At 39.3% G+C, this 57,671-nt stretch carries 49 protein-coding genes and 1 tRNA gene (1 of these 50 running past the window's edge); 22 read left to right on the top strand and 28 right to left on the bottom strand.

The genetic code is table 11. The features are described 5' to 3' along the window. Positions 1-890, top strand: partial view of a phosphatidate cytidylyltransferase gene (locus tag F8M47_RS10220; RefSeq protein ID WP_150539976.1) — the 3' portion only. The gene continues 46 nt to the left of window position 1, outside the view; only the last 890 of its 936 coding nucleotides appear in the window; the start codon falls outside the window, past its left edge; the stop codon is at positions 888-890. 22 nt (positions 891-912) lie between these two features. Here the strand turns inward: F8M47_RS10220 and F8M47_RS10215 are convergent, their stop codons facing one another. From F8M47_RS10215 to F8M47_RS10170, 10 genes are all read right to left on the bottom strand, one after another. Then, positions 913-1,617 carry a M48 family metallopeptidase gene (locus tag F8M47_RS10215; RefSeq protein WP_150539975.1) on the bottom strand — a complete coding sequence of 235 codons (705 nt, stop codon included), beginning with the start codon at positions 1,615-1,617 and terminating at the stop codon, positions 913-915. Next, entirely contained in the window at positions 1,617-4,832 is a 3,216-nt protein-coding gene (locus F8M47_RS10210) for a type I restriction endonuclease subunit R (protein WP_150539974.1), read from the bottom strand. Before F8M47_RS10210 ends, F8M47_RS10215 begins: the two co-directional genes overlap by 1 nt. Before the next feature lie 10 nt (positions 4,833-4,842). Beyond that, positions 4,843-6,183 (bottom strand): DUF4062 domain-containing protein, encoded by a 1,341-nt coding sequence (locus F8M47_RS10205; RefSeq protein ID WP_150539973.1) that lies wholly within the window; start codon positions 6,181-6,183, stop codon positions 4,843-4,845. A 15-nt stretch (positions 6,184-6,198) separates the two neighbouring features. Next, on the bottom strand, positions 6,199-7,149 hold the full coding sequence (locus tag F8M47_RS10200; protein WP_167509618.1) for a restriction endonuclease subunit S: 951 nt from the start codon (positions 7,147-7,149) through the stop codon (positions 6,199-6,201). Between the two features lie 51 nt (positions 7,150-7,200). After that, positions 7,201-7,434: a restriction endonuclease subunit S domain-containing protein gene (locus tag F8M47_RS10195; RefSeq protein ID WP_150539971.1), complete on the bottom strand. Its 234-nt coding sequence runs from the start codon at positions 7,432-7,434 to the stop codon at positions 7,201-7,203. 365 nt (positions 7,435-7,799) lie between these two features. After that, the gene (locus F8M47_RS10190; RefSeq protein ID WP_150539970.1) at positions 7,800-9,245 is read right to left on the bottom strand and encodes an RNA-binding domain-containing protein; all 1,446 of its coding nucleotides are present in this window, start codon (positions 9,243-9,245) and stop codon (positions 7,800-7,802) included. Positions 9,246-9,367: 122 nt separating this feature from the next. Next, complete coding sequence (locus tag F8M47_RS10185; RefSeq protein WP_150539969.1) at positions 9,368-10,888, bottom strand: type I restriction-modification system subunit M; 1,521 nt, start codon at positions 10,886-10,888, stop codon at positions 9,368-9,370. 3 nt (positions 10,889-10,891) lie between these two features. After that, positions 10,892-11,719 carry a DNA damage-inducible protein D gene (gene dinD, locus F8M47_RS10180; protein ID WP_150539968.1) on the bottom strand — a complete coding sequence of 276 codons (828 nt, stop codon included), beginning with the start codon at positions 11,717-11,719 and terminating at the stop codon, positions 10,892-10,894. Further along, positions 11,716-12,294 carry a restriction endonuclease subunit S gene (locus F8M47_RS10175; protein WP_150539967.1) on the bottom strand — a complete coding sequence of 193 codons (579 nt, stop codon included), beginning with the start codon at positions 12,292-12,294 and terminating at the stop codon, positions 11,716-11,718. The genes dinD and F8M47_RS10175 overlap by 4 nt, the downstream gene beginning before the upstream one ends. Before the next feature lie 255 nt (positions 12,295-12,549). Further along, positions 12,550-14,469 carry an ABC transporter ATP-binding protein gene (locus tag F8M47_RS10170; protein ID WP_150539966.1) on the bottom strand — a complete coding sequence of 640 codons (1,920 nt, stop codon included), beginning with the start codon at positions 14,467-14,469 and terminating at the stop codon, positions 12,550-12,552. Positions 14,470-14,529: 60 nt separating this feature from the next. Here F8M47_RS10170 and F8M47_RS10165 point away from each other — a divergent pair, with 60 nt between their 5' ends. From F8M47_RS10165 to F8M47_RS10150, 4 genes are all read left to right on the top strand, one after another. Next, complete coding sequence (locus F8M47_RS10165) at positions 14,530-15,147, top strand: MarC family protein (RefSeq protein WP_150539965.1); 618 nt, start codon at positions 14,530-14,532, stop codon at positions 15,145-15,147. A gap of 18 nt (positions 15,148-15,165) precedes the next feature. Continuing rightward, on the top strand, positions 15,166-16,407 hold the full coding sequence (gene moeA, locus F8M47_RS10160) for a molybdopterin molybdotransferase MoeA (RefSeq protein WP_150539964.1): 1,242 nt from the start codon (positions 15,166-15,168) through the stop codon (positions 16,405-16,407). Between the two features lie 6 nt (positions 16,408-16,413). Beyond that, positions 16,414-17,160, top strand: coding sequence for a molybdopterin-synthase adenylyltransferase MoeB (gene moeB / locus F8M47_RS10155; RefSeq protein WP_150539963.1), 747 nt, complete (start codon positions 16,414-16,416; stop codon positions 17,158-17,160). 94 nt (positions 17,161-17,254) lie between these two features. Further along, positions 17,255-17,330, top strand: a tRNA-Asn gene (locus F8M47_RS10150). 138 nt (positions 17,331-17,468) lie between these two features. On the opposite strand, the gene rlmD is transcribed toward F8M47_RS10150, so the two are convergent. Further along, the gene (gene rlmD / locus F8M47_RS10145) at positions 17,469-18,803 is read right to left on the bottom strand and encodes a 23S rRNA (uracil(1939)-C(5))-methyltransferase RlmD (protein WP_150539962.1); all 1,335 of its coding nucleotides are present in this window, start codon (positions 18,801-18,803) and stop codon (positions 17,469-17,471) included. Positions 18,804-18,863: 60 nt separating this feature from the next. On the opposite strand from rlmD, the gene F8M47_RS10140 reads away from it, so the two are divergent. From F8M47_RS10140 to rluA, 4 genes are all read left to right on the top strand, one after another. After that, positions 18,864-20,189 (top strand): anti-phage deoxyguanosine triphosphatase, encoded by a 1,326-nt coding sequence (locus F8M47_RS10140; RefSeq protein ID WP_150539961.1) that lies wholly within the window; start codon positions 18,864-18,866, stop codon positions 20,187-20,189. 86 nt (positions 20,190-20,275) lie between these two features. Continuing rightward, complete coding sequence (locus F8M47_RS10135; RefSeq protein WP_150539960.1) at positions 20,276-20,641, top strand: hypothetical protein; 366 nt, start codon at positions 20,276-20,278, stop codon at positions 20,639-20,641. A 162-nt stretch (positions 20,642-20,803) separates the two neighbouring features. Further along, entirely contained in the window at positions 20,804-23,713 is a 2,910-nt protein-coding gene (rapA, locus tag F8M47_RS10130) for an RNA polymerase-associated protein RapA (protein WP_150539959.1), read from the top strand. A gap of 76 nt (positions 23,714-23,789) precedes the next feature. Then, positions 23,790-24,458: a bifunctional tRNA pseudouridine(32) synthase/23S rRNA pseudouridine(746) synthase RluA gene (gene rluA, locus F8M47_RS10125; protein ID WP_150539958.1), complete on the top strand. Its 669-nt coding sequence runs from the start codon at positions 23,790-23,792 to the stop codon at positions 24,456-24,458. 528 nt (positions 24,459-24,986) lie between these two features. Here rluA and ampD read toward each other — a convergent pair. Continuing rightward, a complete protein-coding gene (gene ampD, locus F8M47_RS10120; RefSeq protein ID WP_150539957.1) occupies positions 24,987-25,535 on the bottom strand; it encodes a 1,6-anhydro-N-acetylmuramyl-L-alanine amidase AmpD in 549 nt (182 codons plus the stop codon). Positions 25,536-25,732: 197 nt separating this feature from the next. Between ampD and F8M47_RS10115 the strand changes: the two genes are divergently transcribed. From F8M47_RS10115 to F8M47_RS10105, 3 genes are all read left to right on the top strand, one after another. Continuing rightward, positions 25,733-26,575: a 23S rRNA (adenine(2030)-N(6))-methyltransferase RlmJ gene (locus F8M47_RS10115; RefSeq protein ID WP_150539956.1), complete on the top strand. Its 843-nt coding sequence runs from the start codon at positions 25,733-25,735 to the stop codon at positions 26,573-26,575. Positions 26,576-26,653: 78 nt separating this feature from the next. Continuing rightward, positions 26,654-27,298, top strand: a complete 645-nt coding sequence (gene pyrE / locus F8M47_RS10110) for an orotate phosphoribosyltransferase (RefSeq protein ID WP_150539955.1) — start codon at positions 26,654-26,656, stop codon at positions 27,296-27,298. Between the two features lie 130 nt (positions 27,299-27,428). Next, positions 27,429-28,517 carry a 5-methyltetrahydropteroyltriglutamate--homocysteine S-methyltransferase gene (locus tag F8M47_RS10105; RefSeq protein ID WP_150539954.1) on the top strand — a complete coding sequence of 363 codons (1,089 nt, stop codon included), beginning with the start codon at positions 27,429-27,431 and terminating at the stop codon, positions 28,515-28,517. 91 nt (positions 28,518-28,608) lie between these two features. On the opposite strand, the gene F8M47_RS10100 is transcribed toward F8M47_RS10105, so the two are convergent. Then, complete coding sequence (locus F8M47_RS10100) at positions 28,609-29,586, bottom strand: AEC family transporter (protein ID WP_150539953.1); 978 nt, start codon at positions 29,584-29,586, stop codon at positions 28,609-28,611. Positions 29,587-29,871: 285 nt separating this feature from the next. Here F8M47_RS10100 and F8M47_RS12310 point away from each other — a divergent pair, with 285 nt between their 5' ends. Genes F8M47_RS12310 through F8M47_RS10080 form a run of 5 tightly spaced genes read left to right on the top strand, consistent with a single transcriptional unit; the run spans position 29,872 to position 35,823 of the window. Further along, complete coding sequence (locus tag F8M47_RS12310) at positions 29,872-30,252, top strand: hypothetical protein (protein WP_244298116.1); 381 nt, start codon at positions 29,872-29,874, stop codon at positions 30,250-30,252. Then, positions 30,200-30,931: a DUF4123 domain-containing protein gene (locus tag F8M47_RS10095; RefSeq protein ID WP_244298115.1), complete on the top strand. Its 732-nt coding sequence runs from the start codon at positions 30,200-30,202 to the stop codon at positions 30,929-30,931. The genes F8M47_RS12310 and F8M47_RS10095 overlap by 53 nt, the downstream gene beginning before the upstream one ends. A 2-nt stretch (positions 30,932-30,933) precedes the next feature. Continuing rightward, positions 30,934-33,816 (top strand): toxin VasX, encoded by a 2,883-nt coding sequence (locus tag F8M47_RS10090; RefSeq protein ID WP_150539952.1) that lies wholly within the window; start codon positions 30,934-30,936, stop codon positions 33,814-33,816. 9 nt (positions 33,817-33,825) lie between these two features. Next, complete coding sequence (locus tag F8M47_RS10085; protein WP_150539951.1) at positions 33,826-34,815, top strand: hypothetical protein; 990 nt, start codon at positions 33,826-33,828, stop codon at positions 34,813-34,815. 9 nt (positions 34,816-34,824) lie between these two features. Continuing rightward, positions 34,825-35,823, top strand: coding sequence for a hypothetical protein (locus F8M47_RS10080; protein ID WP_150539950.1), 999 nt, complete (start codon positions 34,825-34,827; stop codon positions 35,821-35,823). A 408-nt stretch (positions 35,824-36,231) separates the two neighbouring features. Here F8M47_RS10080 and prfB read toward each other — a convergent pair. Then, a protein-coding gene (prfB, locus tag F8M47_RS10075; RefSeq protein ID WP_150539949.1) for a peptide chain release factor 2 occupies positions 36,232-37,330 on the bottom strand; the annotation gives its coding sequence in 2 pieces (ribosomal slippage) (positions 36,232-37,254 and positions 37,256-37,330; 1,098 coding nt in all). 141 nt (positions 37,331-37,471) lie between these two features. Here prfB and selD point away from each other — a divergent pair. The 3 genes from selD to ubiH are packed head-to-tail and all read left to right on the top strand — an operon-like array spanning position 37,472 to position 40,204. Then, the gene (gene selD, locus F8M47_RS10070) at positions 37,472-38,515 is read left to right on the top strand and encodes a selenide, water dikinase SelD (protein ID WP_150539948.1); all 1,044 of its coding nucleotides are present in this window, start codon (positions 37,472-37,474) and stop codon (positions 38,513-38,515) included. Between the two features lie 24 nt (positions 38,516-38,539). Then, positions 38,540-38,995 carry an NUDIX hydrolase gene (locus F8M47_RS10065; protein ID WP_150539947.1) on the top strand — a complete coding sequence of 152 codons (456 nt, stop codon included), beginning with the start codon at positions 38,540-38,542 and terminating at the stop codon, positions 38,993-38,995. 9 nt (positions 38,996-39,004) lie between these two features. Further along, positions 39,005-40,204 carry a 2-octaprenyl-6-methoxyphenyl hydroxylase gene (ubiH, locus tag F8M47_RS10060; RefSeq protein ID WP_150539946.1) on the top strand — a complete coding sequence of 400 codons (1,200 nt, stop codon included), beginning with the start codon at positions 39,005-39,007 and terminating at the stop codon, positions 40,202-40,204. Between the two features lie 32 nt (positions 40,205-40,236). Here the strand turns inward: ubiH and F8M47_RS10055 are convergent, their stop codons facing one another. The 14 genes from F8M47_RS10055 to fdnG form a co-directional block, all read right to left on the bottom strand. Continuing rightward, on the bottom strand, positions 40,237-40,713 hold the full coding sequence (locus F8M47_RS10055; RefSeq protein WP_150539945.1) for a DNA repair protein: 477 nt from the start codon (positions 40,711-40,713) through the stop codon (positions 40,237-40,239). 57 nt (positions 40,714-40,770) lie between these two features. Then, entirely contained in the window at positions 40,771-41,373 is a 603-nt protein-coding gene (locus F8M47_RS10050; protein WP_150539944.1) for a lipoprotein Hlp, read from the bottom strand. Positions 41,374-41,464: 91 nt separating this feature from the next. Next, positions 41,465-41,944, bottom strand: coding sequence for a hypothetical protein (locus F8M47_RS10045; RefSeq protein WP_150539943.1), 480 nt, complete (start codon positions 41,942-41,944; stop codon positions 41,465-41,467). A 137-nt stretch (positions 41,945-42,081) separates the two neighbouring features. Next, positions 42,082-43,263 carry an FAD-dependent monooxygenase gene (locus F8M47_RS10040; RefSeq protein ID WP_150539942.1) on the bottom strand — a complete coding sequence of 394 codons (1,182 nt, stop codon included), beginning with the start codon at positions 43,261-43,263 and terminating at the stop codon, positions 42,082-42,084. Positions 43,264-43,371: 108 nt separating this feature from the next. Further along, positions 43,372-44,238 (bottom strand): RNase adapter RapZ, encoded by an 867-nt coding sequence (rapZ, locus tag F8M47_RS10035; RefSeq protein ID WP_150539941.1) that lies wholly within the window; start codon positions 44,236-44,238, stop codon positions 43,372-43,374. 15 nt (positions 44,239-44,253) lie between these two features. Further along, positions 44,254-44,763, bottom strand: a complete 510-nt coding sequence (locus F8M47_RS10030) for a PTS sugar transporter subunit IIA (protein ID WP_150539940.1) — start codon at positions 44,761-44,763, stop codon at positions 44,254-44,256. 55 nt (positions 44,764-44,818) lie between these two features. Then, positions 44,819-45,544: an LPS export ABC transporter ATP-binding protein gene (lptB, locus tag F8M47_RS10025; protein ID WP_150539939.1), complete on the bottom strand. Its 726-nt coding sequence runs from the start codon at positions 45,542-45,544 to the stop codon at positions 44,819-44,821. A gap of 10 nt (positions 45,545-45,554) precedes the next feature. Further along, positions 45,555-46,055, bottom strand: coding sequence for a lipopolysaccharide transport periplasmic protein LptA (lptA, locus tag F8M47_RS10020; protein WP_150539938.1), 501 nt, complete (start codon positions 46,053-46,055; stop codon positions 45,555-45,557). Then, the gene (lptC, locus tag F8M47_RS10015) at positions 46,052-46,675 is read right to left on the bottom strand and encodes an LPS export ABC transporter periplasmic protein LptC (RefSeq protein ID WP_150539937.1); all 624 of its coding nucleotides are present in this window, start codon (positions 46,673-46,675) and stop codon (positions 46,052-46,054) included. The genes lptA and lptC overlap by 4 nt, the downstream gene beginning before the upstream one ends. A gap of 154 nt (positions 46,676-46,829) precedes the next feature. After that, positions 46,830-49,469 carry a phosphoenolpyruvate carboxylase gene (gene ppc / locus F8M47_RS10010; RefSeq protein ID WP_150539936.1) on the bottom strand — a complete coding sequence of 880 codons (2,640 nt, stop codon included), beginning with the start codon at positions 49,467-49,469 and terminating at the stop codon, positions 46,830-46,832. Positions 49,470-49,640: 171 nt separating this feature from the next. Then, positions 49,641-50,561, bottom strand: coding sequence for a formate dehydrogenase accessory protein FdhE (gene fdhE / locus F8M47_RS10005; RefSeq protein ID WP_150539935.1), 921 nt, complete (start codon positions 50,559-50,561; stop codon positions 49,641-49,643). Positions 50,562-50,661: 100 nt separating this feature from the next. Further along, the gene (locus tag F8M47_RS10000) at positions 50,662-51,333 is read right to left on the bottom strand and encodes a formate dehydrogenase subunit gamma (RefSeq protein ID WP_150539934.1); all 672 of its coding nucleotides are present in this window, start codon (positions 51,331-51,333) and stop codon (positions 50,662-50,664) included. Then, a complete protein-coding gene (fdxH, locus tag F8M47_RS09995; protein ID WP_150539933.1) occupies positions 51,326-52,228 on the bottom strand; it encodes a formate dehydrogenase subunit beta in 903 nt (300 codons plus the stop codon). The genes F8M47_RS10000 and fdxH overlap by 8 nt, the downstream gene beginning before the upstream one ends. Beyond that, a complete protein-coding gene (gene fdnG, locus F8M47_RS09990) occupies positions 52,228-55,293 on the bottom strand; it encodes a formate dehydrogenase-N subunit alpha (protein ID WP_150539932.1) in 3,066 nt (1,021 codons plus the stop codon). The genes fdxH and fdnG overlap by 1 nt, the downstream gene beginning before the upstream one ends. A 398-nt stretch (positions 55,294-55,691) precedes the next feature. On the opposite strand from fdnG, the gene fdhD reads away from it, so the two are divergent. Further along, positions 55,692-56,498, top strand: a complete 807-nt coding sequence (fdhD, locus tag F8M47_RS09985; RefSeq protein WP_150539931.1) for a formate dehydrogenase accessory sulfurtransferase FdhD — start codon at positions 55,692-55,694, stop codon at positions 56,496-56,498. Beyond that, positions 56,499-57,431 carry an AEC family transporter gene (locus tag F8M47_RS09980; protein ID WP_150539930.1) on the top strand — a complete coding sequence of 311 codons (933 nt, stop codon included), beginning with the start codon at positions 56,499-56,501 and terminating at the stop codon, positions 57,429-57,431. The last annotated feature ends 240 nt before the right edge of the window (positions 57,432-57,671 follow it).

The raw sequence follows: 57,671 nt of genomic DNA, 5'->3' as shown, positions 1-57,671 counted from the left end.
TATTTGTTGCCTCAAGCATTACTTACATTTTGAAAACGGTGGTGGCTAAAAAGCAACCGCACGCCGTGATTGACAATTTAACCGATCGCATCAATGCGTGGTGGGTGATGATTTTAATTATCTTCTGCTTTGTATTTTTGGGCAAAAGTGCGGTGATTTTATTGTTCTTTTTGATTTCCTTCGCAGCGTTGCGTGAGTTTCTCTCATTAATTTATATCAGACGTGGCGATCATATTGCTTTAGTTGCCTGTTTTTATGTGGTGCTACCGCTGCAATATCTGCTAATTTGGCTTGATTGGTACACAATGTGGACGATTTTTATCCCTGTTTACAGCTTTTTATTGTTGCCAATTTTAGCTTCGCTTTCAGGCGATATTTCCCACTTTTTATCTCGCTCAACCAAAATGCAATGGGCGTTGATGATTAGCGTATTCTGTATTTCGCATATCCCAGCATTGCTTTCGTTAGAGATTGAAGGCTTTGAAGGTGGCGGTATTTTGCTGATGTTGTTCTTAATTTTAATCGTACAATCAAGCGATGTATTGCAATATGTGTGGGGCAAACTTTTTGGCAAACGCAAAATCGCCCCAACACTTTCGCCCTCTAAAACTGTGGTGGGTTTTGTCGGTGGCGTATTAAGTGCTAGCCTACTGGCAATGAGTTTATATTGGCTCACGCCATTTACCCCGTGGCAAGCCTTTGCGGTGGGCTTAGTGATTTGCTTAATGGGCTTTTTAGGTGGGCTAGTGATGTCGGCAATCAAGCGTGATTTACAAGTTAAAGACTGGGGTAATATTATCAGCGGACACGGTGGAATGCTTGATAGAATGGATTCACTCTGTTTCTCCGCCCCGATTTTCTTCCATATTGTGCGGTATTTTTGGGCGTAGGAAGCCTTAAAAAAATAAGCGGTCAAATTCGACCGCTTGTTACTCGCTTTTCCAACCGCATTTTCATATCCCGCCAATTCGGCATTACCTGTGTCATTAGGCGATAGAAATCGGGGCTGTGGTTGTGGTGTACGAGGTGGCAGAGTTCGTGCAGAATCACATAATCAATGCACTCTGTGGGGGCTTTGACTAAATTCGGGTTTAAGGTTATCGCACCAAAGGGGGAGCAGTTGCCCCATTGGGTTTTCATTGTACGTAGGCGAATTTGTGGAATTTCTGTCAGCCATAAAGTGCGTTCGGCAAGCATTGTTAAGCGTTTAGCAAAAATGATTTCGGCACGCTTGCGATACCATTGGTTTAAAACTTTTTGAATTTTAACCGCACTTTTGGCTTTTACGCTCACGGTTAATTGCCCTTGTTTTAGGCTGACCACAGGCACACTTTGGTTTTCAAGCACTTTAAGCTGATAACGTCTGCCAAGGTAAAAATGGCTTTCTCCGCTGAGATATTGGCGTGCAAGCGGTGGGTTTTGCGGTAAATTTTGCAATTTCTGCATTATCCAACGGCTACGTTTTTGCAATGTGGTTTTAAGCTCATCTTCACTTAATTCTACAGGGGCGAACACCCAAACTTCGCCATTGGGTTTAATTTGAATCTTTACCTTTTGTGCCTTGTGCGATTTGCGGATAAAGCGAATCGCTTGTTCGCCGTAATAAATGCAGTTCATCACAGTCCGACTCGCACGATTTGCACAATGCCTTCCACAATGCGTTTGGCGTGTTCCATTCCGCCGCCGATGTCTTTGCACAGCATAAACACTTTCGGTAAAAGCTGTTTGCGGATTTCCGTTTCGATTAACGTAGGGTTAATCGAATAGGCTTGTACGCACTGATTAACAATTTCATCAGCTTGTTTTGCAAAATCAGCCCAAATTTGCCCCATTTGCACCGCACTTTCGGGCAGGTGCATTTTCACTACACCGTAATAGGCTTGGGCAAAGCGGTTATTGCCGAAATCGGGCAGTTCGGGCAATTTACGTTGTTGCACCTGTTCGGCAAATTGTTGAAAGAGTAGCAGTTGTTTATCAGGGTAATCAAAAGCAAGCTCGGCTTGGGTAATCACTTCTTGCAATAATTCGGAAAAACGGGCTCTGGCGTAAGGATCATCAATCATAGTATCGATTTGATGGGTCAATTGCGAACGAATTTTATCCGCTTCATTGCGGGTTTTTTGTGGGGTATTTTTCGCTTTTTTGCCGAATTTAGATACATCATACACCGCAGTAGGCTCTCGCACCGCAATACCTGAAATATGTTTATCCATCAGCTTTTTAATGGCGTCGGCATAGCTATCATAATTGATCTTTTCCCCTGCATCTTCTTGTGCCAGTTGGCGAAGTGCGGTCATTTGTTTCAGAGTTTCTTTGTAATGCTGACGTTGGCTTTCCGACACATCATCAAAGAAAGAAACCGACTGAAACGCCACTTTTAAGCAACTGGCAAATTCCGTTAATGCCGAATAAAAACTATCTCGCACAGGTTGATTTTGGTCGATTTGCTCGCCGTTGCTCGCTTTAAAACGTGGCATTAACACCGCACGCAGGGCTTCGATATCCTGCTTATTCTGCACATCGGCAAAAATCGCCCATAATTTGCGATAAAGTTCGGGCAAACGGGCATATTCGTTGGCAACTTGGCGATATAACCCTGCAATATCCACCACATCGTAACCGCCTTGGGTTTGTTCGGCGAGATGTTGATAGTCTGCAATAGTGGTATCCAGTTCTTTTAAAATGCCGCGATAGTCGATCAATAAGCCGAATTTTTTCTGATCGTGCAAACGGTTTACCCGAGCAACCGCCTGAATTAAATTATGTTCTTTCAAAGGCTTATCAATATACAGCACGGCATTTTTGGGCTCATCAAAGCCTGTGAGCAATTTATCCACCACAATCAATAATTTCAAATCGGGATCTTGTTCAAAACGTTTGATCACCGCTTGGGTGTAGAGGGATTCATCTTGATTGCCGACATTTTCTTTCCACCATTTTTGCACCAGTGGAATTTCTTCTTCGTTCAAGTCTAAATTACCTTCTCGGCTGTCGGGCGGGCTAATGACCACCGCCGTTTCAAAGCCGTTTTCGGCAAAATACTGCTGATATTTAATCGCCGACTGTTTGCTGTCGCAGGCAAGCTGTCCTTTTAAGCCCGCATCAATATGTTGGTTAAAATGAGCGATAATATCCAGTGCAATCAAATGAATGCGATCATCAGCGGTATAAATTTGCCCTTTGCGGGCGAATTTGCGTTTTAAATCGGCTTTTTGGCTGTCGTTTAACGGTTGGGTAATACGTTCAAACCAGCTGTCAATGGCTTTGGCATTCACATCCAGTTCAAGGATTCGCTCTTCATAAAGCAACGGCGTTACCGCACCGTCTTCCACCGCCCGTTGCATTGTGTAAGCGTGAATAATCGAGCCGAATTTATTGGTGGTTTTCTGTTCTTTTAATAATGGCGTGCCGGTAAACGCCACAAAGCTAGCATTCGGCAAGGCTTGTTGCATTAGGGCGTTATTTTCCCCTTGTTGGCTGCGGTGTCCTTCATCAATCAATACGATAATGTTGTTGCTGTCGTTATGGCATTCGGGCAATTTCACCGCCGATTGGAATTTTTGAATCAGGCTGAAAATAATCCGCTCCGTGCCTTTGCCGATTTTGTGAGCCAACTCCGTGCCTCGTTTCACTAATGCGGATTGCAACTCTTTTTTACTTGCAAGTTCGCCACTGTTGGCAAAGGTGCGGCTGAGCTGTTTTTCTAAATCAATACGGTCGGTAATCACAATTACACGGCATTGTTTGAGTTTCGGATGTAAAATCAACGCCTTGCTTAACAGCACCATTGTGAAGGACTTGCCCGAACCTGTGGTGTGCCAAATGACACCGCCTTCCCGCTTGCCCTTTTGGTCAATGCGGCAAATGCGTTCAATAAGGCGTTTAATGCCGAAAACTTGTTGATAACGTGCCACGATCTTGCCGAATTTTTTATCGAACAAGATAAAATATTGCACCATTTCCAATAAACGTTCGGGGGAAAGCAAGCTGATAATAAGCTTGTCTTGCTCGCTGATGTGTTGTGTTGATGCCGAAAGGGAAGTCAGCCAATCGGCTTCCTTTTGGCTTAAGTGCGGTAAGATTTTTGCAAATTTTTGTGCATTTTTGACCGCTTGCATTGCACTTTCAGGCAGATCTTCTTCCCGCCATGCTGCCCAAAATTTTGCAGGCGTGCCAACGGTAGCATAACGTGCTTGCGTGCCACTAATGGAGAGCAAGAGCTGGCTGTAAGCAAACAAGTGGGGGATTTCATCAATGCGTTGATTGCGTAAATGTTGGGAAATGCCTTCTTCAATGGTCGGCGTTTTTTTGCCTTGCGGGCGTTTCGCTTCAATAACCGAAAGGGGAATGCCGTTGACAAAGCAAACCAAATCAGGGCGGCGTTCCGTGCCTTTGGGGTTATTCACACTAAATTCTTCGCTAAAATGAAAGCGGTTATTTTGCGGATTTTGCCAATCAATAATGGGAATGGTGAGATTGATTTTCTTGCCGTCAATAAATTCCGACACGGTAATGCCGAGCAGCAACTGATGATAAATGTGTTCATTCGCCTGCAACAAGCCTTCGCTTAAATTCGGCTGTGTGAGCGTATCCACCAATTTATTGATACTGGTTTGAGAAAGCGGATAGTGTTTACCGCCATAGGCGAAAGTGCGTTCCGCCAACACTTCACGCAACACCGTCCCCAACACCACCGCACTGCGATCATTATTTCTCAACACCAGCGCCTCTTCTCTTGAAAGAAATTCCCAACCGAGATTGTTTAGCAACACCATTGCAGGAATGTGTGAGCTAAAGCGTTCTTGGAAACGAGGTGGGGGGATGTGGTACATTTTTAGTTCCTTAATTAATAATTAATGGGATTTCAAATTCTTTACTTGTTTTGTATTGTTCACAAATAATTGATATTTTTATTGTAAACTCGCCTTTTCTAATTGGATAAATGTATACATCATTTATAAAATCTTGAGATAAAGTATGTAATAAGCTATTTTTTGAAATAATAACATTATTATGAAAAATCCTTATGTTTTTGTTAACGTTAAGTCTGCTAAAATTAATTGGCTCAGAGAAACTATAATCAGTGAATCTAGGTGTTAAATCTCTAAGACTGCTACCGATTCTAAGAGCGGAAGATAGAGATGAAGTAAATAAAGAATCCTTATATTTTTTATTAGCCTCTATCAATGGGTTAATAGGTATAGGGTTTTGGGGGATTTTTACTTCTGGTTTATCAAACTCATCAAATAGTCCTACACTATCAGGAAACTCAATTTCAATATGTAAATCTGTTGCTTTTACATTTCCGATATTTGATACAGAAATGCTAAGCCCCTGCGAATATTCATTTACTAGTTTTTCTTTGATAATAGCTTGGTTGTATTTTTCGATATCAGAGTCTTCTAATTCAATTATTTTGTCATTGAAATTTTCTATTTCTTTATCTGAAATAAAATTTAATAAGTGTTTATCTATTTTTTCTTTATTTAATAGGGTAGGTTTTTCTTGAATCAATCCATTAAATTTATCAGGATAACGTAGAACAATTTCACTTCCTTCATTTATAAATACTTGAATATCAGGAAAATCTGTATTTTCAATACGTTCAAGCTGCTTTTTTAATTCATTATTTTCTTTGCTTAATCTTGCTAACTCTAGAGCCATTTCAGGTGAAATAGCTTGATTCCCTCTAACCCAACCTATTTGTGGGTAATTTTTGAATGATTTATGTAACGCGGTAGGAACTTTAGCAATTAATTCATCATAATTACTCCAAAATTGACACATTTTCTTTTTAGCTTTATTTTTAAATGAATTTAATTTCTCAATGAAGTTCGGTTCAAATTCTCTTTGTTGATCAGTTAATGGTACGTTGTCATTTTGAATAAAGGCTAAAACAGGAATTTCTTTAGATACCGCATAGTCGTATTCTTTTTCTGTATAGCTAATTCCTGATTCAGGTTCAACACTACCATATCTATGTCCGATAATTACAACGTAGTAATCACTTTCATCAATCGTACGTTTTATAACTGTCCATTGATCAGATGTATCTGCTGAAAACATTTCCATACCAACAGGAAAATGATCCATTTCTAAGATACTTTCAATGACTTTCTTTCTTGCTTCAATTAAATCTGTATATGTTGAGCTAACAAAGATTTGATATTTTTTGTTTTCCATAAATTTCCTTACTAACTATTTTTTAACCCTAACCTTACCACTCAACAACCCTTGCATTAGTGCCTTTTTCTCTTGTTTTAGGCAATCTAATTTTTGAGTTAGTATAGCAATTTCTTGATCTGCGGTGGTGAGAATTTCTGCGATTTTTTGTTGTTCTGTTAATGTTGGCAATGGAATTTCTAGTTTCATTAACTGTGTTTTTGATAAGTTATATCTTGTTGCTCCTTGTCCTAACATTGATATTTCTCGTCTTACTGCTTCACTCCTAAATAGGAACTGAGCAAATTCAGGTAGAAGTAGAGTAAAATCATTTAAACGATAGCCAAAACAGAATGAATTTAAATAAACATTATCCAAATTATCTAATAAAACTGAAGTCATACCTACTTCATCAGGGGTTTCTGATGATGTTGTAAAGAATATATCTCCATATTTTACACTGTTTTGGTTTTCATCTTCTTGTATATTAACTAGTTCTAAGAAATTTATGTCAATCTTATGATTTTTAAAAATATTCATATAAGGGATATATTGTTTTCCTTTCCCAAAATCACTTTTTGATTTTCCTGATAATCCTGTATAGGTATAGCCTAATTGGTCTAGAGAATATTTCTTCCATTCCTTACTAACTCCACCAACACGTTTTTTCCCTGTTAGTAACTGTTGCATTAACGCCTTTTTCTGCTGTTCGCTATTGGCAAGCAGTTGTTCAGTGGTAGCAATCGCATTATCCCACGTTGAGAGAATTTCAGCGATTTTGGTTTGCTCGGGGAGTGGGGGAATATCTATTTTGAGATTCATAACATCTTGCTTTGTTATGTTTTTCATACTAGCACTTGTACCAGTGGCTAATTCACTTAATAAAAATCTTGTTTTATCACTAGCAAACCAATAACTAAGCCAACGCATATTAACAGACTTATTTTTAGCTTTAGCTTGCCATAATCTATCTGGTAAAAAAAACATTATCAATATCAGATTCGACATACCCGTTTGCGCCTACTAGTGCAGGCGTATTCATTCTACTGATGATCTATTTGCTTTTACAGGCTCTTTTAATTTCGCTATTTCGTTTTCATCATATACAGATTTTATTTCTGATTTTTCAAAAAAACCTTGAGAAACACAACTGGTTTTTAATATCTTATATTTACTGACTTTTTCTGTGTTTTCTTCTGCATTAACTGAAACACCTGCATCTAAGGATTTAATTAAATCTTTAATTGTTCCTGTTTCCCAACCACTTACCATTTTTGTTCCTTTTTCTTCTGCCCGACAGTGACTAAAGTCGCAATCGGTTACGTATGGGTGAGCGGTGTTACCGCTCTTTAGATTTCAGTAGCTAAAAAATACTTAGATACTGAAATTATTCTAACTCATTGTTATTAAATCTCTTTTATTGATTATGTTTATATTTTAAACAGAGGTGGCAAAAAGGTCATAAAATCGTTTCACCGCCTAGAGTGGCAAAGCCACTCAATTATGCGTAACCGATTGCGACTTTAGTCGCTGTCGGTACAAAACCTTGCTTATTTTTCACAATTTCTTGCTTAGCAAGAGAAAGGCTTTATTTTTCAATGTGTTATAAAGTTTTATTTACCTTGCTTAGTAAAGGCTTAATCTTGCTTAAATACATATAATGCATTGATATCGCGTTTTTTCTCACTTTTTCTTACTAAAATGCCTTCTGTTATGAAGTTATTTAAGTAGCTACGAATCGTATTTTCATTTATCTGCGTGTGATCAGATAGCATTTTAACTGTTGCCCCACCTTGTACAAATAAGAATAAGAGAACATTTCGCTGGGTGTCGTTTAAATTTTGCCAGTCGTTTTCTATTCTTGCCATAATATCAGTAGAAATTGCTTTGTTATTTGTACTGATTTTATTGCGAAGCAGTAAATAGACATTATGGTTTTTAACCTGATATTCAGGTGTGCTTAGCATCGATTTTTCCATAATCTCATAAATCCGTTTTACTCCTTCGTTAAGTTGGCGTACATATCCAAAATCTTCTAACACCCTTGCTATACGCGGGTTTCTCGCAAAGCGTTCGGTTTTAATGTTTTCAACGGTTACTTGTGCTGGTAGTGGTCCACTGTTACTAATTTCAAGGCGATCGTCATAATGTTTAATATAAATAGAGCTACCTTGTCTGTTATAAGAACGGTGGCAAAGTGCATTAACAACGCCTTCAAGCCACGCTTCTTCAGGATATTCAGGAATTTTTACAAACTTACCACTTTGCAAATCTAAAAAATAATAATCACTTAAGCTGATTTTTAAAAAATCACGGATAATTTGAATGAGATTTGGGATGTTATTTTCAAAGCGTTCATCTTTAATGACATTATGCTCGACACCTGTCTTGCTCTCAATTCCTTGATAGCGAATATAACGTACAGATGCCGTTGGGATATATTTTTCAGGATTTTTTGAAAATAATAAAACGGCTGATTTTTTAAATTGGTATTCTCCGTTTTTTTGTGTAATTAAATGCCTTGTTTTTAGTAACTCTGATCTATCGCCCTTAAATTTTAATTTTTGGCAATAGCTTTCTAGTAATGTTTCATCAAGATCTTCTAATTCAAAATCAGATACAATTTCATCTTCAAATTGACGAATGTTTTTATCATATTCTAATTTTTTGATTTGGTCTAAATCTAACTTTCGGTTGCTATCTGCGACTCTTAAAAAATACTCCTGCGAATTTTTATGATAAAAAACACGTTCTAATTCTTGCTCAACGTGAAATAAGAAAATAAGCTTGCTATCTAATTCCACTTCTTCTAATTTGATGTTGCAAGGCGGTGCAATGAAATCAAACACCAATTTGCGATAATCATCGAGATTATCAAGTCTGCTAATATCCTGAATTTCACCTGAATCCGACACACCAAAGACTAAAAGCCCGCCATCAGCGTTCAACATTCCGATAAGTTCTTCGGCAATTTTACTTGGTTTAATAAGTTCTTTACCTAAGCCTTTTCGCTCAAAATATTGATTTTCCGCTTGGATTTGTAGATATTCTTTAGTAATAAGAGGGTTATATTTTGACAGCATAATTTATTCCTGATTTAACTGAAGCAAAACCTTGCTTATTTTACCTTATTTCTTGCCTAGTAAAATAAAATCATTATTTTTCAATGCGTTATGAGTTTTTACTTGCCTTGCTTAACAAGGGCTTAATCTTGCTTAAACCCCAATTCCTCCAAATACCCCGCCATTTTCTCTTCCAATGTTGCCAATTCCGCCTTTAATTTCAAGCGTTCGGCTCGAACGGTGGTGAGGTCAATTTCCGCTTCTTGCTCAAAGGTATCGACATAACGCGGAATGTTGAGGTTGTAGTCGTTTTCTTTGATTTCTTCTAAGGTTGCGAGATAAGCGTATTTTTTCACCGTTTGTCGGGTTTGATAAGTGCGGTGGATTTTTTCGATATTTTCTTGCGTGAGCAAGTTTTGATTTTTGCCTGCTTTAAACTCTCGGCTGGCATCAATAAACAGTACGTTGTTATCGTTTTTCTGTTTTTTGAAAATAAGAATCGCCGCAGGAATGCCTGTGCCGTAAAACAGTTTTTCAGGCAAGCCGATAACGGCATCCAGCAAGTTTTCGTCAATTAACGCTTGACGGATTTTGCCTTCGCTAGAACCACGGAATAGCACACCGTGCGGCACCACCACGCCCATTCTGCCCGTATTCGGTTTGAGGGTTTCGATCATATGCGAAATAAAAGCATAATCACCTTTTGTTTTGGGCGGTAGCCCACGGTGGAAACGGTTAAACGGATCGCTTGTCGCTTCTTCCACGCCCCATTTATCTAGGGAAAATGGCGGATTGGCGGTAACGATATCAAATTGCAACAATTTGCCTTGGTTATCCAGCAATTTCGGGTTGCGAATGGTGTCGCCCCATTCGATTTTATGGTTGTCTTCATTATGCAAAAACATATTCATTTTTGCTAAAGACCACGTGGAACCAATGGCTTCTTGCCCGTAAAGGGCATAGTTTTTTACCCCGTGATTTTGGGTAATTTTTTGACCGCACTTCATCAATAATGAGCCGGAACCGCAGGCAGGATCACAGATACAGTCATTGGGCTGCGGTTCAAGTAAATCGGCAATTAGATCAGACACTTCAGGCGGGGTATAAAATTCGCCTGCTTTTTGCCCACCGCTTGCGGCAAAGTTTTTAATAAGAAATTCATAGCCGTTACCAATCACATCTAAATTGCCAACACGGCTTGGTTTTAAATTCAGGGTTTCATTGGCAAAGACTTCTAACAATTCACGCAAAATGGTGTTTTTCTGTTTCTCTTCGCCGAGTTTGTCGGTATTAAAAGAAATATCTTGGAACACGCTTTTGCCTGCGTCTTTCAATTTAGTGCCATTCGCTTCTTCAATACTGTGCAAGGCTAAATCGATCCGTTCACCATTACTTGCCTCAAAGCGTTGAGCATAAAGCTGATAAAAACTGGCAGGGCGGGGTAGAACAAAACGTTCGTTTTTCATCATTTCTTCAATCAATTCAGGCTCATTACCGAATTGGGCTTGGTAAGATTCATAATGATCTTGCCACACATCTGAAATGTATTTTAAAAACAGCATTGTCAAAATATAGTCTTTGTAGGTATCTGGGCTGACCGTGCCACGAAACACATCGCAGGCAGACCATAAGGCTTTATTGATTTGATCTTGATTAAGTTGCATTGGTTATTCCTTGTTGTTCAGTTTTTTTATTTGGGTGGCAAGACGTTGCACGCTTTTTTCAGGTGTCGGTAAGTTTTCAGGCATTGTACCACCTAATTCTTGAATCGTTTGACGTACTTTTTGCCCAACATCGAAATGGGTTTGATTTGCTTGCTGTTTATTTTTAATATTTTCACGATGGAGTTTATCTTCTGCTTGGGTTGCACGGAACAGATTGGCAGCAAGTTCGGTTGATCCCATAAAATCCAGAATTTTTTCATTAGATTTTAACCCCTTGCGAGCGTGAATTGCTTTTTGATCTAAACCACCATATAAGCCTTTGTAACTGTGATTTTGAAAAATGGCGAAATCTAATGCGGTTTCTACACCAGATTGTTGTGTTGCTGCGACAAGATTTTTATTGTGATGTTTTAATTCCTCACGCAATACAACTCGTTTTTTGTCTTCTGCCAGTTGAGCAAATTGAGCTTCATCGGCTAGCTCCTGACGGCGGGTTTGCACAGCAAAATAGGTTTGCCCATTGGCAATAACCGATTTTGACGCATCACCGTTTTGCACAATAAGATAACAAGCGTAGCGGGAAAGGCGAATATCATTGACTTTTCGGGTAGCACCTGAGCCAAGTTGAACCATTCCGAGGAACTCCTCGAAATGGTCTGAAACGTTATATTTACTCACTTCGCAAGCAATTTTGGCTTTTTCAATTACGGGCTGAAAGTGGCGATATTCAGAATATTCCAGTAGCCTTGCTAAGGCTCTGGCTGACCACCATTCATTACCTTGTTCATCAATATTTTTGATCGCTTCAAACGGGTTTAATTGTGCTGTCATTTTACCTCTCCTTTTAATTGATTAAAAATACCATTAATAAGTTGCTGATCTGCTTGGATTAATTGAGCCATTAAATCTTGTTGCTGTTTGATGCTGTTCACCAAGCCCAGAAATTGCTGTTGTTTTGCCATTGGGAACAGGGTAATCGGTGTATTCGCCACCACGGGCAAACGAATGCTTTTAGTGATTGTGCCTTCCATATTCTGTTCAAAATAGCGTTGGCAATCTGAGTGGTTTAATTGCCACGCTAAAAATTCAGGCAAGATTTTATTATTGTCGGCACGAATAACAAAAAAATGGGGGGAAGCCACCGCTTGATATTGGTTTACTGATGAATCCACCAACACCGCATAAATCTGATTACCTCGAGAAGTCAGCAAAATATCGTTTTCTTGCAGCCAAATGGGTGATTTTTTTGCCGTGAGTGTTGTTGGCACACAATGTTGCCAATTAATACCCGATTGCACCGACACATCTTTCATTTGCACGGCTAAAATTTCAGAACCAAGTTGTTCAGGCACTGCCCCCCGAAACGGATAACCCGTGTCAATTTGAGCGAGTTGAGAGAGTTTCAAAATTTTGCTCCATTGATGATGATTGTGATGTGCAGTATAATATAGGTTATTAAACAATCAAGTGTTTTTTTGTTGTATTGGTAATGATTGAATGTAGGCTTGTGCGATTTAAGGGCTGAAAATTAAATTTGTAATGTTTTCGCTATTTTTATTAAGGCTTGCTATTTTTTGATGTAGAGATAGGTGATTAAGAGCGGTAACAAGCGGTCGAGTTTCGTAAAAAATTAACGAAATTCAACCGCTTGTTATTTGGTTTTAGCCGTTAAGCATTGCCTCTAACTGCTCTTGGCAGTCGAGCCATTCCATTTCAATCTCCTCTAACGCTTTTTTTGCTTCAATTTGTTTGGCGAGCGTTTCGGTGAGTTGTGCTTTATTTTCAGCTTCGTAAATTTCACTGCTAGCAAGCAGAGCTTCTAGCTTGTTTAGCTTTTCAGTGGCTTTTTCAAGATCTTTTTCTAATTGACCGATCTTTTTACGCAACGGAGCGGTTTGCTGGCGTAATTCAGCCTCTAAACGTTTCTGTTCTTTACGATTTTGTGCACTATTATCTGTTTTTGTTTCGTTACAATCGGTCGAATTTTCCGAACTTTTTGTAAGTTCCAACGCATTTTGTTCGTTCAGCCATTTTTGGTAATCATCTAAATCGCCTTTAAATTCTTCCACTTTTTTATCGTGTACCAAATAAAATTCATTGACTGCGCTACGCAATAAATGACGGTCATGTGAAACCACCACCAATGAGCCTTCATAGTAAGTAAGGGCATCGGTAAGCGCTTGACGCATTTCTAAATCTAAATGGTTGGTTGGCTCGTCCAATAATAGTAAATTTGGGCGTTGCCATACGATTAACGCTAACACCAAGCGGGCTTTTTCCCCACCCGAAAAAGCGCCGACATTTTGTTTAACTTTATCGCCTTTAAAATCAAAACCACCTAAATAATTGCGCACTTCTTGTTCGGTTAATTCAGGCGCAATTTTTTGCAAATGCCATAACGGGCTTTCATCAAAACGTAAAGTATCAACTTGATGTTGTGCAAAGTAGCCTAATTGAACGCCTTTAGCGAGCTGAATCTGACCCGTTTGAGGCGCAAGTTCGCCCGCGAGTAATTTGATTAAGGTAGATTTACCCGCACCGTTACGACCGAGTAAACCGATACGAGAACCTGGTACTAAGTTCAGTTTTACTGATTCTAAAATGGTTTTTTCAGCGTAGCCGGCGCTGACTTTTTCCATCATTAATAAGGGACTTGGTAGCGCCAAAGGAGGACGAAATTCAAACTCAAATGGGCTATCGGCATAAGCGGGCGCAATTAATTCCATTTTTTCCAACGCTTTAATACGACTTTGTGCCTGTTTTGCTTTGGTCGCTTTGGCTTTAAAACGGTCGATAAAACTTTGCAAATGTGCCACTTTGCGTTGTTGTTGTACATAAGCGGCATTTTGTTGGGCAATTTTGGTTGCACGCTGAATTTCAAACGAGGTGTAGTTCCCTGTGTAATCGTTGAGTTGTTGATTTTCAATATGAATCACACGATTAATAATCGGATCAAGAAAATCTCGGTCGTGCGAAATCAAAAGTAATGTGCCACGATAATTGGTTAGCCATTTTTCCAGCCAAATCACTGCATCTAAATCTAAGTGGTTGGTGGGCTCATCCAGTAAGAGTAAATCAGAGCGACAAATCAGTGCTTGTGCAAGGTTTAATCGCATACGCCAACCGCCTGAAAATGATTTTACAGGTAAGCTAAGTTGTTCATTTGAAAAGCCTAATCCATTAAGTAGCGTTGCAGCACGCGCCTGAATTGTCCAAGCATCAATCGTATCTAATTGGCTATGAATTAATGCAATTTGGTTGCCGTTATTCTCTTGGTTTGCTTTTTCTAATTGCTGAGTGAGTTGGATATATTCACGGTCGCCTTGAATTACATAATCAAGGGCAGAAATTTCAAGTGCAGGCGTTTCTTGATTTACCCAAGAAATCGCCCAGTTTTTCGGTAGTGAAACATCGCCACCTTCTGGCTGTAATTCGCCTTTAACGAGGGCAAATAGTGAAGATTTGCCACATCCGTTTTTGCCAACAACTCCTACTTTTTGACCTGTGTGAATGGTTACGGAGGTATTTTCTAAAAGGACAGATTGTCCTCGTTTTAAAATAAGATCGGTGAAAAAAATCATTATGAAATACTGAGTTTATGTTAAAATTTCATAATTATTCTAACATAAATAGAGGATGTGATGTTTGATTCATTAGCTGTGCAGTTTGTTGTGTTATGGGCAGTGATCGACCCTATTGGAACTATACCAGTATATTTGGCAAAAACAATTGGTGTACCAATAGATGATCGTAGAAAAATTGCGCGTAATGCAGTGATGATTTCTGCTGGAATTTTGATATTTTTCTTAGCTGGTGGACAAATGTTACTCGAAGCAATGCAAATTCCACTTGCGGCTTTCCAAGCAGCGGGTGGTTTAGTGTTATTGCTGTTTTCTCTGACCATGATTTTTGGCGAAAGTAAGCCAGAACAAGAAATCAAAATGCGAGCCAATATTGGTGAATTAGCGGTTTATCCATTAGCTGTACCTTCTATTGCTTCACCAGGTGCGATGATGGCGGTGGTATTATTAACTGATAATCATCGTTTTAGTATTGTTGACCAAGCAATTACTGCAGGCATTATGTTAGCAGTGTTAGCGATTACCTATTTATTTTTACTTGCTGCGAATCGTATTCAGCATCTTATTGGTAATGCAGGTGCAGCTATTATTAGTCGTGTAATGGGGCTTATTTTAGCATCAGTTGCGATTAATAATTTATTGGTTGGAGTTCGTGATTTCTTTATTCAAGTACACTAAATTAAGGAGTAATTTGTTATGTCACTACGCCCTGTATCAGAAGCGTTACAAGAAATGTTAAACCGCCTACCGAGCGCTAAAACGACAGAAACACTCACTTTGGCTGAAGGTGCAAATCGCATTTTAGCGGAAGATATTTATTCGCCGATCAATGTGCCGAGTTTTAATAATTCAGCAATGGACGGCTACGCATTTCGTTTAGCGGATCTGACAAATTTTGACGGTTTAACTGTTGCAGGAAAAGCATTTGCGGGTAATCCATTTAGTGGTGAGCTAAAAGCGGGCGAATGTGTGCGTATTATGACAGGTGCAATGGTACCAGCAGAATGTGATGTAGTGGTAATGCAGGAAGAAGCCGAAACACAAACCCTGACAAGCGGTCAAGTTTTGGTGAAATTTTGCAAATTACCAAAACTTGGACAAAATATTCGTCGAGTGGGTGAAGATGTAAAACAGGGCGATTTAGTGCTGGCAAAAGGCAGTGTGCTGAATGTAGCAAGTTTGCCTTTATTGGCTTCATTAGGCATTGCGCAAGTTTCAGTGTTTACTCGTTTAAAAGTTGCGATTTTATCTACTGGCGATGAATTAACTTCAGTCGGTCATCCACTTGAACAAGGCAAAATTTATGACACCAACCGTTTCGCGGTGCGTTTAATGTTAGAAAAATTGAATTGTGAAATTTTAGATTTTGGCATTTTGCCTGATGATCCTGTGATATTTGAACAAACATTCAATCAAGCTCAGCAACAAGCTGATGTATTAATTACCAGCGGTGGTGTATCAGTTGGTGAAGCCGATTTTACTAAAGATGTATTAGAAAAGCTGGGGGAAATTGGGTTCTGGAAAATTGCAATGAAACCAGGTAAGCCATTTGCTTTTGGTAAATTACAACACGCTTGGTTCTTTGGTTTACCAGGAAATCCTGTTTCAGCGTTAGTTACGTTTTACCAGCTTGTACAGCCTGCGTTAGCGAAATTAGCGGGCGTAAATGCGCAACGCATTGCAAATCTTACCCAAAATTTAACCGCTATGAGCGAAATGCCATTGAAGAAAGCAGCTGGGCGTCAAGACTATCAACGTGGTTTTTACTATGTAAATGAACAAGGCGAAATTGCGGTTCGTCCAGTTGGTACGCAAGGATCACATCTTTTTAGTGCATTCTATGAAAGTAACTGTTTTATTGTGCTAGAAACCGAGCGTGGTAATGTGAATGCAGGCGAAACTGTGACTATTCAACCGTTTAATCATTTATTAAGCTAAACAAATATGGAATTAACAGATCAAGAAATGTTGCGCTACCACCGTCAAATTAGCTTAAAAAGCGTTGATTTTGATGGACAAGAGAAGCTAAAAGCAAGTCGAGTGTTAATTGCGGGGCTTGGAGGTTTGGGCTGTAGCGCAGCGCAATATTTGGCGTCTGCAGGCGTTGGTCAGTTAATCTTAGTCGATTTTGATGAAGTGTCGCTGTCTAATTTACAGCGCCAAATTTTGCATACCGATGCAAATCTTGGTCAGCCAAAAGTCGAATCTGCTAAAGCTCGCTTAAGCCAAATTAATCCACATATTCAACTAGAAGCAATTAATAAAAAATGTACGGATGCTGAATTTGCTGAATTGATTGAGCGAGTAGATTTAGTCCTAGATTGCACTGATAATGTGGAAGTGAGAAACCAACTGAATTTGCAATGTTTTGCCCAAAAACGACCGCTTGTATCAGGTTCTGCAATCCGCTTTGAAGGGCAAATTTCTGTTTTTAGTTATGCGCCAGAAGAGCCTTGTTATCAATGTTTAAGCCAATTATTTGGTGACGGTACACTCAGTTGTGTTGAAGCGGGAGTCATTGCGCCGATTGTTGGTGTGATCGGCAGTTTACAAGCACTAGAAGCCATTAAATTATTGTTAAATATTGGTAAAAGTTTATCAGGAAAATTGTTGATCATTGACGGGTTGCATTTCTCGGTAAGAGAAATGGCATTGCCTAAACTCAAAGATTGTCGAGTTTGTTGTAAATAATTAACTTCAGGTTCAAGAAGTGCAAAGAATTGACAAGTTAGGTTATAACGTTTGACGCTAAAACGGTTTAGCGATATTATTTTTTTCGAAATGTTCCTCCTTAGTTCAGTCGGTAGAACGGTGGACTGTTAATCCATATGTCGCAGGTTCGAGTCCCGCAGGAGGAGCCAACAATTTCCTTTAGTTTTGCTTTTGTTCTTGTTTTATTTGTCTCCTTTTATAAAACAGTGATTCATACCTCCAGAATTAGAACAAAAGAATTTGCCCCGTAGGTTTTCTACGGGGTTTCTTTTTTTCTACACCTTTCATCACATCATTTTACTAAACAATGAAATTGATTCCAAATGCCCAGTGTGTGGGAACATATCGATCATTGTGGCTTTTTGCAGCTGGTAGCCTGCTTGGATCAGCTTTTCAGCATCTCGCACTAAGGTTGCGGGGTTACAAGAAACGTAAACAATGCGCTCTGGATTTAATGCAACTAAATGATCTAAGCAAAACAATGCGCCATTGCGGGCAGGATCTAACAGCACTTTATTAAAAGGCTTATTAGCCCAAGCTTTATCAGCAAAAGGCTCATCTAAGTTGGTTTGGTAAAATTCAACATTTTTTAAACCGCTTGTTGCGAGATTAAGATTCGCTTGTGCTACCATGGGTTCGACGCCCTCAACCCCCACCACAAAACCCGCTTGTTTGGCGATCGGTAAAGTAAAATTGCCCATACCGCAGAATAAATCTAGCACACGATCTTGCGCAGAAAGATTGAGCCATTCCAAGGCTTTATCCACCATTTTCTCATTTAAAACGCCATTGACTTGGATAAAATCACGAATTGAAAAGCCCAATTTAATGCCATGAATTTGATAAAACGGCGCCTCTCCCGTTAAGTGTATAATCTCGTTTTCCGCACTCATCACAAACAGCGAAAGTGTATATTGTTCAGCAAATTGTTGTAGCTGTTGGTGATCTTGTGGGTGAAGCTGCCCAACGTTGCGCACTAACATTGCAATCGTGTTATCCGCTTGCACTAATTCAATATGACCAAGCGATTTTTTATTTTGCCAGTTTGCAAATAGCGTTTGTAGTGGTTTTATCAGCTGAGAAAGGGGCGCAACCAATACTTCACAATCGGCAAGCGGTATAATTTGGCTAGAATTTTGCATTCTGAATCCGATGGCTAATTGATTATTTTGTAACGCAATACTTAATTTAGCACGACGACGATAGGTTTTATCATTACCAATAATCATCGGTTGGAAATCAATCAGTTTTGCTTGAAGTTTTTGTAAACGTTGAAAAAGCGCTTGTTGCTTGGCTTCTCGCTGTAAAGTGAGCGGAATATGTTGCATTTGACAGCCACCACATTTGCCATAAAGCGCACAGCTTGGTAGTTGGCGTTCGCTAGATTTCTTCAAAATTTTGGCCGCTTTAGCTCGTCCATATTGGCGTTTTTCTTCCAATACACGAATTTCCACCAGTTCGTTTGGGAGCGCATTTTCGATAAACCAAGTTTTTCCGTTAATTTTTGCCACGCCTAAGCCTTGGTAATCCAATGATTGAATGGTAACGGGAGCGGAAGCGGTCGTTTTTGTCGATTTTTTTGCTTGCTGTTTTGCAGCTTTTTCAGAGTAGAACAGTGCCATTTTTAGTGTAAAATCAAATTCGTAAAGTCGGTTATTATATATGAAAAAGAGGAGCAGCAGATGATTTCTAATGTTTGGATAGAACGTTTTTTAGCTGATAAAAAAAGAGAACAAGACCACCGTTCACCATTTCAGCGTGATCGCGCACGCATTTTGCATTCGGAAGCTTTTCGCTGCTTGCAGGCGAAAACACAAATTCATGCGGTGGGAGAAGATGATTTTTATCGTACTCGTCTAACGCATTCACTTGAAGTCGCACAAATCGGGAGCAGTATTCGTGCTAAATTATTACAAGATAAGCAGGCTTTTCAAGCGGTCGTTTCTGATCAAAAATTTGCAAATTTAGCGGAAAATTTAACCGCTTTATTGCCTTCTCGTAGCTTAATTGAATCACTTTGTTTTGCACATGATCTTGGGCATCCGCCATTTGGGCATGGGGGGGAAATGGCACTCAATTATAAAATGCGTGAATATGGTGGCTTTGAGGGCAATGCCCAATCGTTTCGGATTATCACCCAGCTAGAGCCTTATACCCCGCAACATGGGATGAATCTTACCCGCAGAACATTGTTGGGCATTATTAAATATCCTGCACTCTTGGAAGACACCGCGCCAAGCGAGTGCCCGCAATTTGCTGAAACGAATTATATTAATTTGCACCAATTCAAAACCTGTAAGGGCATTTTTAGTGATGATCAAGCGTTCTTTGAGTGGGTGCTTAAGCCGTTAAGCGAAGCAGATCGTCAATTATTACGCACGATAAAACCAAGTGCTGATCCTCGTTTACCGCATACAACACAATATAAATCGCTCGATTGTAGCATTATGGAACTTGCTGATGATATTGCTTATGGCGTACATGATTTAGAAGATGCGATTGCGGGCGGAATGGTAACTCCACAATCTTGGCAAGTAGCAGAGCACCAATTAGCCAACTGTTCTTCACAATGGATTCAAACTATTTTACCAAGTCTCAGCCAAAAATTATTTTCACAGCACAGATATGAGCGTAAAGATGTTATTGGCGCTTTGGTCAATTATTTTGTAACGAATGTGCAATGGAAGGAATTTGCAGGTTTTGAAGAACCATTATTACGTTTTAATGCTCATTTGCCTGATGAAGTGAAATGTGTCTTAGAAATTTTAAAACGTTTTGTTTATCAGTATGTAATTTGCGATGTAAAAACGCAACGGGTGGAATACAAAGGACAGCGCATTTTGATGGCGTTATTTGATATGTTGAGTACCGATCCAGAGCGTTTATTACCAAATAATATTGCACAACGCTGGAGGCAAACAGAGCAGCATAAACGTCCCCGAGTGATTTGCGATTATCTTGCGAGTATGTCCGACGGACAGGCGTTTAAGCTTTACCAAAGTTTATAAAAGTTTAAAGAACTAAGGTAGTGTGGTGGCGTCTTATAGGCACTGAATCTTACCTTTGGCTTTTACCCTAGAAAAAGGACTATTTTATGAAAATGTTATCGAAAGCAACTTTATTAGCAACAATATTAGGTTTATTTGCAACAAGCACATTTGCAGCAGATATTCCCCGTGAAATTTATCGCCCAAATGGCAAATTAGTCAAAGCAGATCGCCAAGGTAACGGCGAGTATGAAGTGAAATATCACTTACGTGGTAACGACGTACGCCAAATCGCAAAAAACACGATTACACATGCAAAACGTCATGGCTTCCGTTTAGTAGAATCTGATATTCGACGTGATGAGGCAGATCTAAAATTTGAACGTGGTGTTCAAGAATTAGATGTAGAAATTGAAGTAAAAGGTCGTAACCGTATTGAATATAAAGCAGATTTAGATTTAGATAAAAACTAAGTTGATCTCTTGTTAGAAAAGCAACCGCTTGCCTTGATATAAATTTAGGCAAGCGGTTTTTTTTCGGAGAAAATTTGCAAATCGGTGGAAGAATCCGAGCGCTTATAGTAAGAAATTTGTTAAAATAAATAAGAATTTATAAGTAGGAGAAATAACCAAAAAATGTTCGTAGTAGGTCAGCGCTGGATTAGCGAATCGGAAAATAATTTAGGCTTAGGTATCGTTACTGCAAGTGACAATCGTACAGTGACTATTCAATTCCCCGCCGCAGAAGAAGAGCGTATTTATGCGCTTTCAGTTGCCCCTTTAACACGTGTGCAATTTCAGAAAGGCGACCGCATTAATAGTGTTGAAGGTTGGCTGTTAGACGTTGAAGAAGTAGTCGAGAATCAAGGCTTTGTGATCTATTTGGGGAAACGAGTAGATTCAGGCGAAGATGCAGTGTTACCTGAGATGCAACTCGATCATAAAGTGAGTTTTAGTAAGCCACAAGATCGTTTATTTTCAGCGCAAATTGACCGCTCAGATCGCTTTGCCTTGCGCTATCGTGCGTTGCAACATCAGCAAGCACAGTTCCAATCGTCATTACGAGGTATGAGAGGCATCCGTGCGAGTTTGATTCCACATCAATTACATATCGCTAAAGAAGTTGGACAACGTGTTGCGCCTCGAGTGTTACTTGCCGACGAAGTGGGCTTAGGTAAAACGATTGAAGCAGGTATGATTTTACAACAACAACTTTTTTCAGGCAGAGTAGAGCGAGTATTAGTGCTTGTGCCTGAAAGCCTGCAACACCAATGGCTGGTCGAAATGTTGCGCCGTTTTAGCTTGAAGTTTTCATTATTTGATGAAGAACGTTGTAGCGACTTTGATAAAGCAGACGAAGATGGCAACGATGTAAGCGAAAATCCATTTGATAGCGAAGCATTGGTGATTGCTTCAATTGATTGGCTATCTACTTCTCCAAACCGTGCAAAACAAGTGTTAGCAAGTAACTGGGATATGTTGATTGTTGATGAAGCGCACCATTTAGAATGGTCGGAAAGTGAACCAAGTGTGGCTTATCAATTTGTTGAAAAGTTATCAAAACAGACCGCTTCAGTGCTATTGCTAACCGCAACGCCAGAACAATTAGGACAGGCAAGCCATTTTGCTCGTTTAGCGTTATTAGATTCAGATCGTTTTTATGATTACCAAAGCTTCGTGGCAGAGCAAAAAGATTACAAACCAGTTGCGGATGCTGTGGCAACCTTATTAAATGACAAACCATTAAGTAATGAAGAACAAAACAGTATTGCAGAATTGCTAAGCGAGCAAGATACTGAACCAATGTTTAAGGTGATCAATAGTGAAAAATCGAAAGAAAATGATCGCTTACAAGTACGTCAAGAATTGATTCGAGAGCTTATCGATCGCCACGGTACTAGTCGTGTGTTATTCCGTAACACTCGTCAAGGCGTGAAGGGTTTCCCACATCGTATTTATCATCAAATTACTTTAGAAATGCCAAGCCAATATACCAATGCATTAAAAGTGATGGGTATGATGGGGGGGGTAACCAGAGATGATCAGCTTTACCCAGAACGTTTATTCCAACGAATGAACCCTGCGGCAAAATGGGCGGATTTTGACCCACGTATTGAATGGTTAATTACCTTCTTAAAAAATCATCGAGATCAGAAAATTTTAGTGATTTGTAAGCAAGCGGATACAGCGATTGCGCTTGAGCAAATTCTGCGTGAACGTGAGGCGATTCGTTCGGCAGTATTCCATGAAAAAATGTCGATCGTAGAACGAGACAGAGCATCTGCCTACTTTGCACAAATGGAAGAAGGTGCACAGGTTTTAATTAGTTCAAGCATCGGTTCGGAAGGGCGTAACTTCCAGTTTGCTAGCAATTTAGTGTTATTTAACTTACCTGATAACCCAGATTTATTAGAACAAAGTATTGGGCGTTTAGACCGTATCGGGCAGAAAAATGATATTCAAATTCACGTGCCATGCTTTGAGAATTCAATGCAAATGGTGCTAGCGAATTGGTATCACCAAGGCTTAAATGCGTTTGAAGAAACTTGCCCAATGGGATCCGCATTATTTAGCGAGTTTGGTGAAGAATTAGATATCTTCTTAAAGAATCCACAAGCGGTCGGTTTTGAGGAATTTATTGCAAAAACCTTTAAACGTCAGCAGCAGTTAAAAGCGGAATTAGAACAGGGGCGAGATCGCTTACTTGAGCTAAATTCAAATGGTGGAGAAGCAGCACAAGTAATCGCTGAAGCGATTACGAAAGAAGATAATAATCCGCACCTTGTCAATTTTGCGCTTAGCTTATTTGATGTGATTGGCTTAGAGCAAGAAGATTTAGGTGAGCAATCGATCGTGATTAGTCCAACGGGGCATATGTTGGTACCCGATTTCCCAGGGATTGCCGAAGAAGGCACGACCATTACTTTCGATCGTCAGCTTGCACTGATGCGAGAAGACGTTGAGTTTTTAACTTGGGATCACCCAATGATTCGTAATGGTATTGATTTAATCACTTCAGGCGATATTGGTAAATCAGCAATTTCGTTGTTGATTAATAAAAACTTACCAGCAGGCACTTTGCTGCTTGAAGCGATTTATATGGTTGAAACGCAAGCACCAAAAGGCTTGAATTTATCTCGTTTCTTACCGCCAACGCCAGTGCGAATTTTACTGGATAATAAAGGCAACGATATGGCAGCACAGGTGTCATTTGCAGGACTAGAAAAGCAACTCAAACCTGTTAATAAACAAATGGCAAATAAAATTGCGAAAATGGCACAAGCAGACATTAAAAAATTAATTAGTGTGAGTGAACAAGCGATTAGCGCAAAATTGTCAGCATTGATTGAGAAAGCCAGCCAAGCAGCAGATAGCACATTAAGCGCAGAATTACACCGTTTAACCTCATTACAAGCGGTGAATAAAAATATTCGTGCTGATGAAATTGCCGTGTTAGAACAGCAACGTCTGGAATCACTTAAACAAATTGCATTAGCGAACTGGCGTTTAGATAGTTTGCGTGTGATTGTCAGTAATAAAGAATAGTAAAAGCTAAAACTGTTTAGCTAGGTGCTACCGATAGCGATTTCGCTGTCGGTACCCTCTCAACAAGAGAAGAAAAATGGCATTAATTGAATATCATCCGCCACTTGAACCTTTTTTAACGGAGGTTTATCGAGATAATCATATTTTAGTGATTAATAAACCAAGTGGCTTGTTATCCGTTCCTGGCAACCGCCCTGAATATTATGATAGTGCAATGACGCGTGTGCAGCAGAAATATGGATTTACCGAGCCAGCTCATCGTTTAGATATGGCTACCAGCGGTATTTTGCTATTTGCATTAAGCAAAATGGCAGAAAAAGAGCTAAAGCGCCAATTTCGTGAGCGTGAACCGAAAAAACATTATATTGCGTTATTATGGGGCAAATTGGGTGAAAAGGTGGGCGATACAGGCGAAATGAATTTTCCACTGATTTGTGATTGGGAAAATCGCCCCCGTCAAAAGATTTGCTATGAACGTGGTAAAAAGGCAATTACCCACTACGAAGTGTTAGCGCATTTACCGAATAACACTACTCGAGTCAAACTGACGCCGATTACAGGACGTTCACATCAGCTTAGAGTACATTCATTAGCGTTAGGACATCCGATTTTGGGTGATAAGTTCTATGCGAATCCATTGGCAAGAAGTTTAGCGCCACGTTTATGTTTACATGCAGAAAGCTTAACCATAACTCACCCACTGACCAGTGAAGTGATAACTTTTAGTGTACCTGCTGAATTTTAAGTAAATTTTAATTAACTTTACTTTATTGTAAAGTAGTGTTATTCTATTGACGTTTTATCGCAAGTTCTATTGTAATAAAACGAGCCATCTTGGATGGCTTAGAAAATTTTATTCATTCCTAATGTTAGCTAGTTCTTCGGAGCTAGCTTTTTTTATATCTTTTCCCTCATTTCAATTACTGTATGTTTTTTTCTTTTTATCTCTGGATTGTAAGTTGCAAAAAATTAAACTAAATCTAGCTTCATTATCAATTTTGTTTAATTTTTAAGTTGCGAAACGAAAGATGAAAAATAATTTATATTTCATTTAAAAAATAGCTTGTAATTTATTTTATTTAGAATAGAATGTGTTTCGTAACTTCGGCAATACCACATAATTGCAGAGGGGACAGTCGTTAAATAACTAAGAAAATTTTATTCATTATATTATCTTATTGGCTAGGTTAATCACCTAGCCTTTTTTTATTTAATATTCTTGAATATTAAAATATTTCAACTTCATATTGAATATAATTTAATATTATTTCACTCATTTTATTAATGATAAATAATATTCCCAATTAAAATATTGACCAGGGTCGATTTTTCTACCTGGGGAAATCTGATTGTGTCCCGCAATCCGATCAAGCGTGATAGCTGGGTATTCTTGCATAATCTCTTTGGTGAGCTTTGCTAATGTATGGTATTGCTGTTCTGTAAAGGGGTGATTGTTACTGCCTTCTAGCTCAATGCCTATTGAGTATTCATTACATTTATCTCGCCCTTGAAATTCAGATAATCCAGCGTGCCATGCCATATCATTAAGATTTACATATTGCGTGATTTCCCCTTTGCGATTAATTAAACAATGAGCTGATACACGCAAATCTTTTATTTCTTCAAAATAAGGATGAATAGAGGGATCTAGCTTCCCTTGAAAAAATTTGTCGATAAAATCTCCTCCAAATTCTTCTGGCGGAAGGCTAATATAATGAATAACCAGTAATGAAATATCATTTGGTTGAGGTCTTGGATTAAAGTGTGGAGAAGGGACTTGTTTTTGGTGAATTAATTTTCCGTTTTTAATTTTAAGATTCATTTTTTACTCTGTAGTTATTTAGATGATAAAATTAATTGAATTTGAATAAAGAACTCTTTATGAACAAACGTGTGTTTTTTATTAGATTCAAACAAAATGTTTCACAACGTAAGCGAAAATTAGACTGACATTTTCGTGTTTTCTGAGCTATTCCATGTTAGAATTAACCGATTAAATTATTGAAATAAGAGAGAATTATGCTTAGTTATCGCCATAGTTTCCACGCTGGCAATCATGCGGATGTTGTGAAACATATTGTTCAACTTTTGATTTTACAATCATTAAAACAGAAAGATAAAGGCTTTCTTTATCTTGATACTCATTCAGGTGTTGGACGTTATAGCTTACTGAGTGCGGAATCAGAAAAAACAGGCGAATACTTAGAAGGCGTGGCGCGTTTATGGGAGCGACACGATTTACCTGAAGAAGTGGCGTTATACATTAATGAGCTAAAAAAAATTAATAAAGGTGACAAGTTACGCTATTACGCTGGTTCACCATTGCTCGCTGTAAATCAATTACGCCCACAGGATCGTGCTATTTTAACTGAATTGCACCCAAACGATTTTCCATTATTGCGTCAAGAATTTGCGAAAAAAGCGAATGTACAAACTAAACGTGAAAATGGCTTTCAGCAATTGAAATCTGCATTACCACCGAAAGAGCGCCGTGGTTTTGTGCTTATCGATCCACCTTATGAATTAAAAGAAGATTATGAATTGGTGGTGCAAGCGATTGAGGAAGGTTATAAACGTTTTGCGACAGGCATTTATGCGATTTGGTATCCTGTAGTATTACGCCAACATACTAAACGTATTGTACGTGGTTTGGTTGATACTGGCATTCGCAAAATTCTACAAATTGAATTAGCGGTACGCCCTGATTCTGATCAGCGAGGAATGACTGCAAGTGGTATGATTGTGATCAATCCGCCGTGGCAATTAGAAAGCCAAATGAAAAAAATTTTACCTTACTTAACTGAAGTGCTTGTGCCAGAAGGTACGGGCAGCTGGTCTGTTGAATGGATCACTCCAGAATAAAAAATCCCCTAGCCTTTCATTGGGCTAGGGGATTTTTTTGCAATTTTTTAATAAAAATAACCGCTTATAGAGGACAACATGGAACAATATAAATACGATTTTATTGAATTTGCATTAAGCCGTAATGTGCTGAAGTTTGGTGAATTTACCTTAAAATCAGGTCGAAAAAGCCCATATTTTTTCAATGCAGGTTTATTTAATACAGGTAGAGATCTTACTAAATTAGGTGAATTTTATGCACAGGCAATTCAAGCAAGCGGTCTAAATTTTGATGTGCTTTTTGGGCCTGCTTATAAAGGTATTCCAATTGCGACAACCGTTGCGGTGGCACTGGTTAATCAATTTGATGTTGATAAACCTTGCTGTTTTAACCGTAAAGAAGCAAAAGATCACGGCGAAGGTGGTAACCTTATCGGTGCACCATTAAAAGGTAAAATTTTATTAGTAGATGACGTGATTACGGCAGGAACGGCCATTCGTGAATCAATGGAAATCATCAATGCTAACCAAGCCGAATTAGCGGGCGTATTAATTGCGTTAAATCGTAAAGAAAAAGGCAATGGTGAGCTTTCTGCGATTCAAGAAGTAGAGCGCGATTATCATTGCCAAGTATTTTCGATTGTAGATTTTGATGATTTATTATCATTTATTGAAAAATCGGAACAATATGCCCCTTATTTACCAGCAATGAAAGCTTATCGTGAGCAATATGGTGTAGTTTAATTATGAATTTAATTCATAATTAATGCTGATAATTTTCATCATAAATTTTAATCAATAAGGCTTGTTCAGTAAGCAAAATTTACTTACATTAGGATAATTGATAACGAATAAAAATATACGGAGTAAAAAAATGGCAAACCCAAACTTACCTTTTCATGCAGATACAGTAGGTTCATATTTAAGAACAGAGGCGTGGAAAAAGGCACATGCAGACTATAAAGCAGGCAAAATTTCACTTGAAGCTCGTGATGCGATTGTTGAAGAAGAAGTGAAAAAATTAGTACAAGCACAATTAGATGCGGGTATTCAAGTGGTAACAGACGGTGAGTTTCATCGTTCATGGTGGCATATCGACTTTTTAGAAAACTTAAACGGCATCGAAGGCTATGTACCTGAGAAAGCGTATAACTTTAAAGGCGTTGAAGTTCGTCCATATAACACACGTTGCTGCGGAAAAGTCTCTTGGAATCCGAATCACCCATTTATCGAACATTTCAAAAAATTTAATGCAATTGTAGCGGGTCGTGCGGTTGCGAAATTTACTATTCCTAGCCCGAACCAATTGATGTATCCAGTGCAATGGGATCACGGCATTTATGCGACCCGTGAAGAATTTGCTAAAGACGTACAGCAAGCCTACAAAGAGGCAATTAAAGCCTTTTATGATGCAGGTTGCCGCTATTTACAAATTGATGATGTTTATTGGGGTTCTCTTTGCAACAATTATCAACAGCCAACGTTCGAAGCAGATAAAGCACAAGCGGTAGAAAATATCCAAGTGATTTTAGCGGATAAACCAGCAGATTTAACTATTACCACTCACGTTTGTCGTGGTAACTATAAATCTTCTTATTTATTGGAAGGTGCTTATGATCCAATTGCTGACGGCTTATTTGGTCAAACGAATTATGATGGTTATTTCTTAGAATATGATGATGAACGTTCTGGCGGTTTTGAGCCGTTAAAACACTTTGCGAATAACAAAGGTCGGGTTGTGTTAGGTTTAATCAGTTCTAAATTCCCAGAATTAGAAGATAAAAAAGCAATCAAAGCACGTATTGCAGAAGCTGCAAAATATGTACCACTTGAGCAACTTTGTTTAAGCCCACAATGTGGCTTCGCCTCAACCGAAGAAGGTAATGTAATGACCGAAGCACAGCAATGGGCAAAAGTGCGCCATGTAGAAGAAATTGCAAAAGAAGTGTGGGGCGAAGATTAATTGCTTTAGCTTTTGCAAATTCCATAAAGAAAACGACCGCTTGTTTAACATAAGCGGTCGTTTTTTATCATTTTTTCGCAACGGTTGGTTTTTAAATCCACCCTAATTGGCGTAGGATTAATAATCCAAAGCTGGCAGTAAACATTGAGCCAATGGTAGTTAAGCCTATAAGATTGGCTGTGGCAGTGCCATTTCCGCCATAATTTTTTACCATCGCATAAGTGGCTGCAGCAACAGGAGCCGATGAGGTTAAAAATAAAATCCCTAATTGCATTGGCGTTAAACCGAATATCCATTTGCCTAAACAAAATAGAAAAATTGGTGCGAAGATCAAGCGAATAGTGGCAGAGTAAAGCACAAGGCGATTTAATTCACTTTCTTCACTTTGATTTCTGAATTGCTTTAACGCTTTAAAATCTAAACTTGCGCCGATACAAATCAGTGCCATAGGCAACGTAATATTACCTAATGATTGTGCAGTTTGTAGCAATGGCGCTGGCATTGAAATTTGGTAATAATTGAACAAAATACCAAATGCAATCGCAAGAATCAGCGGGTTTTTAATAATCGCCTTACTCAATTTACCAATGCTCGGTTTTTCATTGCTTAACGAATTAAGAATAGTGATAACACCCAAGGTATTAAATACAATCACCAAACTTGCAGTATAAATTGAAACAGGGGCAATTCCAGCCTCTCCATAAGCATTGATTGCTAGTGCTAAACCTAAGATTGCAGCGTTAGTGCGAAATGCACCTTGGGTAAAAATGCAACGATATTCACGCACTTTAATATATTTAGCCGCCCACCATTCGGCTAATACATAAATCAGCAATGAGCCTAAACAACCCGTCAAAATTAAATTGAGATCAGCGCGATAATCTAGCGAGCTTTTCTGCACATTTAAAAATAGCATGGTAGGAAGCGCAAAATTGAACATCACTTTAGACGTGGTATTACAAAATGCATCATCCACAAATCTGCGGCGACGTAAAAAAATGCCCAATAACATTAAAAGAATGGTGGGTAACATTACCCCAATGCTAAATTGCAGAGATTCTAAAAACATTCCTTATCTCCAAACAAAACAAGCGGTTAGATTTGTAAATAATTTCGGTATTATGTAGCCGTTGCACAAAGACTGAAATCAATCTTTACCGTAAAATGCTAATGTCTTTAAACTAATAATCGGGTTAAGGGCATTTTATTGGTTCATTTTAGCGGATACTTCCTTGAAAAATAAATATCCTTTATCCTGTCGTTCTTCTCTTGCATAATGAATTATGACTTATGCTATTATAATAATAAAAAGTAGATGATGTATTTATCTAATTGTAATAAAAGGAAAAAAACAATGCGCTCACTTTGGATTCAACTTGGTCAATGCCAAGTTGTTAAGCAAGAAAAAGATTATCATGGCAATGTAACACCAATCAAGCAAGAGATTGTGGCAGCACTGCTGGCGTTTGCTCAAGATAAAGCAGAATTTGAAGCATTTATGGCGCAAACGGATAACGTGCAAAGCAGTCATTTTCAACCAACCCTTGCACCTTTGCCTGCGGAAACCTTTTTCCAACGCCATGGTATGATAGAATTAATCTATCATGCCAAAGGGTTGGGTAAGCAAGAAGTACGCTTGGTGGAAATTGAAAAACTGGTTACCGAAAAGCCTACGCACCAATATGATGAAAACTATCTGCTTTGCCACCATATTACCCCAGTCCCCTTGCCCTGATTACCGCACTGAAAGCGAATTACAGGGGTTATTCCACCAAGAAAACGCCTTAACTAAGCTCAATTGGCATGAACATCTCGGTATTTTTATTCACTCACGCCATGATTTTGAAACCGTCTTCAACCACTTGCGCAAATTCCCCGTGCTACAAGATGAGCATGGCAAATGGTTTTTCTTTCGTTTTTATGACCCGAAAGTGTTACATAATTACCTTAACATCATTGCAAACAGCCCTGAAAAATTAAGCAAATTCTTCGGCTTCGACAACCGCATTATTCATGCTTTTGGCGCAGGATTTGATGACAGTTTTTATTATTATCAACTCAAAGCCTTACCAGAAGATACCAAGCCAGCCCCTGTGATGATGACTCAGTGGGAAATGGATGGGTTTAAGGCGCTAAAATGGTTAGAAACACGAGAGAATTTAGCAGGTTACGTCCTACAAACCTATCCTCATCTTGTATCACAAGAACAGTTGGGGGAGCTATTGGATTATTTAAGCGAAGCTTATAAGAAAAATTATCAAGCTCAAGATGCGATTATGAAATATGCCGTGGCAAAATTAGTTGCCAAAGCCAAGCAGTATGATTTTGATATGGCAGAAATGCGTTTAACACAACAATTTAATGAATTGGCTAATGTAGCAAATCAGCTATGGTCAGATATTGTAGAGGAATAATTATGTCAGCGGATAAAACCACCCCTTCTATCAATTTAAACAAGCGTTATCCTGCACCAGATTCATCGCCTGTTGATAGTATTGTGGCGCAATGTACTCCAGGTTTACGTGTACTGCCAACGCGGTTTGCCTTAACTACGCAAACATTGAAATCGTTATCAAGCACAGGCAAAGCCCCAAGCTCTACATTAAAGCAAGTTCAAGCTAATAGTGAATATGATATTCGCTTATTGCGAGATGGCTATGTTTATATTCTGGCATTAAGTGCAACAACAGCGTATGCCGAAATAACAACAAATGCCCCCGCAAGCAATGATGATTGTAATGCGTGGTATGTCTATCGCTATCACTCTCCTGATATGGAGATTAATGATGGCAGCGAAGATATACCATTGCCTTACCATTTTAATCAATATTTTGGTGAACCTAACTCATGGAAATTATCAAAAATCGGTAATCCTTATATTACCTTGCCTGAAAATGTAACTAATTTTTATATTCTTTATTCCGATATAAAATTACCGCAAGCACTCTTAACACAGCTTGAAAAAGATAAAACTACACGCAATGAATGGATGCACTATGTGAACACTAAACAATCGGATACTTTTGTTAATTCACTTAAATTGTTAGATAGTGCAATACAAGATTTTATTGAAGTAACCTCAAAAGTTGACGATGAAACAAACGCTTATCGTTTAACACCAATAGGCTATCATTCGGATTACGATAATTTAATTAAACGCATTTGGTGCAATAATGGCATTATTGTTGCTTTGGATGATCCAATTGGTACAGCAAGAGATATGAGTATTTATCACTATTATTTAGTGCAACAACGTAATAAACTCTTGCGCAAATATCAATACGCTTTTGCTACGGCACAGCATATTGATGCTTATGTCAAACAGCAATATTTTTATCAATATCAACAATTTGAAAAAGAAAACAGCTCGCCTTCAGCCAGTTTTGGCACAGTAACGCAAAAACCAAGTGTGAGAGCTATTTACCAGCGTTTAGGTATTGCAGAACAGCACCTTACACCTAACGGCAATGCAGAAATTCTTGCCACGTTGAAAACTGAATTTAATCTTGATGAAGAATTAATTGGTATTAACACCATTAATAAATTAGCGAATTTAATTGGACGATATGGACAAGATTTCAAAGAACTGGTTAATGCGTGGGTGACATTTATTGCTAAACCTGAGGTGCTTAATCGTGTGCGAAGAATTGAACAATGTTTAACGAATACAGATACGCATACCGCAGAACTTTGGTGTTTATGGCAACATGGCTTGCTCTGTGGGCTTGATTTATCTGCTTTTGGCGCAAACGCAATGATTGCGGCACTTGAAGAAAGCGATGTTAATTTACCGCTACCTACGCAAGCACAATTTGAGCCTGATAATGGGAAGGCATTGCGTGATTTAACGCTCAATTATGATAAAGTGATTGCGTTATTAGCCAATGTGGCAGAAAAAGTTGCCTTTAATGTGGCGGCTTACGATTTATTTGTCGATATTTGGGCAGACAAAGTTATGTATAGCAAAATAAGAAAGGGCAATAAATCCCCAAAAAGACCGAAATTAGTGTATTCCTCATTAGTTGCTGTATTTCAAGCACACCCGAGCGCCAAAGAAATCTATGGGCAAAATATCGGGAAATTGCCTTCAAGTGGAAGAAGCTTTGCTTTCGGTGAAATACATGCAAAATTAACTGAGCCAAGTTATCGTTTATTTCAAGTAACAGAAACGTTATCAGGCGTAACAAAACTCAGTCGTTATGCCCCATTATTAACTTATTTTAATGACAATACCGCACGCACAAGCGCAGGGCAATTAGCAAATGATCCGACATTAAATAGCCTGTATATGCTCACTGCCTTTTATTCCCCTGAAGGGGGCTTGGGGGCGCAGGCAAAACAAGCGGTTGAAACATTCCGCCAACAGGCTTCAATTTCATCGGTAACAGGGGAGATTGATATTATCAATGCCACTAAATCTGGGCGACAAGGCTTAATGGTACTGAAAACCACTTTATTAAGTGCGACCTTAGCAATCACCGCCGTAGGGGCATTGTTTGAATATGGCATTTGGCAAGAAGCGCGCTATAAAGGCGATACGGTTGGCATGCTTAGCGCAGGGTTGCGCGGTGGTGGTATGTTGATAGTTGAACTTGGCGGGGCATTGGTTGCTGCCGCGAAAGTTAGCTCCATATCAGCCTTAGTAGTCGGTGTGGCTTATGCAGGCTTAGCCTTAGGTGCTGTGGCGGTAATCGCTGGAATTATCCTTGCCCTTTACTCCAGTGATGATATGGAAACATGGGTAACAAATGGTTTTTGGGGAGATAGCGAATTATATTGGGGGGAGATTGATCTAAATACTTTATATGGTTGGAAAGGTGGTAGAGATGAGAAGTTTAAAACGCAATTTGATAGTGGCGTGTTCTTAGCTGATGAAACCAATAATTATTACCAATTAGAAATGCAACGTTATTATCAATTTGCCCAACAAATTGAAATTAATGTCATTGATAAATATACTTTTGAAGTTAGCCACTATTTATTGCAATACCCTAGTATTGCTGAAAAGGTTATCGTAAATACATTTATGCTAAATGATTTTGGGGCAAAATATTTTGAACAACCGCAACATATTATATTGGATACAGCAAATCAGAAAGTTACCCTACAATATCCCAAAGGAAATGGCTATAACACAAGAATAACTCATACTTCAGAAAATGATAGTTTTGATTTAAGCAATCAAATCATTTATTACCCTGATAGGAGTATAAAGAAAATACATATCCAAGTGTCCATGCCTGATTTTGAGGGTTCAAAAACACGCATTAAATCCGTATTAACCACCTTTAAATTTTAAGGAATGAAAATGAACAATAAAGCATTACTTGGTTGCTCTATTCGCCAGTGTAACGAAGATGAAATCGAAATCAGACAATCTTTTATTGATGGAGGTCAGCGTGGTTTTTTTCGTGTGCTATTGGTTGGATTGCTTTTTATGGAAGTATTCACAATAAAAGTAAAGGAATTTTCACGTTACCCTTTTGAATATATTGTAGAAAGTGTAAAAAGAGATATTGATTGGGTGTTCAATCCTGATAAATTAATTATGCCTAATTATTTGAGATATAAAAAATTATTTGAGAACCCTGAATACTCCGCTAAGGAAAGAGAAGAAACATATGAAGAATATAAACGTCCTTATTTAGAAAAACATAAATTTGGATGGGTTAGACTCATTTCCCATGTTTTTTGGCTATCTATTATCATTTTTCTTATTTGCCTTCCTCGCGTTCGGGGCATTCGTGTAAACCGCAAAAAGCGTATTATTTATTGGCAAACTACCAGCCCAAAAACACATATTGCCTATGTACCTGAAAAAGGTGACCCTTTAAGCGGTTTGCTTTACAACCAATTTGGCGTATATCCCTTTGGTGGCGGTGCGCATTTTTCATTGCAAATTTTATTTAAAGATTACAATAACCCGAAAGAAGCGCCGTCATATGCTTTTTTTGGTGTGTACCCTACACCCAATAAAACCCATAACGCCGATATTTTAAACGCTATTCGCGCCTATTTAACGGAAGATAACCCCGAATTTTTACAATATATTGGCAAAAGTTACCGCACTTTCACCGCTCCGCCATTAATTGCGTTTTGTAATGCGCTAAGTTTTGCTATTCCGTTTAATCGTAAAAAAGCAGAAGAAGGCATTGCCCAAGCTTTTAATGATTGGCAACAACCGACCGCCCCAAAACGGGCATGGTTCAGAGCGAGGCAAAAAGAGCAAGAACTCATTAACCAAGATTACAAACGAAATAATTTGGAGAATGAGGTAAAGTGGGAGCAAGGGAAATAGGAAATAACAATGAATAATAAAGCATTACTTGGTTGCTCTATTTGCCAATGCAACGAAGATGAAATCGAAATCAGGCAATCTTTTATTGATGGCTTTCGGCGTGGTTTTTATCGAGCAATATTGGTCGGTTTACTGATTATGGAAATGATTACAATCGAAAATAATGAGCGCTCTCGTTATCCTTTTGAATATATTGTGACAACTGTAAAAGAAGATCTTAAGTGGGCTTTTTATCCCGATGAACAAATTATGCCTAATTATAAAGAACACATAAGAATTAGAAGTCAAGATGAGTTTAAAAAACAATATCCAAATTCACCAATTATTCCTTATGAAGAATATAGAGAAGAATATCTTAATGCATGGCGATGGGAAAGAATAAGAGCCTATTTCCATTTTATTTGGCCTCTTTTGTTATTGTTGCTTATTTGTTTCCCTCGCGTTCGGGGCATTCGCGTAAACCGCAAAAAGCGCATTATTTATTGGCAAACCACTAGCCCCAAAACACATATTGCTTATGTGCCTGAAAAAGGCGACCCTTTAAGCGGTTTGCTTTACAACCAATTTGGCGTATATCCCTTTGGTGGCGGTGCGCATTTTTCATTGCAAATTTTATTTAAAGACTACAATAACCCGAAAGAAGCGCCGTCATATGCTTTTTTTGGTGTGTACCCTACACCCAATAAAACCCATAACGCCGATATTTTAAACGCTATTCGCGCCTATTTAACGGAGGATAACCCCGAATTTTTACAATATATTGGCAAAAGTTACCGCACTTTCACCGCTCCGCCATTAATTGCGTTTTGTAATGCGCTAAGTTTTGCTATTCCGTTTAATCGTAAAAAAGCAGAAGAAGGTATTGCCCAAGCCTTTAACGACTGGCAACAACCGACCGTTCCAAAACGGGCATGGTTCAGAGCGATGCAAAAAGAGCAAGAACTCATTAACCAAGATTACAAACAAAATAATTTGGAGAATGAGGTGAAGTGGGAGCAAGGGAAATAGGAAATAACAATGAATAATAAAGCATTACTTGGTTGCTCTATGCTCCAATGTATCAAAATTATATAAACTTTTTGAAAATTCTGATGAGTTATTCAAGTACTTATAGAAAAAGCCTTATGAGGAGTATAAATCGCCATTTAAGAAGCGGTATATATCAGCAAGGTTTTATACTCTAGATCTCAGTATTAACTTTATTAGTATGTCTCTCTCACGTTCTAGGCATTCATGTAAACGGTGAAAAAGTGGAGGAGGGTGTTGAGCAAGGCTTTAACTTATTTTTTAGCAACTATTTGGCTATTACACCCAAAAATCCTCGTGATAAGAACTTCACGAGGATTCTAGAAAAATTTAATTAAGTGCTTTGTGTGTAATTGGCTACGTAATACAGAACAAACTTACAAATCCAGCCTAAAGCCCAGCCTTTAAACTTGCCTCAATAAATTTATCTAAATCACCGTCGAGTACCGCTTGTGTATTGCGGTTTTCAACGCCTGTACGTAAATCTTTAATACGAGAATCATCTAAAACGTATGAGCGAATTTGGCTTCCCCAACCGATGTCCGATTTACTTTCCTCCATTGCTTGTTTTTCCGCATTCTTTTTCATCATTTCCATCTCGTATAATTTCGCTTTTAGCTGTTTCATACATTGGTCTTTATTTTGATGTTGTGAACGGCCATTTTGGCACTGCACCACAATACCCGACGGGATATGAGTAATACGCACCGCAGATTCGGTTTTATTCACGTGCTGACCACCGGCACCAGAGGCACGATACACATCAATCCGTAGATCAGCAGGATTGATTTCGATATCAATATCATCATCAATTTCAGGATAAACAAACGCCGCAGCAAAAGATGTGTGGCGGCGGTTGTTTGAGTCAAACGGACTCTTACGCACTAAGCGATGAATACCTGTTTCAGTACGCAACCAGCCGAACGCATATTCGCCAGTAATTTTTACCGTCGCTGATTTCAAGCCAGCGACATCACCGTCTGACACCTCAATCAACTCCGTTTTAAAGCCTTTACTCTCAGCCCAACGTAAATACATACGGAGCAACATTTCTGTCCAGTCTTGTGCTTCGGTACCGCCCGAACCTGCCTGTAAATCAACATAACAATCAGCGGCATCGTGTTGACCGCTAAACATTCGCTGAAACTCAAGTTTAGCTAATTTTTCTTCTAATTCATTCGCTTCAGCTTGTGCTTCGTTAAAGGTGTCTTTATCTTCTGCTTCAATCGCTAATTCAATTAATCCTTCAACATCTTCCACACCTTGCTCCAAGGCGTTAATGGTATTGACCACCATTTCCAATGCAGAACGTTCTTTTCCTAACGCCTGTGCTTTTTCTGGCGTATTCCAAATTTCTGGCTGTTCTAATTCTGCATTCACTTCTTCCAAACGTTCGACTTTAGCATCAAAGTCAAAGATACCCCCGAAGCACATTGGTGCGCGTGGTTAAGTCTGCTAATTGCGTTTTAATTGGATTAAGTTCAAACATTATTTTTCCCCTCTGTTGAAATTGACTGCAGATTATAGCGCAAGCGATTCTTTTTTTGGGGAATTTTGCAAATTTGCCCTCAAAAATGACCGCTTGTTAGCGTACAATAGCAAAATCCAAAAATAGATTATGAGGTATAAAATGGCGGAAGAACCGATTCGTTTGACGCAATATAGTCACGGTGCTGGTTGAGGCTGTAAAATTTCTCCTAAGGTGTTAGGGACAATTTTACAAAGTCAATTAGATAAATTTATTGATCCGAATTTATTAGTGGGTAATGAAACTGCAGACGATGCTGCTGTGTATGATATCGGCAATGGCGTTGGCATTATCAGCACTACCGACTTTTTTATGCCTATTGTGGATGATCCGTTTGATTTTGGGCGTATTGCGGCGGCAAATGCGCTGAGTGATGTTTTTGCGATGGGTGGCAAGCCGATTATGGCGATTGCGATTTTAGGTTTCCCTATCAATAAATTGCCCGCAGAAGTGGCGCAAAAAATTGTGGAAGGCGGGCGTTTTGCTTGTCAGCAAGCTGGAATTGCATTAGCAGGTGGGCATTCGATTGATTCATCTGAACCAATTTTTGGCTTAGCGGTAACAGGGATGGTCAGCACTGAGAAAGTGAAGAAAAATGCTTCGGCTGAGGCAGGCTGTGAACTGTTTTTAACTAAACCACTTGGTATTGGTGTGCTGACGACTGCTGAGAAAAAAGGTTTGCTAAAAGTAGAGCATCAGAATCTAGCACGTGATGTGATGTGCCAAATTAATTTAATTGGCGCGCAATTCTCCCAATTAGCCGATGTGACTGCCATGACGGATGTAACAGGTTTTGGCTTGCTTGGTCACCTAAGCGAAGTGTGTCAAGGTTCTGGTGTAAGGGCAGAAGTGAATTTTGCTGAAATTAATACGCTTGACGGTGTGAAAGATTATATCGCACAAGGTGCTGTACCAGGCGGCACTCATCGTAACTTTGATAGCTACGGGCATTTGATTTCCGCAATGACGGATGAACAAAAAGCGATTTTATGTGATCCACAAACATCGGGTGGTTTACTTATTGCGGTTCGTCCACAAGCGGTCGAAAAAGTACAACAAATTGCAAAACAAGCAAATGTGCCTTTATTTAGCTTTGGTCGTTTGCTTGAGACCGATGCAAACAAACCGTTAATCGAAGTGATTTGATCCATAATTGTATGAGGACATTCAATGCATAAACCGCATATTACGCTAGCCTGTGTTGTTCATTGTAAGGGCAAATTTTTATTTGTTGAAGAAATCGAATACGGCAAACGTACCTTAAACCAACCTGCAGGGCATTTGGAAGCGAACGAGTCCTTGCTGGAAGGGGCAAGCCGTGAACTGTTTGAAGAAACAGGAATTCACGCACAAATGCAACGTTTAATTAAGGTTTACCAATGGCATGCGCCTCGTTCTCAAACCGATTATTTGCGTTTTGTATTTGCTGTTGAATTAGATGATTTTTTACCGATTTCACCGCAGGATAGCGATATTACTCAAGGTTTCTGGCTGAGTTTGAGTGAGTTTAAACACTTTATTCAGCAAGAAGGGCAGTGTGAACGTAATCCTTTGGTGAGCCAATCGTTAGAAGATTATTTGCGCGGTGAAAGTTATCCACTTGAAGTGTTGCAAGTGTTTGAATAAGAGGTGCAAATGGCAGAGCAATTTGATCTAGTGATTGTTGGTGGGGCGGTAACAGGTTGCGTGTTAGCGCTGGCACTGAGTAGTTTTTCACAGCATAAAATGCGTATTGCAGTTGTGGAAAAGCAATTGCCAAATTATGAGATGCAAGGTGGATTTGATGCCCGTAGCATTGCGTTAGCGCAAGGGAGTTTGCAAAAATTTGCCAAAATTCGACCGCTTGTTGGTGTTTCGTTGGCGGAGCAAATTCAGCAAATTGCTACGCCGATTCGCCAAATCCAAGTGTCTGATATGGGACACTTTGGTAAAACTACCCTTAAGGCAGAAGAGCTAAATTTGGCGCAATTAGGTGTGGTGGTAGAACTTGCAAAATTAGGAAAAAATTTGACCGCTTGTATTGAGCAACAGCCGAATATTCATTGGTTTTGCCCTAACCAAATTGCCCATTTCGAACGTTCACAAACGGAAGTGGTGCTTCGTTTACAAACAGGCGAACAGCTTAGCACCCAACTGATTGTAGCAGCCGACGGTATTCAATCACAGATTGCTTTGCAATGTGGGGTTGAAACACAATTAATTAAGGATTACCAACAATCAGCCTTGATTGCAAATATAGAAATCAGTGAGCCACATCAGGGGCAAGCGTTTGAACGCTTTACCGCACAGGGACCTTTGGCATTATTGCCTTTAAGTGATAACCGAATGTCGCTAGTTTGGTGCGTTAAACAGGCAGAAGCTTTCACTCAGCTTTCTGATCAAGCATTTCTGGCGCATTTACAACAACAGTTTGGCTGGAAACTTGGTAAATTTGTTCGAGTGAGTAAACGGTTTGTTTATCCGCTCACTTTGCAAAAAGCACAATCGCATATTCATCACCGTCTGGCAATTGTGGGAAATGCGGCACAATTATTGCATCCTGTTGCAGGGCAGGGCTTTAATCTCGGTTTAAGAGATTTATTTACTTTAGCACAATTATTATCGAACGCTTTTGAAGAGGACAAAGATTTAGGTGAGTTTGCTTTATTGAATCAATTTGAGCAATTAAGAGCGTCAGATCAAGCTCAAATTATCGGGCTTACAAGCGGTCTAATTTCGCTATTTTCTTGCGATTTTTTACCGCTCCAAGCAATCAGAAATTTAGGATTATTTGCCATTTCTCATCAGCAACGATTGCGAGAAATTGTGGCGAATAAGGCATTAGGTTGGCAATAAAACGAAAGGACGCCTGTGTGCGTCCTTTGCTATTAGAGTTGATATTTTTTCATTAATTTTAGTTTCTGATTGGTAATTTCATTTCCCAGTTGTGAAATGATTTTCCCTTTATCTTGTACCGCTTGAGCTAATTCATCGTTCGGTTGAGATTCTAATTTAATCATATCTCGAAAAGTTTCTTGGCTGAGTTGCAATGCTTGCAAACCTATATTTTTGATTTGTATGATTTCGTCATTTTGAATATCAAGATAATTAAGCGAAGCCTGAATCGTGTCGACTTCTTCCAAATAATTTTGCATGGTTTCAATACGGGCATGGGTATTTTTCGCTGTATCTAAACCGTAGATGGCAAAGATGGTCGCTTGAATATAGTCATTACCATAGACTTCGTCCCAATTATGGAAACGCTGAAAATCTGCTTGGGGCGTGTGACTTTCTTGTGAGCTACTACAGCCAATAAGACCTAAAATAACAAAAAAAGAAACTGTTTTTTTTATTATATGTTGCATTGTTGTGCCGTTTGCTTTCGAGTAAAAACGGCTAGGCAAGCCTAGCCGTGCGAGATATTATTGTTGAGCTGGAGCTGGAGCTGGAGCTGGAGCTGGAGCTGGAGCTGGAGCTGGAGCTGGAGCTGGGCCATATTTAGCCGCTAATTCAGCTTCAATTTTTTGACCTTCAGTTGCAATTTTATCCAATTGCGCTTGTAATTCGCTAAATGCTTTGTGCGCTTCAGGTGTTGGGTTTTTCGCAAGTTTGTCATTTTCTGTGATCATTTTTGCACCTAATGCCATTGCTTCTAATGCTTTGTCTTTAAGTGCGTTTACTTGCGCATCTTTAATGTCTAATGTTGCAGCACTTTGTTGAATACTTTCAATTTGAGTCAAAATCGCTTTGTTCATTGCATCTTGAATCACTTCAGGATCTTTGGCTTTTTCGCCTAATTGTTCCACTGCGTTATTAATCGCATTGCCAATTGATTGCTCTTGAACTTGTTGCCATTCTTGGAATTTCTTGTAGTCTTCAGCACCAGTATCAACCTGTGCGGGTTTTACTTCTGTTTGAGTGGCTGGTGCTACCGTGCTTTCAGAGGGTTTGTTTGCAGGTTTATCACAAGCGGTTAAAAATAAAGTGAATAACACAGTTGCACTAATTTTGGTGAATTTAGTCATTTTCTTACCTATTGATGTGGAAAAAGGTTAGTGCGGTTTACACTAACCTTTAAAACTTTAAGGGATTTCCCCTAGGTTATTTAGCTGTGAATTATTTAGTAAATTTTGCTTTTAATTCAGCTTGTAATTTTTGAAGATCTTGAGCTGCTTGGTTTAATTTCTCTGCTTTTGCTTGAATTGCTTGTTGTGCTTCAGCAGTTGGAGCCGCCATTACTTTTACTTGATCTGAAAGTACTTCATTTGATAAACCTAAAACTGCTTTAGTTTTATCTTTTAATGCTTTAATTTCTTCGCTTTTTACATCAATAGCATCTAAGCTTTTTAATGTTTCTTGAACTTTACCAGCGAAGTTATTTAATACTGTTTCTAATGCTTTAGGATCTTTTTCAGCTTGACCCATCACTTCAGTTAATTGTTTTTGGAACTCAGCTTGTGCTGCTGCTTGAGATTGTTCTTGAACTTGGTACCATTCTTGGAATTTTTTGTAATCTGCTGCAGGATCTGCTTTGTTACATGCCGTTACGCTAAATGCTAAGAGTGCTACCGCACCAATGGTTGTTAATTTTTTCATTAGTATTCCTTAAAAAGTAAGATTAAAAGTACCCTTCTGAAAGGGCGTTTATTGTACCGATAATAGACAGCAACATAAAAGCCTAGTTCAGTAAAATCTTGTATAGCATTGTCGAGCGTATAAATTTTAATCAGCATCTACACGTTCATTGCCTGTTCAATTAAGCGTTTTTTGAGTTGTGGAATTTGGTCGGTTACAGTTAAGCCAATGCCTCTAATTAATTTCTTCAAAGGGTGATCGCCGTGGAATAGCTGTTTTAACGTTTCCATTGCCAGCAATAATTTGCTCGCTTCTGCTTTACGAGTGCGTTCAAAACGGCGTAGATGACGATATTCGCCAATATCATGACCGTTTGCCAAATGGTACTGAATTTCTTGCGCAAGCATGATGGCATCAGCAAAACCTAAATTAACTCCCAAACCAGCCAGTGGATGAATCGTATGTGCTGCATCACCAATAAGTGCGATACGATTTTGTGCAAAATCACGTGCATAGCGGGCAACAAGCGGGTAAATTGCCCGTTCACTTTGCAATTCAACTAATCCAAGTTGGTTGTCAAATGCAATAGTCAGCGCTCGATTAAATTGTTGTTCATCACAATTGACTAGCGTTTTTGCTTGCTCTGGTGGTAAAGACCAAACAATTGAACAATATTGCTCATCGGCGAGCGGTAAAAACGCCAAAATGCTATCAGGCGAGAAAATTTGACGGGCAATTAATTGATGCGGTTCGGCTGTTTTTACATTACAAACCAGCGCATTATGTTGATAATCTTTGCTCGTTACTGGAATATTCGCTTGTTGGCGAAGCCATGAATTTGCCCCATCGGCGGCGATAACTAATTTAGCTGAAAGCGTTTCGCCATTGTCTAAGGTTAAAAATGCTCCTGTTTCATTAACACCAATAGTTTGAGCGTTAGCCAAAATAATTTCAGCATTTTCTTGTTGGTTTACTTGTTGCCAAAGCGCATGCTGAATGCGGTTATTTTCAATGATAAAACCGAGCTGGTCTACACCTAATTGTTGGATTGCCAACTGTTGATTATCAAAATGAATTCTGGCGAAACTGTCTTTTTCCCACACTAACATTTGTTGATAAGGGGAGAGGCGATCGCTTGCGATACGTTCAAAAGCACCAATTTGGCGGAGCATTTGTTCACTGGTTGCATTAATTGCACTCACTCGATTGGAATAGCTGTCTGTTAAGCTTGGAGCTTGTTTCTCAATAATTTTAATTTGGCATGCGGTATCTTTTAAAAGGCCTGCCAACGCAAGCCCAACCATACCGCCACCGATAATAATAATATCTGCTGATTTCATAGTGTGAAATGTAAGAAATTGTGTTGTATTTGGGGTTCGCTAATAAACTGCAAGCGGTCGATTTTTCTGAAAAATTTGCAAAATTCTAAGAAAAATTGACCGCTTGGATTAACATGGTTTTCGATGATGTTTTTCGAGACTACGATGACGAATTTGTACATCTTTATCTCGACTTTGGAAATATTTGGCCAATTGTTCAGCCACAAATACAGAACGATGTTTCCCGCCTGTACAACCGATCGCAATGGTGAGGTAGCTACGGTTATTTTTTTCCAACATTGGTAGCCACATTTCTAAGTAATTGCGGGTATGGTAGATAAAGTTATGTACTTCGGTTTGGCGCTCTAAAAAGTCAATGACGGGCTGTTCTAAACCTGTCATTGGGCGTAATTCAGGATTCCAGTGTGGGTTTGGTAGAAAACGCACATCGAAAACATAATCCGCATCGGCAGGTAAGCCGTATTTGAAACCGAATGATTCAAAGACAATTTTGAGTTCTTTATCGGTTGAACCGCGTAATAGGCTACGCAAATTCTCAGCTAATTCATGCGAAGAGATGTTAGTGGTGTCAATAATATAGTTTGCTTGATGAAAGAGTGGTTCAAGCAATGCATTTTCTGAATCAATTGCACTTTCAAGTGATAAATCTTTATTTGAAAGAGGGTGTAGGCGCCGGGAATCGCTATAACGTCTGATCAGAGTATTACGTTCACAATCAAGGAAAATCAATTTGGTATTGATGGTAAGTTGTGAAAGTTGATTGAGTAACTGTTCGATACTTTCTTGGTTTTCGGGCAAATTGCGGATATCAAGACTTACCACCGCAGAACGTCCAGAGTTGGCTAAAAACGATGCTAATTCAGGAATAAGCGGAAGCGGCAGATTATCTACGCAGTAATAACCTACATCTTCTAAAGCTCGTAGCGCTACGGATTTCCCCGAACCAGAGCGCCCACTTATAATCACCAATTCCATATATATCCTCTAATTTTACTCACTAACTTGCAGATCTGCGTATTCAAAGAGTTGCCAAATTTCTTCTGAGCTTTCTGCGCTACGCAATTGTTTTACTAATGTTTTATCGCTGAGACGTTGCGCAATGTGTTGCAAGCAACCTTTGTATTGTTCACAACTGCCTTCAGGGAACATAACTGCATAAATTAAATCAACTTCTTTATTATCGACGGCTTCGTAATCAATTGGCGTTTCCAACTGAAGAAATACCGCAATAGGTTTTTCTAAAGAAAGTGTTGATGAACTGGGTAATTTTGCGTGTGGCAACGCAACACCGTGACTTAAACTGGTTGAGCCTAGTTTTTCTCGTTTAAATAAATTACCAAAACATTCGATCGGGCAAAGTCCTTCGCTTTCCTCGCAACCACAATCTTTGTTGAGTGATTCTGCGATAATTTTTCCGACTAATTCCAACGCACGTTTTTTACTCGAAATTAAAGCGCCTTGACGAATATTTTCGATAGTTAGAAATTCTGTTAATTTCATATATTTTCTCTGGAAAGCTTGAGGAAGCTAAGTTTTTTCCTCAACCTTGAACAGATTACAGCTTAAATTGGTCACCCAAATAAACTCGTTTTACATCAGGATTATTTAGTACTTCAGCAGGTGTTCCGCTTGCGATCATTTGACCGCTACCTACGATATAAGCACGCTCACAAACATCTAATGTTTCACGTACGTTATGGTCGGTAATTAGCACGCCTAATCCTCGTTCTTTTAGATTGACGATAATTTTTTTAATATCAATCACCGAAATAGGATCAACCCCTGCAAAGGGTTCATCTAATAAGATAAATTGTGGATTTGCCGCAAGCGCTCGAGCAATTTCTACACGGCGACGTTCACCGCCTGACAGTGATTGACCTAAGCTATCGCGAATATGTGTAATATGAAATTCGTTGATTAGCTCTTCCGCTCTGGCTTTGCGTTGCTGATTGTTTAAATCTTTACGAACCTGAAGCACAGCCATAAGGTTGTCATATACGCTTAAACGGCGAAAAATGGATGCTTCTTGCGGTAAATAACCGATGCCTTGCTTCGCTCGGTCGTGCATTGGCAGAACGCTAATATCCTGATCATCAATGCTTATTTTACCTTGATCGTGGCGTACAAGACCTACGACCATGTAGAAAGTCGTCGTCTTACCAGCACCGTTTGGGCCAAGCAAACCAACGATTTCGCCTGCTTTGACATTCAGGCTAACGTCTTTTACTACTTGGCGATTTTTATAGCTTTTTGCTAAATGTTCTGCATAAAGCGTTGGCATGGTTTACCTACTATTTTTTCTGGTTTAACTCATTTGGAATTAACACGGTTTTTACGCGTGATTTATTTCCACTCGTCGCTTTTAACTGTTGTTTTTTAACATCATAAGTAATTTTACTTGCTTTGATAAAACTACCTTGTTGTTTTAATTCAGCGTTGCCAATCAGTGTCAAAAACTCTGAGTTTAAATCGTAATGTACGCTGTTACCTTTACCATTCACAGGTTTACCGTTGTCCAATGTTTGTTGGAAAGTCACAGGTGCGCCAGTCGCATCAAGCGTTTCTTTTTTACCTTCTTGACGAGTAATGGTCACTTTATTAGCGGTTACTTTGATAGAACCTTGGGTAATCACAACGTTATCAGTAAATACAACCACATTGCTATTCATATCAAGAGATTGGCTACCTGAGTCAATATTAATTGGCTGGTCGGTATCGCCTTTGAGTGCGTGTGCTGAAATACTTAAACCAAGTAGAGTAGTAAGCACAACAGATTTCATGACAAGTTTCATTGTACGTCCTTAGGAGATTGCTTCTCTGATTTTTGTTGTTCGTTAGACTGTTTAATAACAGTAGGTTCAATATAAGTTTTTACGTTTTTTGTGAGGGTGGCAACTTGTTGTTTCAAATTGCCTTTTAACCCAACACCGCTAGTAGTAAAGCCCGAGCCTACGGATTTTACGGCGCTGTCGGTAAAAATATCTTGAGTATTTAAATCGATTGTTAATTTGTCGGTTTCAACGCGTTGTAAACGAAAGGATGGTTCAAGCGCTTCAATTTTTACGTTACCTGATAAATTCAGCATTTTTTCTTTAGTGAGTTCTGCGTGATCTGCGCTCACTTTCCACTGTTTTAGTGCTGTTTCGGCATCAAATAAGTCAACAAATGGTTTTAAAAATTCTGTGCGTTCGCTAGATTCATAACGTTTGATTTCATCGGCTTGAGCAAAATATTGTGGATTGCCTTTTAGATCATAAACCGAGGTTGTCATTTTGTTCCCCGTATAATCAGGATTTCCTTCCTTCTTGATTAATTGATCTAAACCGTTGGTTTCAGGCGCTTGTTGGCTCATGTACCAGCCAGCCAACGAGGCAACAATAACAAGGAGAATGAGATTTAGGCGAATATTCATATAAATAAAAATCGTGTAGAAACAATTTGCAATGATAACATAAATTTTAATATGGATATAGCAAGCTTCTGCAAATGTGTAAAATAAATGTAAAAAATGACCGCTTGTTTGGCTAAACAAGCGGTCATTTTTAGCGAATTTTTTGCAATTAAAATTAGCCTGTATTACGCATACCTGCAGCGATACCTGTAATCGTGATCATCAGTGCTTGTTCTAAGGCTGGATCAGGTGTTTCGCCTTGGTTACGTAAACGTTGTAATAGCTCAACCTGTAACAGATTTAATGGGTCGGTATAAACATTGCGTAATGCAATGGATTCGGCAATCCAAGGTAAGTCTGCCATTAGCTGACCATCGTGCGCCAGTGTTAATACCGTTTTGATATCCTCTGCTAATTGCGTACGTAGTGATTTCCCTAAATTGTGTAATTCTTTTGCAACTAAACGTTGATCATAATGTTCCGCAAGCCATAAATCGGCTTTTGAGAACACCATTTCTAACATTCCGATACGGGTTGAGAAAAACGGCCATTCCTTACACATTTCTTTTAAGGTTACTTCATCGCCTTGTTCGATTAATTGACGAAGAGCAGCGCCTGCACCAAGCCATGCTGGTAGCATTAAGCGGTTTTGCATCCAAGCGAAAATCCAAGGGATAGCACGTAAACTTTCTACACCACCGCTTGGGTTACGTTTAGCAGGGCGAGAGCCGAGTGGTAATTTTGAAAGTTCTTGTTCTGGTGTTGCACTACGGAAATATGGTACAAAATCAGGTTCGCCACGCACCACGTTACGATAAATTTCACAAGAAATATCTGAACCTTTATCCATAATATTACGCCATGTTTGTTTTGGCTCTGGTGGTGGTAATAGATTTGCTTCTAAAATAGCGCTTGCATACAAATTTAACGTTTCTACTGCAACTGCAGGTAAGCCGAGTTTAAAGCGAATCATTTCACCTTGTTCGGTTACGCGCAAACCTGATTTTAATGAGCGAGGCGGTTGTGATAGTAGTGCAGCGTGTGCTGGTGCACCACCACGACCAACCGTACCGCCACGACCGTGGAATAGCACTAATTCGATATTATATTTTTCCGCTAAATTCACTAATGCTTCTTGTGAACGGTATTGCGCCCAACTTGCGGCTAGCATACCCGCATCTTTAGCTGAGTCCGAATAGCCGATCATCACCATTTGATAATTATTGATCACGCCACGATACCAACCGATATTGAATAAATCGGTCATCACTTTTTCACTGTGATCTAAGTCATCTAAGGTTTCAAATAATGGTGCAACAGGTACTGTGTATTGGCAACCTGCTTCTTTTAATAATAAATGTACTGCTAATACATCGGATGCTTCGCGCGCCATAGAAATCACATAAGTAGAAATCGTGCCTTCTGGTTGCTCTGCAACCACTCGGCAAGTCTCTAAAATTTCTTGTGTTTCTGGGCTTGGCGTCCAGCTAGTTGGTACAAGTGGGCGACGAGAGCTTAATTCACGCACTAAGAATGCTTGTTTATCGTCCTCTGTCCATTGCGCATAATCGCCCAAACCGATATAGCGAGTAATTTCAGAAATCGCCATTTCGTGGCGGGTGCTTTCTTGGCGAATATCTAAGCGAGATAAGCCTAAACCAAAACAGCGAATACGGCGTAGGCAGTCGAGTAACCCTCCATTTGCGATAATGCGCATACCGCACGCTTGTAACGACTGATAACAATCATAAAGCGGTTCCCATAAATCGTTATCATGGGTGATAATTTCGTTTGTATCAATCGTAATTGGTTTGCCTTCAATGAGCTCACCAAAATAGGCTAAGGTTTTTTGTAACTTAGTACGCAAGCTTTTTACTACCGCACGATAAGGCTCAATATGATCACCATATTTTGCTCTAAATGCATCGGTGCACTGAACAATTGAAAGCTCTTCAGCTAAATCACTCACATCGTTTAGGAATAATTCCGCTGCTTTCCAACGGTTCATCCATAATACTTTGCGGGTTACTGCTGCGGTAACAAAAGGGTTACCGTCACGGTCTCCACCCATCCAAGAAGAAAAGCGCACAGGTGAAAGCGCGACATCATGCTGCACACCAAAATGTTTTTCTAACTGGAAATTTAATTCACGACAGAAATCAGGTACTGCTTTCCATAAGCTGTTTTCAATAATCGCCATGCCCCATTTGGCTTCATCAACAGGGGTAGGACGTGCAGCACGGATTTCATTGGTGTGCCATGCAAGCGCAATCAGTTGCATTAAACGGCGTTTGTGTTTGGTTTGCTCTTCCTCAGTTAAATCATCGTGTTCTAATTGCCCTAAACATTTGTTGATTTCAACGTGTTTGTGAACTAATGAACGACGTGTTACTTCCGTTGGGTGTGCAGTAAGTACTAATTCGACTAATAATTTTTCTACCGTTTGAATCACAGTTTCAACAGGGGTGTTTAATGCTTTTAAGCGAGCAAATAAAGCGCTGAGCGAGCGATTACCTAAAGATTCATCTTGATGATGACGAGAAATGGTTTGATATTGTTCTGCAATATTAGTGAGGTTTAGAAATTGGCTGAATGCACGAGCTACGGGCAGGACATTTTCAGTTGAGATATTCGCAAGTTTATCAAGCAATTGTTCACGCGCTTTTTCATCACCAGCACGCGAGTTTTTTGAAAGGACTCGAATGCTTTCAATCAACTCTAAAATATCGTTCCCTTGGGCTTCACGGATTGTTTCACCTAAAAAATCACCGAGCATATGGATGTTGTTACGCATAGCAGAGTATGGCTGATTCATAATTTTTTCCTATGTATTGCATAAATTTAATTAAGGGTAGATATACCTAAAAATGGTCAAAATAGCAATAAGGAATTAATTAATTTTTTAAAATAATGATGAAACGCAAAATATGGGGATTGAAAATGCAAAAAAGCGGTCAAATTCGACCGCTTTTTTGCAAATTAGAGATTAGGCTTCAACTTGGAATAAGAATGGGTTTAATCCGCTACGTGCAAGCCCTTTTTGTTCCATTTCCGCATCAAGTACAAGTGTTGCTAAATCATCAGCAACAGGCTCTACGTGCGGATCTTTTTCTTGGTACAGTACTTTTAAATAGCTTTCACAATCACCGCAACTTTCAGCTTTTACTGCTGCATCGACGCTATCAATACTCCAATAATCTAATTTACCGCTTTGATCACAAACAGAACATTGTGAACGAGTCATATTCCATTCACTTTCACACAGCGCACAATGTAAATAACGAAGCCCCTGAGTGTCACCAAAATGCACTACGCTTGCGACAGGTGCTGAATCGCATACAGGACAAGTATGACGTTCACCGACTTCTGTTTGGGTATGACGTGGTAATTGTTGCGCCAGTTGTGTCCAATACAGCGATAACGCCGCCCATAAAAATACCGCTTTGTCTGCCCCGACCGTTTCAAAACGTTCATTAAGCAGATCATCAGCGAAGGTTTCTAATTCAGAGCTAGAAGATTTTTCGAGTAATTCGATGGTTGCCAACATGGTATCGTTAGCATAAGGTTTAAATTTTTCAAGCAGTGCAAGTAATAAATCACGCCATTCACTACTACGTTGGAATGTTTTAGCATTCAATGGTTTTTGACCATTTGTGGTTTGCACACAAGCGGTTAATTTTTCAGAGTAATTTGCAATTGGGTGGCTTTCTAATAGATCTAGCTGAACTTCAGAAAGGTTAGCCGCAAATTCTAAATAATCACCAAAGGGATTATTTTCTGCCAATTCTCTTAAACGTTTTGCGCGACGAAAATAAAGATTCTTGGGATTTGCAAATAATAGCGGTGGATGTTGGAATGAACTTGCCACTTGTTTAATTTCTGTTTCAGGTAAAATTCGGATGCTCATAGTATTTTTCTCTGGTTAAATCTTGCTAAACGCCCTTTACAAAGACATTTAGCAAGCCTTAAAAAATAAAGTGCGGCATTTTACCGCACTTTTTATTGGATTAAGATTTTTTGTTAGCTTCTTGTTCAAGCTCAGGTAATACTTCTTCTTTAAACCATTTAGGATGGTGTTTTTTTGCCCAGCGAACAGTTACCCAACCTTCAACCATCCCCGTAATTGAGCCTTTCACCCAAAACGCCATATACATATGGACGAGGATACCTGTAAATAACGCAAACGCACTTGCAGAGTGGAGCAAGATTGCAATACGTAAGGTTTGGATTGAGAAGTTTGCAGAGAAATATTTTCTCCACATAATAATACCTGTAATTAATAGGGTGAACATTGCTAAAATCAGCGTCCAGAACAACATTTTTTGCCCTAGATTGTATTTGCCGTTATATGCAACGGCATGTTCATTACCTTTTAATACTTCAACAATACCTTTTGCCCAGCGAATATCATTCTTTTCTGGAATATTATGGTGCCAATAAATTAACGCCATAATAATAAATGCAGTAAACATGACCAAGCCAGTAAATGGATGAATTGCTCGTGCTAGTTGTGGTGTACCAAGAATCTCGTGTAACCATGAGAAATCAGGAAAAAAGAAAGCAACTCCTGTAAACATGGTTAAAAAGAAAGAAATAACAAGGAACCAATGGCTTACACGAGCAAGCGGTTTATGACGAACGATTTTGGTATCGTTCGTGATTTCAAATTTCTTACTCATGTTTATCTCCTTCCTCATGATGATCTTCTACATCTTCTTCAATGTTAGGACCAACGGTTACATAATGTGCTACTTCGGCTAACGCTAAACCACCCATTGCGATTGCTGCAACGGGTTTTAGCACATCTTTCCAAAGTGTGATGGTTGGATCAATGCCTGGGTCTTTTGGTAAGCCAGAATAAAGCTCTGGCTTATCTGCATGGTGAAGGACATACATTACATGTGTGCCTCCCACACCTTCAGGGTTATAAACGCCTGCATTAGCATAGCCACGACTTTGTAGCTCTTTCACACGTTGTTCACCGTAGTGAAGCATTTCCTCTTTAGAACCAAAGCGAATTGCACCTGTTGGGCAGGTTTTCACGCAGGCAGGTTCTTGTCCGACATTGACTCGATCAACACATAAGGTGCATTTGTACACACGGTTGTCTTTATCGTTCATTCGAGGAATATTGAATGGACAGCCTGCAATACAATAACCACAACCGATACATTTATCCGATTGGAAATCCACAATACCGTTAGCGTATTGAATGATAGCACCTGGTGCAGGGCAAGCTTTTAAACAGCCAGGTTCTGCACAGTGCATACAGCCATCTTTACGAATAAGCCATTCTAAGCGGTCGTTTTCTTCCACTTCGTTGAACTTCATCACGGTCCATTGTTCAGCATTGAGATCAATTGGATTATCGTAAACGCCTACGCATTCTTGTGGTGCAGTACGTAGGTCGTTCCATTCAGAACAACCTACTTGGCACGCTTTACAACCGATACAAGTTGAAACGTCGATCAGTTTTGCTACCTCGACCACACTACCAGTACGTGCTTGTGGTGGCGGAGTAACAAATGAGGTCGCAGAGATTTTAATAATGTTTTGGTCTTGAACTGTTGACATTATGCCACCTCCACAACTTTCTCGATGTTCACAAGGAACGTTTTATATTCAGGTGTTTGCGTATTTGCATCACCTACTCGACCTGTTAGGCTATTCGCTAAATAACCTTTCTTACCAACAGTTGCGAAACCACCATGAATTGGAATACCAATGGTATGAATGGTTTTGCCATCAACTTGTACCGCACGAACACGTTTGGTAACTACCGCTTTCGCTTTAATAAAGCCACGTTTTGAACTTACTTTAACGGTATCACCATTTACAATGCCTTTTTCTGCCGCTAGCGCTTCGCCAATTTCTACAAATGGTTCAGGCTGAGCAATCACATTTAACATGGCTTGCTTAGTCCAGAAATGGAAGTGCTCTGTTAAACGATAAGTTGTGCCTACATACGGGAATTCATCCGCTGTACCAAAGCTTGCTTTATCATTTTCCAAAATTCGAGCCACAGGGTTTTGCACTACATTTGGATGAAGTGGGTTAGTACCAATTGGGCTTTCGATTGGTTCGTAATGCTCAGGGAATGGGCCATCAGCCAATTTATCTAAAGCGAATAAACGGCTAACGCCTTCTTGCTGCATAATAAATGGCATTACCTTACTATTTGGCGGTGCAGTACCGAAGTCAGCAACGTCAATATAGTTCCAGTTTTTACCATTCCATTTCACTAATTGGCGTTTCGGGTTCCAAGGTTTACCTGAAAGATCTGCACTTGCACGGTTATAAACAATACGGCGGTTAGCAGGCCACGCAAATGCCCAACCAAGTGTATTACCTAAGCCCGATGGGTCTGAGTTATCACGGTTTGCCATTTGGTTGCCTTTCGGCGTCCATTGACCTGTGTAAATCCAGTTACCAGATGAGGTTGTACCGTCATTACGAAGTTGGGCAAATGAAGAAAGTAATTCGCCTTTTTTCACTAAAATTTGACCGCTTGTTGGATCTACAATGTCTTCTAGTGCATAGCCGTTAATTTCTTTCGCCAACTCATCCGATTTTGGTTCAGCTGGGTTTGCATAATCCCAAGCCATTGCTTCAATCGTGTCAATCGATTTACCGCCCTCATGGTGGTACATTTCTAGCATCACTTCACGAATTTCTGAAAGAATATCCACGTCTGGTTTTGCTTCTTTTGGTGGTTCTGCCGCTTTCCAGTGCCATTGTAGCCAACGGCCAGAGTTAGCGATCGAGCCATCTTCTTCTGCAAAACAGATTGTTGGTAAACGGAATACTTCAGTCTGAATATCCGCAGGATTTACGTCATTTATTTCACCGTGGTTTTGCCAGAAGTTAGACGTATCTGTTGCAAGTGGGTCTAAAATCACAAGGAATTTTAGATTGCTTAAACCTTTGCGTACTTTGTTTGAATCAGGGTAAGAAGCAATCGGGTTATAACCTTGGCAGATATAACCATTTACTTTACCTTCCACCATCATATCAATGTACTGCATTGGATCGAGTTTTTTCGGTAACTGTTTTGGTAAGTTATGGAAACCATATTCATTTTCAGCGGTTGCTTTATCGCCATAGAACGATTTCAGTAAGCTGACAAGGAATTTAGGTGTATTTTGCCAATAGTTTACCTGACCTTCAGCCGTTGTTTTCGGTGTAATGCGGTTTAAAAATGCTTCAAGTGAAGTATCATTTTCAGTTGGAAGTGGCATATAACCTGTTAGCATTGACGGGAACAAGCCCATATCCGTAGCACCTTGTACGTTTGAGTGACCACGCAATGCGTTTACACCGCCACCTGCCATGCCAATATTACCGAGTAATAGCTGAATCATCGCCATTGAACGAATATTTTGTGTACCTACTGAATGCTGTGTCCAACCTAAAGCATATAAGAAAGTTGTTGTACGCTCTGGTGTTGAAGTGGATGCAATCGTTTCTGCAAATTCTAAGAAGTCTTTTTGCTTAGTACCACAGATACGTTCCACCATCTCTGGTGTATAGCGTTCAACATGCGCTTTTAATAGGTTAATGACACAACGTGGATCTTGATAGGTTAAATCACGTTTTGGCTGACCATTTTCATCAAGTTGATAAGACCACGTTGATTTATCGTATTGACGAGTTGTTGCATTGTAGCCCGAGAATAAACCGTCTTCGAAATTAAAGCCTTCGTTTACTAAGAAACTTGCGTTGGTATAGTGTTTAACGTACTCGTGTTGAATTTTATTGTTCGCTAATAAATAACGGATTACGCCTAATAGCATAGCAATATCCGTACCCGAACGAATTGGAGTATAGAAATCCGCCACGGCTGCAGTACGGTTAAAACGTGGATCAACCACCATTAACTTCGCGCCGTTTTGTTTTTTCGCTTCGATTGCCCAGCGGAAACCAACAGGGTGCGCTTCAGCAGCATTACCGCCCATTACGACCACAACGTCCGCATTTTTAATATCAACCCAGTGATTTGTCATGGCACCGCGACCAAATGTTGGAGCAAGACTTGCTACCGTTGGTCCGTGTCAGGTACTCGCTTGGTTGTCTAAATAAAGCATCCCAAGAGAACGTCCCCACTTGTGAGTGAGATAACAGGTTTCATTACTTGCGGCAGAAGCACAAAGCATACCTGTGGTGAGCCAACGGTTTACTGGTGTGCCAGCTTTGTTGGTTGCTTGGAAATTCGCATCACGGTCTTCTTTTAGAAGTTTCGCAATTTTATGAATTGCATCGTGCCAAGAAATTCGTTCCCATTTATCGGAACCTGGTGCACGATATTCTGGATATTGTAAACGGTTTGGACTATTTACATAGTCTAAAACACCTGCGCCTTTAGGACAAAGTGCGCCACGGCTTACTGGGTGATCTGGATCACCCTCAACGTGGAATAATTTACCACGTGCATTCATTGCACCGTCGCCAAGGCTATACATCAACATACCACAGCCAACAGCACAATACGTGCAAGTTTGACGAGTTTCTTTTGCTCTTAAAAGCTTATACTCGCGTGGCGCTGCTAATGCGGTTGCTGGTGCAAAACCCAACATTGCCGCAGAAGTTCCCGCCATACCACCTGCACAGATCTTAAAGAACTTACGTCTAGAGACCTGCATAATCACTCCTCAAAATAAAACATTAATGATTATTAATGTAAATAACTAAAACTCTAATTGCGTATAGCGCTTAAAGTAAAGGTTATTATTGACCTTTATAGCTAATAATCTATACCCAATCGTAAGTAAAACAGACATTATTTGTACTTAATTTGATATAGCTTAAATAATTAACACATTCTAGTGAGTTTAAAATATCCAATAAAGAGTTTTTTCACATTTTTTTAACAAGTGCGGTATAAAAAATCAGCAAAAAGTATAAAAATGTTAGAAATTTGTTATTAAATGAGAGTGATTTAGATTTAAGCTTTGGTTTTGGTTTAAAAATGGCTATATGGAGATTTAGGAAAAAATTGTAAAATAAAAACCTTTACTGGAAGGTATTTTTGGGATAAACGATGAATATCACAATAGAAAAACAAGCGGTCAAATTACAACAAAATTTTACAAGTGAAGTACAAGAGAATTTAATTTGCGAAGAGCCTATTGCCTTGGTTTATAACGGAATTTCGCACGCAGTGATGATGGCTACTTCGCAAGATCTTGAAGATTTTGCATTAGGCTTTTCACTCGCAGAAGGCATTCTAACCCATAAGCAAGAATTGTATGGGCTAGATGTGATTGAACAATGTAATGGCATTGAAATACAAATGGAAATTGCGACCCGCCAATTTGTGGCATTAAAAGAAAAACGCCGTTCTATGACGGGTAGAACAGGTTGTGGAATTTGCGGGGTTGAGCAGTTAGAGCAAGTAAACCAAAGTTGCAAATTTTTACAAAAAAATGACCGCTTGCAGGCAGTAAATCCATTCATTTTTGATGATTGTTTAGTGCAGTTGGAACAGGCACAACAATTAGCACAATTAACGGGCGCAAGCCATGCAGCAGCCTTTTTTTCGCCAGAAGGTAAATTGCTTGCTATTCGAGAGGATGTTGGCAGGCACGTTGCTTTGGATAAATTAATCGGTTGGTATGCAAAAGCTGGTGAGCCAATCGGTTTTGTATTTGTAACGAGCCGTGCTAGTTTTGAAATGGTGCAAAAATGTTTAGCTGTTGGCATCGAAATGCTCTGTGCCATTTCTGCCACTACCGCTTTAGCAGTTGAAATTGCTCAAGAACACAACTTTACGCTAACGGCATTTACCCGTAAGGGCAAAGCAACGGTGTATTCAGGTGCTCAACGTTTATTATTTGAGGGCAGATAAATGGATCTTGCCTTACTATTAGCAGAAAAAATTACCCAACTTACCATTATTGTGATGTTGGGCTATTTGTTGGTAAAACTCAGATTACTCACTTCAGAACAAAGCTATCCGATTTCGGTTATTGGGCTTTATATTATTAGCCCTTCAATGCTAATTAGTGCTTTTCAAATTGAGTACTCGGATGCCATTTTACATGGTTTATATCTTTCGTTTGGTATGGCGGTTTTGCTAAGTGGTTTGTTGATTATAATTGGTAAAATCTTAGCATCTCTCTTTAAACTCTCTAATTTAGAACACGCAACGGCAATTTATTCCAATTCGGGCAATTTAATCATTCCGTTAGTAGCTTCGTTGTTCGGTAATGAGTGGGTGATTTATGCCACGGGTTTTATGGTTGTGCAGAATTTCCTATTTTGGTCACACCTACGGACGTTATTGTGTGGCAAGGGAAAAGTTTCTCTAAAAACCATTTTTACCAATGTCAATATTATTGCGATTATGATTGGCATGTTGCTGTTTTTGCTACAAATTCAGCTACCAACTGTGATTTCAGGCACATTAGCATGGCTAGGCAATATGATCGGCCCAATGGCAATGTTAGTAGCAGGTATGCTGATTGCTTCCATTCCTGTAAAAGAAATTATGGCGGATAAACGCATTTATTTGGTTGCTTTTTTGCGCTTAATTTTTATTCCCTTGATTTTATTGGTGATTGTTAAAATATTCGATTTTGGTACTTGGGTATCAGAGAATGGAGCAACAATTGCTATGATTAGCTTTTTAGCAACCACTAGCCCGTCAGCGGCAACTGTCACTCAAATAGCAGTGGTGTATAAACAAGATGCGAAAAAGGCAAGTGCGATTTATGGGGTAACAACACTACTTTGTGTATTTACAATGCCTGTCATTATTGCTTTATACCAATGGTTGTAATAAAGAGAGATGAGTCTAATTATTTTTAATTTAAATTAGGTTTAAAAATAAATTTATATTAACTTGATTTTGAATTAGAAATATTAATTGTTATATTGATTTTTTAATGCCCCCCCCCCCCGGGGGTTGGGGGGGGGTGGGTTTTTTTTTTTTTGTTGTGGGGGGGGGGGGGGGGGGGGGAGTTTTAAGGTTGGGGGGGGGGGTATTATTTTTTTGGGCAGGCGGGGTTTTTTTTGTTTT

This window comes from Actinobacillus vicugnae, assembly GCF_901687125.1.
Classification (GTDB): Bacteria; Pseudomonadota; Gammaproteobacteria; order Enterobacterales; family Pasteurellaceae; genus Actinobacillus; species Actinobacillus vicugnae.
Note: the sequence above shows the minus strand (reverse complement) of the source record. Positions and strands in the feature narration are given on the sequence as shown.

Coding starts and splice junctions, on each gene's coding strand:
- F8M47_RS10215 (WP_150539975.1), bottom strand. CDS start 1,617: ATGAACTGCATTTATTACGGCGAACAAGCGATTCGCTTTATCCGCAAA.
- F8M47_RS10210 (WP_150539974.1), bottom strand. CDS start 4,832: ATGTACCACATCCCCCCACCTCGTTTCCAAGAACGCTTTAGCTCACAC.
- F8M47_RS10205 (WP_150539973.1), bottom strand. CDS start 6,183: ATGGAAAACAAAAAATATCAAATCTTTGTTAGCTCAACATATACAGAT.
- F8M47_RS10200 (WP_167509618.1), bottom strand. CDS start 7,149: ATGTTTTTTTTACCAGATAGATTATGGCAAGCTAAAGCTAAAAATAAG.
- F8M47_RS10195 (WP_150539971.1), bottom strand. CDS start 7,434: ATGGTAAGTGGTTGGGAAACAGGAACAATTAAAGATTTAATTAAATCC.
- F8M47_RS10190 (WP_150539970.1), bottom strand. CDS start 9,245: ATGCTGTCAAAATATAACCCTCTTATTACTAAAGAATATCTACAAATC.
- F8M47_RS10185 (WP_150539969.1), bottom strand. CDS start 10,888: ATGCAACTTAATCAAGATCAAATCAATAAAGCCTTATGGTCTGCCTGC.
- dinD (WP_150539968.1), bottom strand. CDS start 11,719: ATGACAGCACAATTAAACCCGTTTGAAGCGATCAAAAATATTGATGAA.
- F8M47_RS10170 (WP_150539966.1), bottom strand. CDS start 14,469: ATGATTTTTTTCACCGATCTTATTTTAAAACGAGGACAATCTGTCCTT.
- F8M47_RS10165 (WP_150539965.1), top strand. CDS start 14,530: ATGTTTGATTCATTAGCTGTGCAGTTTGTTGTGTTATGGGCAGTGATC.
- moeA (WP_150539964.1), top strand. CDS start 15,166: ATGTCACTACGCCCTGTATCAGAAGCGTTACAAGAAATGTTAAACCGC.
- moeB (WP_150539963.1), top strand. CDS start 16,414: ATGGAATTAACAGATCAAGAAATGTTGCGCTACCACCGTCAAATTAGC.
- rlmD (WP_150539962.1), bottom strand. CDS start 18,803: ATGGCACTGTTCTACTCTGAAAAAGCTGCAAAACAGCAAGCAAAAAAA.
- F8M47_RS10140 (WP_150539961.1), top strand. CDS start 18,864: ATGATTTCTAATGTTTGGATAGAACGTTTTTTAGCTGATAAAAAAAGA.
- F8M47_RS10135 (WP_150539960.1), top strand. CDS start 20,276: ATGAAAATGTTATCGAAAGCAACTTTATTAGCAACAATATTAGGTTTA.
- rapA (WP_150539959.1), top strand. CDS start 20,804: ATGTTCGTAGTAGGTCAGCGCTGGATTAGCGAATCGGAAAATAATTTA.
- rluA (WP_150539958.1), top strand. CDS start 23,790: ATGGCATTAATTGAATATCATCCGCCACTTGAACCTTTTTTAACGGAG.
- ampD (WP_150539957.1), bottom strand. CDS start 25,535: ATGAATCTTAAAATTAAAAACGGAAAATTAATTCACCAAAAACAAGTC.
- F8M47_RS10115 (WP_150539956.1), top strand. CDS start 25,733: ATGCTTAGTTATCGCCATAGTTTCCACGCTGGCAATCATGCGGATGTT.
- pyrE (WP_150539955.1), top strand. CDS start 26,654: ATGGAACAATATAAATACGATTTTATTGAATTTGCATTAAGCCGTAAT.
- F8M47_RS10105 (WP_150539954.1), top strand. CDS start 27,429: ATGGCAAACCCAAACTTACCTTTTCATGCAGATACAGTAGGTTCATAT.
- F8M47_RS10100 (WP_150539953.1), bottom strand. CDS start 29,586: ATGTTTTTAGAATCTCTGCAATTTAGCATTGGGGTAATGTTACCCACC.
- F8M47_RS12310 (WP_244298116.1), top strand. CDS start 29,872: ATGCGCTCACTTTGGATTCAACTTGGTCAATGCCAAGTTGTTAAGCAA.
- F8M47_RS10095 (WP_244298115.1), top strand. CDS start 30,200: ATGATGAAAACTATCTGCTTTGCCACCATATTACCCCAGTCCCCTTGC.
- F8M47_RS10090 (WP_150539952.1), top strand. CDS start 30,934: ATGTCAGCGGATAAAACCACCCCTTCTATCAATTTAAACAAGCGTTAT.
- F8M47_RS10085 (WP_150539951.1), top strand. CDS start 33,826: ATGAACAATAAAGCATTACTTGGTTGCTCTATTCGCCAGTGTAACGAA.
- F8M47_RS10080 (WP_150539950.1), top strand. CDS start 34,825: ATGAATAATAAAGCATTACTTGGTTGCTCTATTTGCCAATGCAACGAA.
- F8M47_RS10065 (WP_150539947.1), top strand. CDS start 38,540: ATGCATAAACCGCATATTACGCTAGCCTGTGTTGTTCATTGTAAGGGC.
- ubiH (WP_150539946.1), top strand. CDS start 39,005: ATGGCAGAGCAATTTGATCTAGTGATTGTTGGTGGGGCGGTAACAGGT.
- F8M47_RS10055 (WP_150539945.1), bottom strand. CDS start 40,713: ATGCAACATATAATAAAAAAAACAGTTTCTTTTTTTGTTATTTTAGGT.
- F8M47_RS10050 (WP_150539944.1), bottom strand. CDS start 41,373: ATGACTAAATTCACCAAAATTAGTGCAACTGTGTTATTCACTTTATTT.
- F8M47_RS10045 (WP_150539943.1), bottom strand. CDS start 41,944: ATGAAAAAATTAACAACCATTGGTGCGGTAGCACTCTTAGCATTTAGC.
- F8M47_RS10040 (WP_150539942.1), bottom strand. CDS start 43,263: ATGAAATCAGCAGATATTATTATTATCGGTGGCGGTATGGTTGGGCTT.
- rapZ (WP_150539941.1), bottom strand. CDS start 44,238: ATGGAATTGGTGATTATAAGTGGGCGCTCTGGTTCGGGGAAATCCGTA.
- F8M47_RS10030 (WP_150539940.1), bottom strand. CDS start 44,763: ATGAAATTAACAGAATTTCTAACTATCGAAAATATTCGTCAAGGCGCT.
- lptB (WP_150539939.1), bottom strand. CDS start 45,544: ATGCCAACGCTTTATGCAGAACATTTAGCAAAAAGCTATAAAAATCGC.
- lptA (WP_150539938.1), bottom strand. CDS start 46,055: ATGAAACTTGTCATGAAATCTGTTGTGCTTACTACTCTACTTGGTTTA.
- lptC (WP_150539937.1), bottom strand. CDS start 46,675: ATGAATATTCGCCTAAATCTCATTCTCCTTGTTATTGTTGCCTCGTTG.
- ppc (WP_150539936.1), bottom strand. CDS start 49,469: ATGAATCAGCCATACTCTGCTATGCGTAACAACATCCATATGCTCGGT.
- fdhE (WP_150539935.1), bottom strand. CDS start 50,561: ATGAGCATCCGAATTTTACCTGAAACAGAAATTAAACAAGTGGCAAGT.
- F8M47_RS10000 (WP_150539934.1), bottom strand. CDS start 51,333: ATGAGTAAGAAATTTGAAATCACGAACGATACCAAAATCGTTCGTCAT.
- fdxH (WP_150539933.1), bottom strand. CDS start 52,228: ATGTCAACAGTTCAAGACCAAAACATTATTAAAATCTCTGCGACCTCA.
- fdhD (WP_150539931.1), top strand. CDS start 55,692: ATGAATATCACAATAGAAAAACAAGCGGTCAAATTACAACAAAATTTT.
- F8M47_RS09980 (WP_150539930.1), top strand. CDS start 56,499: ATGGATCTTGCCTTACTATTAGCAGAAAAAATTACCCAACTTACCATT.